The organism is Staphylococcus roterodami, assembly GCA_022493055.1.
Taxonomy (GTDB): Bacteria; Bacillota; Bacilli; order Staphylococcales; family Staphylococcaceae; genus Staphylococcus; species Staphylococcus singaporensis.
The window spans coordinates 921644-979314 of the sequence record CP092781.1 but is presented as its reverse complement, the minus strand read 5'-3'; the positions used below and the strand labels follow the sequence as shown (position 1 = coordinate 979314).

General features: G+C 31.3%; 58 protein-coding genes, 2 tRNA genes, 1 pseudogene and 1 riboswitch (1 of these 62 cut by a window edge). Of the genes and pseudogenes, 18 read left to right on the top strand and 43 right to left on the bottom strand.

From position 1 onward, the window contains the following. The 4 genes from ML436_04870 to ML436_04855 form a co-directional block, all read right to left on the bottom strand. On the bottom strand, positions 1-1682 hold the 5' portion of the coding sequence (locus ML436_04870) for a bacteriocin-associated integral membrane family protein (GenBank protein ID UMT79068.1). Its footprint begins 283 nt before the window's first position; 1682 of the gene's 1965 nt are visible here — the first part of the coding sequence; its start codon is at positions 1680-1682; its stop codon lies off the left edge, out of view. A 43-nt stretch (positions 1683-1725) separates the two neighbouring features. Continuing rightward, a complete protein-coding gene (locus ML436_04865) occupies positions 1726-2022 on the bottom strand; it encodes a lactococcin 972 family bacteriocin (GenBank protein ID UMT79067.1) in 297 nt (98 codons plus the stop codon). Between the two features lie 1005 nt (positions 2023-3027). Continuing rightward, complete coding sequence (locus ML436_04860; protein ID UMT79066.1) at positions 3028-3630, bottom strand: CPBP family glutamic-type intramembrane protease; 603 nt, start codon at positions 3628-3630, stop codon at positions 3028-3030. Between the two features lie 14 nt (positions 3631-3644). Further along, positions 3645-3821 carry a YkvS family protein gene (locus ML436_04855; protein UMT79065.1) on the bottom strand — a complete coding sequence of 59 codons (177 nt, stop codon included), beginning with the start codon at positions 3819-3821 and terminating at the stop codon, positions 3645-3647. Positions 3822-4017: 196 nt separating this feature from the next. On the opposite strand from ML436_04855, the gene ML436_04850 reads away from it, so the two are divergent. Continuing rightward, positions 4018-5004 (top strand): lipoate--protein ligase, encoded by a 987-nt coding sequence (locus tag ML436_04850; protein UMT79064.1) that lies wholly within the window; start codon positions 4018-4020, stop codon positions 5002-5004. An 80-nt stretch (positions 5005-5084) separates the two neighbouring features. Here the strand turns inward: ML436_04850 and ML436_04845 are convergent, their stop codons facing one another. Further along, on the bottom strand, positions 5085-5303 hold the full coding sequence (locus tag ML436_04845) for an IDEAL domain-containing protein (protein ID UMT79063.1): 219 nt from the start codon (positions 5301-5303) through the stop codon (positions 5085-5087). A 208-nt stretch (positions 5304-5511) separates the two neighbouring features. Here ML436_04845 and ML436_04840 point away from each other — a divergent pair, with 208 nt between their 5' ends. From ML436_04840 to ML436_04830, 3 genes are all read left to right on the top strand, one after another. After that, entirely contained in the window at positions 5512-6081 is a 570-nt protein-coding gene (locus tag ML436_04840; GenBank protein UMT79062.1) for a competence protein ComK, read from the top strand. 141 nt (positions 6082-6222) lie between these two features. Beyond that, a tRNA-Asn gene (locus ML436_04835) sits at positions 6223-6297 on the top strand. A gap of 2 nt (positions 6298-6299) precedes the next feature. After that, positions 6300-6388: transfer RNA gene (locus ML436_04830), tRNA-Ser, on the top strand. A 184-nt stretch (positions 6389-6572) separates the two neighbouring features. Here ML436_04830 and ML436_04825 read toward each other — a convergent pair. The 7 genes from ML436_04825 to ML436_04795 form a co-directional block, all read right to left on the bottom strand. Next, positions 6573-8081, bottom strand: a complete 1509-nt coding sequence (locus tag ML436_04825) for a bifunctional metallophosphatase/5'-nucleotidase (GenBank protein UMT79061.1) — start codon at positions 8079-8081, stop codon at positions 6573-6575. Positions 8082-8219: 138 nt separating this feature from the next. Beyond that, positions 8220-9578, bottom strand: coding sequence for a TrkH family potassium uptake protein (locus ML436_04820; GenBank protein ID UMT79060.1), 1359 nt, complete (start codon positions 9576-9578; stop codon positions 8220-8222). 15 nt (positions 9579-9593) lie between these two features. Beyond that, complete coding sequence (locus ML436_04815) at positions 9594-11870, bottom strand: trypsin-like peptidase domain-containing protein (GenBank protein ID UMT79059.1); 2277 nt, start codon at positions 11868-11870, stop codon at positions 9594-9596. Positions 11871-12091: 221 nt separating this feature from the next. Then, positions 12092-12895 (bottom strand): TerC family protein, encoded by an 804-nt coding sequence (locus tag ML436_04810; protein ID UMT79058.1) that lies wholly within the window; start codon positions 12893-12895, stop codon positions 12092-12094. 75 nt (positions 12896-12970) lie between these two features. After that, a riboswitch (yybP-ykoY riboswitch) is annotated at positions 12971-13077 on the bottom strand. Positions 13078-13203: 126 nt separating this feature from the next. Further along, positions 13204-14766 (bottom strand): peptide chain release factor 3, encoded by a 1563-nt coding sequence (locus tag ML436_04805; protein UMT79057.1) that lies wholly within the window; start codon positions 14764-14766, stop codon positions 13204-13206. Next, positions 14766-15023, bottom strand: coding sequence for a YueH family protein (locus tag ML436_04800; protein UMT79056.1), 258 nt, complete (start codon positions 15021-15023; stop codon positions 14766-14768). The genes ML436_04805 and ML436_04800 overlap by 1 nt, the downstream gene beginning before the upstream one ends. Further along, complete coding sequence (locus tag ML436_04795) at positions 15013-16497, bottom strand: UDP-N-acetylmuramoyl-L-alanyl-D-glutamate--L-lysine ligase (protein UMT79055.1); 1485 nt, start codon at positions 16495-16497, stop codon at positions 15013-15015. The genes ML436_04800 and ML436_04795 overlap by 11 nt, the downstream gene beginning before the upstream one ends. Before the next feature lie 434 nt (positions 16498-16931). Here ML436_04795 and ML436_04790 point away from each other — a divergent pair, with 434 nt between their 5' ends. Both ML436_04790 and ML436_04785 read left to right on the top strand, forming a co-directional pair. Continuing rightward, positions 16932-18107 (top strand): diglucosyl diacylglycerol synthase, encoded by a 1176-nt coding sequence (locus tag ML436_04790; protein UMT79054.1) that lies wholly within the window; start codon positions 16932-16934, stop codon positions 18105-18107. After that, positions 18085-19275, top strand: a complete 1191-nt coding sequence (locus ML436_04785; GenBank protein UMT79053.1) for an MFS transporter — start codon at positions 18085-18087, stop codon at positions 19273-19275. Before ML436_04790 ends, ML436_04785 begins: the two co-directional genes overlap by 23 nt. Positions 19276-19398: 123 nt before the next feature. Here ML436_04785 and ML436_04780 read toward each other — a convergent pair whose 3' ends face one another. The 22 genes from ML436_04780 to ML436_04675 all read right to left on the bottom strand — a co-directional run bounded on the left by ML436_04780 (position 19399) and on the right by ML436_04675 (position 36455). Then, a complete protein-coding gene (locus tag ML436_04780; GenBank protein UMT79052.1) occupies positions 19399-19908 on the bottom strand; it encodes a YjcG family protein in 510 nt (169 codons plus the stop codon). A gap of 489 nt (positions 19909-20397) precedes the next feature. After that, on the bottom strand, positions 20398-20889 hold the full coding sequence (locus ML436_04775) for an IS30 family transposase (protein ID UMT79051.1): 492 nt from the start codon (positions 20887-20889) through the stop codon (positions 20398-20400). Beyond that, the gene (locus ML436_04770; protein ID UMT79050.1) at positions 20855-21361 is read right to left on the bottom strand and encodes a helix-turn-helix domain-containing protein; all 507 of its coding nucleotides are present in this window, start codon (positions 21359-21361) and stop codon (positions 20855-20857) included. The genes ML436_04775 and ML436_04770 overlap by 35 nt, the downstream gene beginning before the upstream one ends. Positions 21362-21473: 112 nt before the next feature. After that, positions 21474-21836, bottom strand: coding sequence for a DUF4467 domain-containing protein (locus ML436_04765; GenBank protein ID UMT79049.1), 363 nt, complete (start codon positions 21834-21836; stop codon positions 21474-21476). Between the two features lie 46 nt (positions 21837-21882). After that, positions 21883-22476 (bottom strand): hypothetical protein, encoded by a 594-nt coding sequence (locus ML436_04760; protein ID UMT79048.1) that lies wholly within the window; start codon positions 22474-22476, stop codon positions 21883-21885. 6 nt (positions 22477-22482) lie between these two features. Beyond that, on the bottom strand, positions 22483-23520 hold the full coding sequence (locus ML436_04755; GenBank protein UMT79047.1) for a CHAP domain-containing protein: 1038 nt from the start codon (positions 23518-23520) through the stop codon (positions 22483-22485). After that, positions 23510-25423: a hypothetical protein gene (locus ML436_04750; protein ID UMT79046.1), complete on the bottom strand. Its 1914-nt coding sequence runs from the start codon at positions 25421-25423 to the stop codon at positions 23510-23512. The genes ML436_04755 and ML436_04750 overlap by 11 nt, the downstream gene beginning before the upstream one ends. A 15-nt stretch (positions 25424-25438) precedes the next feature. Further along, complete coding sequence (locus ML436_04745; protein UMT79045.1) at positions 25439-25723, bottom strand: hypothetical protein; 285 nt, start codon at positions 25721-25723, stop codon at positions 25439-25441. Between the two features lie 47 nt (positions 25724-25770). Further along, on the bottom strand, positions 25771-26004 hold the full coding sequence (locus tag ML436_04740) for a hypothetical protein (GenBank protein ID UMT79044.1): 234 nt from the start codon (positions 26002-26004) through the stop codon (positions 25771-25773). A 7-nt stretch (positions 26005-26011) separates the two neighbouring features. Further along, the gene (locus tag ML436_04735; protein ID UMT79043.1) at positions 26012-27370 is read right to left on the bottom strand and encodes a cell division protein FtsK; all 1359 of its coding nucleotides are present in this window, start codon (positions 27368-27370) and stop codon (positions 26012-26014) included. A 4-nt stretch (positions 27371-27374) separates the two neighbouring features. Next, the gene (locus ML436_04730) at positions 27375-27599 is read right to left on the bottom strand and encodes a hypothetical protein (GenBank protein UMT79042.1); all 225 of its coding nucleotides are present in this window, start codon (positions 27597-27599) and stop codon (positions 27375-27377) included. Positions 27600-27852: 253 nt separating this feature from the next. Continuing rightward, positions 27853-30348: an ATP-binding protein gene (locus ML436_04725; protein ID UMT79041.1), complete on the bottom strand. Its 2496-nt coding sequence runs from the start codon at positions 30346-30348 to the stop codon at positions 27853-27855. Positions 30349-30382: 34 nt separating this feature from the next. Then, positions 30383-30772: a conjugal transfer protein gene (locus ML436_04720; GenBank protein ID UMT79040.1), complete on the bottom strand. Its 390-nt coding sequence runs from the start codon at positions 30770-30772 to the stop codon at positions 30383-30385. A 5-nt stretch (positions 30773-30777) separates the two neighbouring features. After that, positions 30778-31038, bottom strand: coding sequence for a TcpD family membrane protein (locus tag ML436_04715; protein ID UMT79039.1), 261 nt, complete (start codon positions 31036-31038; stop codon positions 30778-30780). A gap of 4 nt (positions 31039-31042) precedes the next feature. Further along, positions 31043-32089 (bottom strand): conjugal transfer protein, encoded by a 1047-nt coding sequence (locus tag ML436_04710; GenBank protein ID UMT79038.1) that lies wholly within the window; start codon positions 32087-32089, stop codon positions 31043-31045. A gap of 72 nt (positions 32090-32161) precedes the next feature. After that, entirely contained in the window at positions 32162-33250 is a 1089-nt protein-coding gene (locus ML436_04705) for a replication initiation factor domain-containing protein (protein ID UMT79037.1), read from the bottom strand. Positions 33251-33429: 179 nt separating this feature from the next. Continuing rightward, positions 33430-33732 (bottom strand): hypothetical protein, encoded by a 303-nt coding sequence (locus ML436_04700; protein UMT79036.1) that lies wholly within the window; start codon positions 33730-33732, stop codon positions 33430-33432. A gap of 3 nt (positions 33733-33735) precedes the next feature. Then, entirely contained in the window at positions 33736-34071 is a 336-nt protein-coding gene (locus ML436_04695; protein ID UMT79035.1) for a YdcP family protein, read from the bottom strand. Between the two features lie 42 nt (positions 34072-34113). After that, on the bottom strand, positions 34114-34416 hold the full coding sequence (locus tag ML436_04690) for a transposase (protein UMT79034.1): 303 nt from the start codon (positions 34414-34416) through the stop codon (positions 34114-34116). Between the two features lie 156 nt (positions 34417-34572). Beyond that, on the bottom strand, positions 34573-34857 hold the full coding sequence (locus tag ML436_04685) for a hypothetical protein (GenBank protein UMT79033.1): 285 nt from the start codon (positions 34855-34857) through the stop codon (positions 34573-34575). A gap of 242 nt (positions 34858-35099) precedes the next feature. Continuing rightward, a complete protein-coding gene (gene ygs, locus ML436_04680) occupies positions 35100-35477 on the bottom strand; it encodes a S1 domain-containing post-transcriptional regulator Ygs (GenBank protein UMT79032.1) in 378 nt (125 codons plus the stop codon). Positions 35478-35861: 384 nt separating this feature from the next. After that, positions 35862-36455: a peptidylprolyl isomerase gene (locus tag ML436_04675; protein UMT79031.1), complete on the bottom strand. Its 594-nt coding sequence runs from the start codon at positions 36453-36455 to the stop codon at positions 35862-35864. A gap of 63 nt (positions 36456-36518) precedes the next feature. Between ML436_04675 and ML436_04670 the strand changes: the two genes are divergently transcribed. The 9 genes from ML436_04670 to ML436_04630 all read left to right on the top strand — a co-directional run bounded on the left by ML436_04670 (position 36519) and on the right by ML436_04630 (position 44234). Continuing rightward, positions 36519-36902, top strand: coding sequence for a kinase-associated lipoprotein B (locus tag ML436_04670; protein ID UMT79030.1), 384 nt, complete (start codon positions 36519-36521; stop codon positions 36900-36902). Between the two features lie 130 nt (positions 36903-37032). Next, the gene (mnhA1, locus tag ML436_04665) at positions 37033-39438 is read left to right on the top strand and encodes a Na+/H+ antiporter Mnh1 subunit A (GenBank protein ID UMT79029.1); all 2406 of its coding nucleotides are present in this window, start codon (positions 37033-37035) and stop codon (positions 39436-39438) included. Continuing rightward, a complete protein-coding gene (mnhB1, locus tag ML436_04660; GenBank protein UMT79028.1) occupies positions 39431-39859 on the top strand; it encodes a Na+/H+ antiporter Mnh1 subunit B in 429 nt (142 codons plus the stop codon). Before mnhA1 ends, mnhB1 begins: the two co-directional genes overlap by 8 nt. Then, the gene (mnhC1, locus tag ML436_04655) at positions 39859-40200 is read left to right on the top strand and encodes a Na+/H+ antiporter Mnh1 subunit C (GenBank protein UMT79027.1); all 342 of its coding nucleotides are present in this window, start codon (positions 39859-39861) and stop codon (positions 40198-40200) included. The genes mnhB1 and mnhC1 overlap by 1 nt, the downstream gene beginning before the upstream one ends. Then, entirely contained in the window at positions 40193-41689 is a 1497-nt protein-coding gene (gene mnhD1 / locus ML436_04650) for a Na+/H+ antiporter Mnh1 subunit D (GenBank protein UMT79026.1), read from the top strand. Before mnhC1 ends, mnhD1 begins: the two co-directional genes overlap by 8 nt. A gap of 1 nt (position 41690) precedes the next feature. Beyond that, positions 41691-42170, top strand: coding sequence for a Na+/H+ antiporter Mnh1 subunit E (mnhE1, locus tag ML436_04645; protein UMT79025.1), 480 nt, complete (start codon positions 41691-41693; stop codon positions 42168-42170). After that, complete coding sequence (mnhF1, locus tag ML436_04640) at positions 42170-42463, top strand: Na+/H+ antiporter Mnh1 subunit F (protein UMT79024.1); 294 nt, start codon at positions 42170-42172, stop codon at positions 42461-42463. The genes mnhE1 and mnhF1 overlap by 1 nt, the downstream gene beginning before the upstream one ends. Beyond that, positions 42441-42797, top strand: coding sequence for a Na+/H+ antiporter Mnh1 subunit G (gene mnhG1, locus ML436_04635; GenBank protein UMT79023.1), 357 nt, complete (start codon positions 42441-42443; stop codon positions 42795-42797). The genes mnhF1 and mnhG1 overlap by 23 nt, the downstream gene beginning before the upstream one ends. Positions 42798-43079: 282 nt before the next feature. Continuing rightward, positions 43080-44234, top strand: coding sequence for an FAD/NAD(P)-binding protein (locus tag ML436_04630; protein ID UMT79022.1), 1155 nt, complete (start codon positions 43080-43082; stop codon positions 44232-44234). A gap of 63 nt (positions 44235-44297) precedes the next feature. Here the strand turns inward: ML436_04630 and ML436_04625 are convergent, their stop codons facing one another. From ML436_04625 to ML436_04610, 4 genes are all read right to left on the bottom strand, one after another. Beyond that, positions 44298-44672, bottom strand: coding sequence for a PaaI family thioesterase (locus tag ML436_04625; protein UMT79021.1), 375 nt, complete (start codon positions 44670-44672; stop codon positions 44298-44300). A gap of 18 nt (positions 44673-44690) precedes the next feature. Then, entirely contained in the window at positions 44691-46007 is a 1317-nt protein-coding gene (locus ML436_04620; GenBank protein UMT79020.1) for a Na+/H+ antiporter family protein, read from the bottom strand. 402 nt (positions 46008-46409) lie between these two features. Continuing rightward, complete coding sequence (locus tag ML436_04615) at positions 46410-47885, bottom strand: leucyl aminopeptidase family protein (protein ID UMT79019.1); 1476 nt, start codon at positions 47883-47885, stop codon at positions 46410-46412. 130 nt (positions 47886-48015) lie between these two features. Continuing rightward, positions 48016-49224: an NAD(P)/FAD-dependent oxidoreductase gene (locus ML436_04610; GenBank protein UMT79018.1), complete on the bottom strand. Its 1209-nt coding sequence runs from the start codon at positions 49222-49224 to the stop codon at positions 48016-48018. A gap of 685 nt (positions 49225-49909) precedes the next feature. Here ML436_04610 and ML436_04605 point away from each other — a divergent pair. Further along, positions 49910-50165, top strand: a pseudogene (locus ML436_04605) (IS5/IS1182 family transposase). A 194-nt stretch (positions 50166-50359) separates the two neighbouring features. Here ML436_04605 and ML436_04600 read toward each other — a convergent pair. The 4 genes from ML436_04600 to ML436_04585 all read right to left on the bottom strand — a co-directional run bounded on the left by ML436_04600 (position 50360) and on the right by ML436_04585 (position 55461). Continuing rightward, complete coding sequence (locus tag ML436_04600; protein UMT79017.1) at positions 50360-52102, bottom strand: ABC transporter ATP-binding protein/permease; 1743 nt, start codon at positions 52100-52102, stop codon at positions 50360-50362. Then, entirely contained in the window at positions 52099-53844 is a 1746-nt protein-coding gene (locus tag ML436_04595) for an ABC transporter ATP-binding protein/permease (GenBank protein ID UMT79486.1), read from the bottom strand. Before ML436_04595 ends, ML436_04600 begins: the two co-directional genes overlap by 4 nt. Before the next feature lie 1008 nt (positions 53845-54852). Further along, a complete protein-coding gene (locus ML436_04590; protein ID UMT79016.1) occupies positions 54853-55212 on the bottom strand; it encodes an iron-sulfur cluster assembly accessory protein in 360 nt (119 codons plus the stop codon). Between the two features lie 12 nt (positions 55213-55224). Next, positions 55225-55461 (bottom strand): YuzB family protein, encoded by a 237-nt coding sequence (locus ML436_04585; protein ID UMT79015.1) that lies wholly within the window; start codon positions 55459-55461, stop codon positions 55225-55227. A gap of 316 nt (positions 55462-55777) precedes the next feature. Between ML436_04585 and ML436_04580 the strand changes: the two genes are divergently transcribed. After that, positions 55778-56842 carry an NAD(P)/FAD-dependent oxidoreductase gene (locus ML436_04580; protein UMT79014.1) on the top strand — a complete coding sequence of 355 codons (1065 nt, stop codon included), beginning with the start codon at positions 55778-55780 and terminating at the stop codon, positions 56840-56842. Positions 56843-56914: 72 nt separating this feature from the next. On the opposite strand, the gene ML436_04575 is transcribed toward ML436_04580, so the two are convergent. Continuing rightward, positions 56915-57235 carry a YuzD family protein gene (locus ML436_04575; GenBank protein ID UMT79013.1) on the bottom strand — a complete coding sequence of 107 codons (321 nt, stop codon included), beginning with the start codon at positions 57233-57235 and terminating at the stop codon, positions 56915-56917. A gap of 100 nt (positions 57236-57335) precedes the next feature. Here ML436_04575 and ML436_04570 point away from each other — a divergent pair, with 100 nt between their 5' ends. Next, positions 57336-57578 carry a NifU family protein gene (locus ML436_04570; GenBank protein ID UMT79012.1) on the top strand — a complete coding sequence of 81 codons (243 nt, stop codon included), beginning with the start codon at positions 57336-57338 and terminating at the stop codon, positions 57576-57578. Positions 57579-57671 lie beyond the last annotated feature (93 nt).

Below are 57671 nucleotides of genomic sequence, written 5' to 3'. Positions count from 1 at the left end.
AAAATGATTGCGATAATGATTTGTGAAAAGTTGAGTACTGTTAACTTCAAATTGTTTTCATGATACATTTCCATCACGCTATCTTTATAATTAGTTATTCCACTGATTTCCCCATCAAGATGATACTTTTCAATATTTTTTACTAGCGCGTCATAATTCTTGAATAAATACCCGCCCTGACTGATCATGGCATAATAAAAATCATTCGATAAATCTGATGCCTGAACGTTAACAATGATTGGCGCTTCTATAAATGACAAATGACGGCTATCTCGTGCATCAAATGTAAAAATTCTATAATCATTTTTGTTGATAAACTGTATAGATAACTTATTTTCTTTATTATTTTTATTTTGCACAAATTCAAACCATGAATGATACGCTTGATTGATTTCATTACGCACTTCATGAAACTTTTGTGGAATAATTACTTCGACATTATTTTTTTGATTTTTTATCGGAATATCAGGTTGAAACTGCTTGTGATAAATCGACCAAAACTGATTATTTACCAATATTACATTCCCTTCATCAGGTGAAAAGTTGTCACTGTCAGCGGAGTCACCCTTTGGTTTGAATAGAATCGCATTATTTTCTGCTTCACTAGCCTTTACTAATTGTTCTGATCGCACCATATTATCAATTAAACTTTGTTTCGTTTCGTGATAAGGTGCAAATTCAATCGTGTAATAATCATCTAATACATTCCAATATTTCTCAGTTTCCTTTATTTTATTCAAATCTTTAATAACACTAGTATTTTCTATAATTACGCTAGCTATCAGTACTAAAAGAATACTTTTACAAACTGTATTAATAAATCGAATCGTTTTAAAGTCTTGCTTACCTTTAATCATATTGGCAATATTTAAATTTAGTAACATTAAGAAAGTCCATAAATTAATACCACTAATCGTTAAAATAAAAAGACTTGAAAGCAGAACTAATCTTAATATGAATAAATCTAAATTACCTGTGTAATTTAATATCCAAAGTACACTTGTAGTTAAAAGAATTTGAGTTATCATTAACGTTAACCAATACGTGCATTTCTTTGAAAAATTTTCGAAAATTATTTTTCTTAATGTAAAACCATTTAAATACTTAATCGCATACGCTTTGAAATTAATGTTCTTTTCAAAAATATAATATATAAAATAAACGATTAAAAGTGCGGATAACGGCACTACTATATTCATTTGTTTAATGACACCAACAGCAATCATCATATGATCTATTTTGTATGATTCAGCAGTAACACCATATTCTTTTAAAAAATTTATGAATTTAGACACGTCAAAATTTTTGTCTTTTACAAAATAACTCCCTTTGATATCCTTTTTTAATAATTCGTCGTCACTTAAATAATGAATGTTATATTTAGCATTAAAAGGAGTGATAGATGTTGCTTTTGATTTATTAAATACATATATATCTTTATCTACGTTTTTGTTTGTATAATTTGAAGTTGATTTATAGATTGCTACGTTCTCATTTTTTGCGAATTGATTTATACGTTTATAAATCTCATTTTTACTATATTTTTTATTCCAGTCAGTTACCGCTATAGGGTATTTAGTATCAGGCAATATTTCTTCGTTTTCTTTATATGTATAAACAAATAACAATATAGCAATTAGAATGAAGATTGTAACATCAAGTATTAATTTGAACCATTTCATGTTGTACCTCTTGCGTTGTTTATTTTGTATGATTATTTAATATTTAATAAATGTTATAATACGCTCTATTAATCCACCAATTATTTTTAGAAGGTGATGCTTTTACTTTTATACCAGCTCTTGTATAACCACTAAATGATCTGTATTTTCCAATAGCTGTTGCACCATGTCCTTTATGACCATGATAATAATACGACCAAACATACTTACTGCCGGTACCGTGACTCCAAGTGCCTCCTTCTGCGTATTCTGTAGATGCATAAGCTGCTGTTGATAATCCAAGTGCTAAAGATAAATATAATAAAGAGTCAAAAAAATTTGTTCTTCTTTTTAAAAACACCTCTTTATATTTATTTTTTCTCTCTTTTCGTTATTTATACAGAATATTCTGAAAATAGTCAAGATGAATTTACCTTTCCACATTTCCACTACTTTATGTTAAGTGGACATCAAAGTATAATTGTATTATTATTAAATTGCGCAGTATGTAAATAGACGACATGTAGCAACAAGTCGCCTATTGAATCCGTTAAAAAGACGAATGATTAAATGAGATTTTCTTTAACCATCATTCGTTGTCAAAGTTTGGAAATGATGGTTATGTTTATTGCTTAAATTAATTATTGCGACAACTATACCAATGAAAGTTTTATTAATACTATGAACTTCATTACATATTCAATAGAAATCACTTATGTATAAGTACTGCCATAGAATCATAAGTGATTTCTACTATAGTATGATCTTCCGTACAAATCTGGCATGTTTAGCAGGCAATATACGAAAAATACTTCAAAATTTTGTTACACATCTAATAAAAATAGACAATTAAATAAAAGATATGTTACTATAAAAATGTAAAAAGACGACATGCAGGAACATGTCGCCTATTGAGCCCGTTAAAAAGACGGTGACTAAATGAGATTTTCTTTAACCATCATTCGTTGTCAAAGTTTTGAAATGATGGTTATTTTTTATTGTTTAAATTAATTATTGCGACTACTACACCAATGAAAGTGACGATAAACATACCGAAACTTAACATTAAATGTAATGCGTTTGCAATAGATATCACAATAGGCTTTTCCTTTCAAAAGTGTTAAGTAATGCCATAGGCACCACCCCCTTTACTCAGATAGCCACCATCAATTCAACTTGCCCAAAAAATATTATACCATTTTTATAAAATATTTAGTAATAAAAAAATGACTAAAATATAATCTCGATAATAACCGCTTGCTGTTAAAAATATTTCCACTATAATGAAGCATGCCTCGAATCTTCGTATTGCTATTCTAAAGCAAAAAAGCTTTTCTTAGAACACATACGTCTAAGAAAAGCTTATTTAAGCATTAAAAATTAATAACAATATAATAGCTACAATTTGTGCAACGGATGTTGTTGCTATACGTCGAGTATACTCATAACTTAAAGATAATATCACTTGTGCAACAAATATAAATGTTACTATCCACCAATTATCTAAATAGATAAATAATGAACTAGAACAAATTGCAGTTATTAATATAGCTACCCATTTTGGTATTGAAAAATGTGTTAATTCTTTTTGTAAAACAGTTCTCATATATAACTCGTGACATGGAATGACAAAAAGTAAAGTTACTAACATTTGCCATTTCCAATTGACACCTGTTCTTGCTAATTCTTTAATTAATGAACTATAACTCAAATTAGAAGTTATAAGTGAGAATAAAAGTTGAAGCATAATTAAAATAATTGCCGTAATAATACCAACACCAATTGAAGTAAGCAACCGCTTCGATTCAATATCTCTTTGGTAAAATACATAACTGATACCAGCAATTAACATTATACCTGTATATAAATACCAGTATTCTTGGTGTTCGCCCCACATGATAAACAATATGAGGTGAAATATAATGAAACTTATAATAAACCAAGTTAAAGCCTTCGAGATTTTATTCATTATAACTTACCTTCTTATTCAACAATCTTATATCGTTTATGATTGATAACAGTTTTTTCCGGTAAATCAAGGTCATTAAAATTTTCCATAATTGTTAAGTCAACAATAACAGAGTTATCGTTGATTTTTTCAACACGACCTCTTAATCCATCCATAAACTCAACAATGTTACCCACTTCTGCAACAGTCATTTTAAGTCCTCCTTAAATCATAACTAAATTATATTGTACTAAAATTCACTTAACAAATAAACTATTAACAATCAAAAATAATAAAATGTAACTTTAAGCCAATATTTAGAATGATTTATGAGTAAATAATTGGCATTTTATTCAAAGTTGAGGCATAAATAAGTAGAGAATATATAGAAATAAGGGAGAGATTGTAATGAAATTTATTAGTAATAACAATATTACAGATCCAACTTTAAACTTAGCAATGGAAGAATATGTTTTAAAAAATTTACCAGCTGAAGAAAGTTACTTTTTATTTTACATAAATAGACCATCTATCATTGTTGGAAAGAATCAAAATACGATAGAGGAAGTAAATCAGACATATATTGATGCTCATAATATCGATGTGGTTAGAAGAATTTCAGGTGGTGGCGCTGTTTATCATGATACTGGCAATTTAAACTTTAGTTTTATAACAGATGATGATGGCAACAGTTTCCACAATTTCCAAAAATTCACTGAACCAATTGTTCAAGCGCTACAATCTTTAGGCGTAAATGCTGAATTAACTGGCCGTAACGATATTCAAGTTGGACAAGCGAAAATCTCTGGGAATGCCATGGTTAAAGTAAAAAATAGAATGTTTAGTCATGGTACGTTGATGTTAAATAGTGACTTAGACGAAGTTCAGAATGCACTAAAAGTTAATCCAGCTAAGATTAAATCAAAAGGTATTAAATCTGTTCGTAAACGAGTAGCAAACATTCACGAATTTTTAGATGAACCTTTAGAAATTGAAGAATTTAAGAAAATCATCTTGAAAACAATCTTTGGAGAAACTGAAGTAGAAGAATATAAATTAACAGATGAAGATTGGAAAAATATTGAAAAGTTAAGTAATGACAAATATAGAACTTGGGAATGGAATTACGGTAGAAATCCTAAATATAACTTTGAACGCGAGGAAAAATTTGAAAAAGGTTTTGTACAAATCAAGTTTGATGTTAAACGCGGTAAAATCGAACACGCTAAAATTTTCGGTGATTTCTTTGGTGTCGGAGATGTCACTGATCTTGAAAATGCATTAGTTGGTTGTCTGCACGACTTTGAACATATAGAAGAAGCATTATCAGAATATGATTTATATCACTATTTTGGTGATATTGATAAATACGAATTAATTAGATTAATGTCATAAACGATTAAAGGACTATTCTTACATGTATGAAATGTTAAGAATAGTCCTTTTATGATACCGTTATGGAATTCGAATCAATGTTATTCACCGAGAAATGCCTCCAAATTTTTATATTCTGTCGTATATTGATTAAATGCTGCTTCATCTTTATTGACGAGTGCATCATCTATAAATTCTATGAGCTGTCGTTTTCTTACCTCTCGGAGTGCTTCATTGATAATTAATTCAATACCCAAATCATTGACGGTTGTGACAAATGCTTCTAAAGTTGTATGTTTAACATTAGTATTGTATTTCATAGAAATCACTACCTTTCTTTAATTTATAATAAGTATACATTTTTCTAATTTTGAAATCAATGAATATTCTGACTATTAGTCAAAAATTATTGTACATTTTCACCAAAATAATAACTTGACAACTCGTAATTTTATTATAAAATATCTTTATATCATTAATTGTATTTTATATTAATGGTTTAAAACTTAATAAAGCGAGGTTTTGCTTATGTATTCTCAAAATATTTATGTAATACGTAAAGGAGACATGGTTATTCGACCAGCATTTGATGATGATGATCAAAGAAATGGTAGCGAAATTATCCGGTTCGATAAAACGCGTATACAAAATCCATTTAAAGTCCAGAAAATCATTGAACGCTCTTGCAAATTTTATGGTAATACTTACCTAGGCAAGAAAGCAGAAACAAACCGCATCACTGGCATTTCAAGTAAACCACCTATTTTACTAACACCATTATTTCCAACTTATTTTTTCCCAACACATTCTGACAGACAAAATGAAAATATTTGGTTAAATATGCATTATATAGAAAATATTAAGGAATTAAAAAATCGTAAATGTAAAGTAACTTTTATTAATAACGAATCAATTATTCTTCATGTTTCATACCACAGTTTATGGCACCAATATAACAATTCCATTTTTTACTACTATATGGTAGATAAACAATCTCGCATGGTTTCTAAAAATCCCGATCAACCTATAGATTATAATAAAGCCACATTAAACGTATTTGAAGCATTGACACGCTATTCCCTATTCGAAGATAAATAAATTGTTTATTTTTAAAATATGCGGAATGTTTTATAAATATAGTGTAAATGTTCTGCATATTTTTTTGAGGTATCTATTGCAAATTAACTTAATCTTGTTATAATAATATTTGTGCTTGATATTCAAACACATACAAATTAATCCACAGTAGCTCAGTGGTAGAGCTATCGGCTGTTAACCGATCGGTCGTAGGTTCGAGTCCTACCTGTGGAGCCATTGGAAACGTACTCAAGTTGGCTGAAGAGGCGCCCCTGCTAAGGGTGTAGGTCGCGAAAGCGGCGCGAGGGTTCGAATCCCTCCGTTTCCGTTACATGCTTAAATGGTATATACCATTTAAGCTTTTTCTTTTTTTAAGACTGATCTTAAATGTTTACCAATCAACTTTAATGCATATTCTTAAAACCCAAAAACCTTTCTTAGTTGAAATTCTCTAAGAAAGGTTTTTTATTTTTATTAATAATTTCTTGATTTTATTATGGTGCAACTCTTCACTATTTTCGAACTATAAAGTTGTCTTTACATTTAATGCTATAATTTGGATCTTTTAACTTTTCTGCAATCAACGTACTCATCGTCTCCTCATACGACTCATGAACAATTGCATCTTTCAAATAATTTTTGTAATTTCTATAACAATAATCTGTCATTGTAATTCTATAAGTCTTTTCTATATTAATATTTTCTAATACAACACGGTTCCCTGGATCACGGCTCATATCAATCTCATAGTTAAACCCTTGCCACATTGTACATAACGTTTCATCAATAATTGTTAAACTTAATTGTTCATCAACGAAATCAAGATGAGAATAACTATATTCCAACATATCTTTAATATTTTGACCAATTACCGTCATATCCATCGGTTTGTCAGGATAAGGATACGCATGGTATAAGTCTTCATTTCGAATCTGTCCAAATAACCCCTTTTCTCCGTTCATAGGTACATGAACACATGTTATGTCATTATCAAATGCAAGGCGAATCGCATCGTGTAGCAACTGGGAAAATGGATGCGTATGACAAACTAAATCTTGCAAGCCATTAACTGTTAAGTTTAATTCATCATTATTTATCACTTCTTGAGACCAAAATGCCACAGCTTTTCTATCATAAAATGTTAAATCTAATAATTCTTGATTTTCTTCATATTCATTCAAGTCTATTACTTTTGAATCAATACTCTCAACCTCGTAAGTAGTTGTACGCTTTTTAAAATTAATTGAAAGGTGTACAAGTTCTTTTGCATCCTGTCCTGCTTGAACGTAATACGTTTCATGGTCTTGACCAACAATTGTTTGATGCTGATGTGCCGTAATCATCAAATCTATAACACCAATTTCTTCCATTAACTTTTCCGCTTCATTTGAATTTGCCTTTTTATTTTTTGTTTTATTACTAATTTTATTTAGCCCACCATGATAAATTACTATTAAAAAGTCAGGTTCCTCGATCTCATGTATATATCTAATCCAACGTTTAGATGCTAATAATGTTTTTTCAATAGTAACATCTTGCTCCATTTCAGAATACTCATTTTCCATTAGACCATCAGCAGTGACCCCTACGATTGCTATTTTTAAATCTCCGAAATGCTTAATACAGTAAGGTGTTGAAAAATAAGGTTCCTTAGTCACATTATATTCTATATTAGCTGATAACCATGGAAAACGCGCAAGTGCAATTGATCGTGTTAAAAATGATAACCCAAATTTAAACTCGCTTGGACTTACACCACTTGCATCATAATGCATTCGATTCATTAACTTAATCATAGGATGACGTTTGTAAGGTGCAACAATTGCATAGTAATATGCTGCTAGAGAACCAGCTAAACTACCTCCACTATCTAACAGAATGACACGATGGTTTTGTGATCTAACTTGGTTAACATAAGTACCTGCTCTATAAATATTTGAACCATAATCTCCATTTAAAAAATGGCTATGCATATCTGACGTAGTTAAGATTTCTATATTAATATTCTCATTCATTTCCATCTCGTTACACCTCTCATTGTTACTAGTTTACCATGTTCAATACTAATCGTCTTATATAATAAGTTAAAAATACAAACTAAAAAAGCAATCTAAGTTCAAGTTAAAATTTACATTAACTATACTTAAATTGCTTGTATTTTAACCTATTTGTATACGCTCTTTTGGATAATGGAATTTATCTGGTTCTCTGCGTCCTGCAATCATTATAATGAATGATATCAATCCGACACGTCCGATAAACATTAATACCATAAGAACAACCTTTGAAACGTCACTGATATCACTCGTGACACCAAGTGAAAGCCCACAAGTTCCAAATGCAGACATGACTTCAAAAAACACTTGTAAAAATGTTAACTTACCATTTTCAGTAGCTGAAATAATTAGCATACCTAAAAATGTTAAAATTGTTGCCATAGTAAACACTGCAAATGAACGTTGAATATCCATAATGTGTACTTCTCTATTGAAAACTTTAATTGATGTTTTATCAGCATTATTACTAAAGTTAATTAAAAATAAAATTAAAATCGCAAACGTCGTGGTACGTATACCACCACCAACTGAACTTGGTGAAGAACCTATAAACATTAAAATGCCCATAATGATGTTTGTAGGATCACTTAGAGTAGTTACATCAATCGTTTGTAAACCAGCACTTCTCGTTGTCGCCGATTGAAACAGCGAATAGAATAGTGATTGATGCCAACTCAAACCTTTAAATGCATGATTATGTTCAAATAATAATATGGCTAAAACACCTATTATAAATAAGAAAAAATATGTGGATGTCGTAATTTTAGTAAATAATGAAAACCTAAAATTCGTAACTCTATTTTGTATATAAGCTTTTACTTCTAATAATACCGGAAAACCGATAGATCCTAATATGATTAAAAAGATTACAATACCTTGCACAAAGTAGTCATGCGCATATGGTATTAATGATTTACCTGTAATATCTAATCCACCATTTGTCGTTGCAGAAATGGAGACAAAAACACCTTGCATTATTGCATACTTTAAATCTGGATTATCTCTATAAAAGTAAAAAGCTAATAACATCGCACCTACAAGTTCAATTACAAATATTGATTTTACAATATCGATAATTAATTTTACTGTCCCACTCATCGTGTTTTTATTATTATCTAACATAATTAGCTGACGTTCTCTAATTCCAATATGTTTACCTAATACAACCCATAACATTGTACCAATTGCCATTACACCAATCCCACCAATATTTAAAATAACGAGAATGATTAATTGACCAAATGTAGAGTATGTATCAACAATACTTATTGGAGATAACCCTGTAACACTAATACCAGAAACAGCAACAAATAATGTGTCAATAGGATTTACTTCTACACCAGGCTTATGCACATACGGTAAGTTTAATAATAAAAATGCAACGATAATGGCAACAATGTAATACAACACAATACCTTGTTGAGGACTAGATCTTTTTATAAACTGGCTAAAAATTGACACGCTATCACCTCAACATTATTTTAGTTTGATATTTATTTCTTTTTCTTTACCATCTCTATAAATTTTAGCTGTAACTGATTTCAAATCATCTTTGTGGCTAAATATAATTTGTCTAAATCGTAAATCATCTTCTAAAAGTTTACCATCTAATTCAACGATAACATCTCCACGCTTTAGACCTGATTGTTCTGCTAAACCTTTATTGTCAACTTGATCTACAAGAACACCATTTTTAATACTACCTGGTAATTTTGTTGCTTGTCTTTCATAACTATTCAAATTGGCAATATTCTTCATTTTAACACCTACATCAGGATAGTCAATTTTACCTTTTTTCTCTAAATCTTTTGTAATTTTTTGAACTTCATTAACCGGAATTGCAAATGCCATATTTTCAACATTTTGCATACTAATTTTAGCTGCTACAACACCAATTAACTTACCTTCTCTATTCACAACAGCACCACCCGAATTACCTGGATTTACTGATGCATCGACTTGGAATGCTTTCATTAACATGTCGTATTTATTATCTTTATCAAAATCTATTGGCACATTTCTGTTAAGTCCTGAAATAATTCCTTCAGTTACTGTTCCTTTAAAATCAATGCCTAATGGATTTCCTACAACTAATATTGGTTCTCCTAACACTAAATTATTTGAATCTCCAATAGCTATTTCTTTTACTGAACTATCTGATGATGTTGCTTTCAAAACAGCTAAATCTGACCACTTGTCTTTTCCTAATACTTTTCCGACAACACTCTTATTATTAGCAAATGTTATTTTTTGATTTTCTTTATCTCCGACAACATGTGCATTCGTAACTATATATAATGTATCTCCAGATTTTTTATAAACAACACCTGAACCAACTTCATCTTGTGAAGCTTTATCTTTAGGTAATGAAGAATCCTTTGATGTTTCATTTTCTACAGTAACAACTGACTTAACAGTATTATTAGCGTTTTTCATTGTATTAGTATATTTTTGAGCATCTGTATCGCTACTATCATTCATTCGATCATTTTTATTCACGTTATTAAATATCGCATTTAAAATGATAATCAAAATAATAATGCCAATTAAAATAATTACTTTAGGCCAATACATCAGCCAAAACTTTTTCACTACATTACCAAAGTCATTATGTGATTTATTTTTATTATCTGACTTAGGTGCATGATACTTTGGTGCTTTGTTGTTTTTAGATGATGCTTTGTTCACTTGCTGATTTTTATTATTTTTAAAATCATTTTTAGTATCGGTCTTATGGGTATCATGTTGTGTTTTAGACTTTATTTCTTTATTCTGTTCATTTGTATTTAATAATACTTGGGATTGTTTAATATTGTCAGCATCATTATCAGCTTGTTTAATTTCATTTTGATGTTTATCCAAGTTATCACTTGTGTCATTTACTCGCTTTTGATTTAAAGATTCATCTGCTTGAACTTTAGTTACATTGTCTTGATCTTTAGAACTAGCTTCATTAACATTTTCTGTTTTAATATCATTTAGTTGATTCTCATCTGTTAGATTGTCACGACTTTGTTGCCTTTTCAACTTTTGCTCTTCTGGTAATGTTAACGGCTTTTGATTATCTTTATCTTTTTGCTGTTCTAAGTTATTCGATTCTTCAGATTTAGTATCAAAAAGCGAATTACGCTGTTTGTCATCTTTTGATGATAATATATCTTCAGTATGTTCAGCATTATCTTTAGTAAAGTTAATTGAACCTACATGAGTAAAGTCTTTTCCGTCATCTTTTGATGTACTTAAATCCAATTGTTGCTGATTTTGTTCTGCATCATTTTTGTTTAAATCAGTGTGTAATAATCCATTTATAATTTGTGAGTCGTCCTTAGATTTATTGACGACTTTGTCATCTTTTTCATGCAATTTCTCATCTTCAAAAGTTTGATCTTTAGAATTATCCGAATCCATTTTCTGATGCAAATCATCATTCACATCATTTAATCCTTTATCATTAGAATGATTACTAGACGTAGCGTTATCCTCTGTAACTTCTTGTAATTTATCATCGTCATGTTCTTGCTTTTCTAAATGTGATGACAAACTATTTTTAAATCTTTCATGTTTATCAATTGAATCTTTATGTATTTGCCTTTCTGCTTGATGAGAAGTTCCATCATCAATTTTATGTGTATTGTCTTGTTGTTTATTTTTTAGTTCTCTGTCTTCGTTGTGGAAGAATTCACGACGCTTACGTCGGTACTGACTTTTGGGAATTACATGTTTTTTACCAATATCCACTAATGTCCACTCCATTCAATAAAATCACTTTTCATTATGACACATTAGCACTTAATTTGCTTTAAAATCTATACAATTTATAAGGAAAAAATGCTAAATATAAAAGGTGCATTTTTCTTAATACAGTTTCTTAAAAATTACAATCGATTTACTACCTGTCACCTTTATTTTCCACAAATCACTTAAATAAAAAAGGACAACCTTAAACTGAATTAAGATTGCCCGCTTCACATCAATTATTTATGTGATTTTTTATTTTTAACAACTGAACCTAACCAACCGATAATTACTAATCCAATTAGTACAGTCCAGAAAATAGATTGCCATAATACGCCATGTGGGAAATGTTCTGGTAATACTGCGATGTCTGGGTGCGCTAATACCATAACAACTAATTTAATACCTACCCAACCAACAATTGCAAATGCAGCACCTTCTAATCCAGGATATTTATTTAGAAGTTCAACAAACCAAGTTGCTGCATAACGCATTAAAATAACACCTATCATTCCACCTAGGAACATGACTACGAACTGACCTAAGTCCATACCACCAAAGTGGATACCGACTTTAGGAAGTGTTACAGCAATAGCTAAAGCAGCCAACATAGAATCGATTGCAAATGCGATGTCTGCAAATTCTATTTTAAATACAGTACCCCAGAAAGATTTACTGCTCGCTTTAATCTCTTTACCAGATTCATCATAGTGATGATCATCTCCAGCTTCAGGACTTTCAATTTCTGGATGTTTAAAGAACTGCCACAGATTTTTGATTGACATATAAATTAAGTAAACAGCACCTGCAGCTTGAATAAACCAGAAATTAGCGATGATACTAATTAAGAATAAAGCTAAAAATCTAAATACAAACGCACCTAACAATCCGTAAAACAAAGCTTTTTTACGTTGCTCTGGTGGTAAGTGTTTTACCATAACAGCCATTACAATTGCATTATCAGCTGCTAATAATCCTTCTAAAAATACTAAAACGACAAGAACCCATAAATACGGTAAGATCAAACTTGGATCCATAAACATGTACAACTCCTTTAAATAAATAAGTTAAGTACAAACAAAAAGACCTATGCTAAATAAATAGCAAAGGTCTCACTAAGCAATAATAATTGCCCACTTTACCGGAAGATATCTTCGTAATGACGATAAAGTGTCGAATCATTTATACGTTCATGATTCTTAAGTTACTCCCCTCTGACAAAATGTCATAGGTTATTCATTTGATACATCATAGTATACCTTTTTCTATTAAAATATACAATTTATTTTTCTTAATCATTCCAATATATTTTAAATTTATTCATGCAATTTTTTGTATTAAAAACACCGTGTTAAAGTAAACTATACAACTTAATTTCAGGGAATTTCTCTTCGAACCAACGTGTTGCAAATTCATTTTCAAATAAGAATACTAACTCGTCATATCTATCTTTCACTAAAATTGATCTTGAAGTATTCATCTTATCTGTAATTTTATCTTCATTTTCAATCCATCGTGCAATTTTACGACCAACTGGCTCCATAACAACATCAACATTATATTCATTTTTCATTCGATGTTCGAAAACTTCAAATTGTAATTGACCAACAGCACCTAGAATAATTTGGTTTGTGTGTAATGTTTTATAGTATTGAATCGCACCTTCTTGTACTAATTGTTCAATTCCTTTATGGAAATGCTTCTGTTTCATAACGTTTTTAGCAGAAACTTTCATAAAAATTTCTGGTGTAAATTGTGGTAAATCTTGGAAACTATATGTTTGTTTACCACCAACTAATGTGTCACCAATCTGATAATTACCTGTATCATAAAGACCTATAATATCACCAGCAACAGCATGGTTAACTGTTTCTTTATCATCGGCCATAAATGATGTTGAACGTGTTATCTTTTGCTTTTTATTAGTACGTTGCAATGTGACATCCATGCCTCTCTCAAATGCACCACTAACTACTCGCATAAATGCAATTCTATCACGGTGTTTAGGATCCATATTAGCTTGAATTTTGAAAATAAATCCTGAAAATGCATCATCGAAAGGACTTACTTCAATCTCTTCTTTAGTTTGTCGTGCATTTGGCATAGGTGCAAAATCAACATATGCGTTTAAGAAGTTTTGTACACCAAAATTCGCTAGTGCAGAACCAAAGAATACAGGTGTTAAATCACCATTTAATAATGCATCATTATCAAATGCTTCTCCAGCTTCTTCGACTAACATTAATTCTTCGATTGCTTGCTCAAAAGCACTATCATTTGTAATGGTATGATCTTCTTCCAATTCATAGTCGTCATTTAAATGCAAAATATTTTCTTCATCTCTAAATGGTTCGATTGTTTTTGATTTTCTATCAATAATGCCGAAAAAGTTTTGTCCCATACCAATAGGCCAATTCATCGGGTAAGTTTCGATATTTAATGTTTCTTCAATTTCATCTAATAATTCAAACGGTTCTTTACCGACACGATCTAATTTATTAATGAATGTGAAAATTGGAATACCACGCATTTTACAAACTTTAAATAGTTTTAATGTTTGGGGTTCAATACCTTTTGCACAGTCAATAACCATGACGGCACTGTCAACTGCCATTAACGTACGATACGTATCTTCTGAAAAGTCTTCGTGTCCCGGTGTATCTAAAATATTTATTTTATAGTCATCATAGTCAAATTGCATGACTGAACTTGTTACTGAGATACCACGTTCTTGTTCAACTTTCATCCAGTCACTCGTTGCAAATTTCCCAGTCTTTTTACCCTTAACAGTCCCTGCTTCACGAATTGCACCACTAAAATATAATAATTTTTCAGTTAATGTTGTTTTACCAGCATCGGGATGTGAAATAATCGCAAAAGTCTTTCTAGACTCAACTTCTTGCTTTAAATTCATTATTTTTTCTCCTTTTTATATGTTTCTATCCAATCTGTCATTTGTAATGCAATCATTTCAGCTTCTTCTTCCTCTTTAAAAACAAATAATTGCATGAGCAATGTTTCAATACATGTATCTCGATCAATTATCTCTGCCGTTTCTAATTGATAAGACCAAAACCAATCAGGTACAACAATGATTATCTGGTCATTGTTTGGCTCAAATATATAAACATTAATGGATTTACCTTCATCAATGAGCGACTTATTGATCAACAGGGCCACCACCGAACTTTTTGTAAGCTGCTTCAAGGCCAATTAAATCATCTCGATGTGGCACCTTAATATGCCCTGGCATGATTTGATATGGTTCTCTTCCTTTTGATGCTAAAACGACAGTGTCCCCCGGCTCAGCTATGTCAATTGCATGCTTTATACCTTCTGCGCGATCATCAAATTCAATATAATTTTGATGTGTTGCACCTTTGGCTAATTCTGCCGTTAACATTTTCGGGTCATCATTAGCAGGATTATCTGGTGTAAAAATAACATAATCTGCTCGACAAGCAACACGTCCCATTTCAGGCGTTTTGGTTAAATCACGTTCTCCCGCCATACCAACTAAAAATATTAATTTTTGTTTTACAAATGGCTGCACTGCATCAATTAATTTATTCATACCATCCGCGGTATGAGCATAGTCAATAATTAAATCAATAGGTAAAGAAGGATCTAATACTTCTAATCGCCCTTCAACAGGTTCTAAATTTTCAACAGCTTTAATAATCGTCTCTAATGGCGTACCTTTACTCCATACAGCTATTATCGCAGCCATTATATTTGAAATGTTAAATTTACCAACATATGGGGACTTTACTGGGTACGTTCCAAAAGGCGTTACAAAATCAAAGCTGACACCTTGTAATGATTCATGGATATTTTTAGCCATGAACTGTGCCTCATTATCAATTCCATAACTAAACACTTCATAAGGTGTTACTGTTCTTAAATACTCAGAAAATGAATCGTCATTATTTAACACAACATACTTTTCTTTCGAAAGGTCTTCACCTAATTGACTAAATAAAAGTGATTTAGCATGTCCATAGGCTTCCATTGTGCCATGAAAATCTAAATGGTCTTGTGTTAAATTCGAAAATATTGCAACATCAAATTCTACGCCTCTTAAACGTCCTAATACTAAACCATGACTCGATACTTCTAATGTCATGGATTCAGCACCTGCATCAACTGCTTCTTTTATTTTCTTAGTTAAAGAAACTGTCTCAGGCGTTGTATTTGCACCTTTTGTCTTTGTTTCATTAATTTGGAAACCATTTGTTCCTAAATATGCACTATTTTTTTGTAACTTTCTTTGAATTAAATGAATCATTGTAGCAATAGATGTTTTACCATTTGTTCCTGTTACACCATAAGTTACCAATTGATGACTAGGATATTCAAATAATGTATGAGCTAGAATGCTAGCTGCTCTTAATGTATCAGGTACAACCACTTGTGTAACATTTGCTGGAAGGGATTGTTCTTTATTAACTACTACTAATGTGCATCCTTGTTCAACAACATTTTTACAAAACTTATGACTGTCAACAGTATATCCAACAGATGCTACAAATATACTTCCTTTTCTCGCTGTACGTGAATCAGTTGTAATATCATCTATCTGTTGTTCTAAAGTACCCAAAACACGTTTTACTTTAATTTTTTCAAACAACGTACTTGCATTCAAACTGAACCGCTCCTTTTTTTACAATATGTTTATTATACACGTTTTACTGAGGTTAATAAATTTATAATTTTTTCACATATAAAATTCATCAATCAATATTTTTACTTTCTTCTATTATATAATGAATTTCAAAAGTCCTTTTTGTTTATTCAATGTATTAAAATGATGAAACACCATACATATAGGGCATATTATCAATCATTTCCATAATTGTTTCAAAAAATATGCTATAATTGTTTACTGGATAATTTTAAATATACAAATAAAACATCTAACAATATATTTCTTTATGATATAAGGTTTTATTCTGTATGATATCATCCAATGATAAAAACACTATAATTGTAACGAGTTTGTGTCTTTATTCCTTTTATAATGCTATAAAATAAGTTACACTTAAATAAAATTTTCAAACTAACGGAGGGTGGCTATTGATGGTTACTCAAAATAAAAAGATATTGATTATTACTGGCTCGTTCGGTAACGGTCATATGCAAGTTACTCAAAGTATCGTTAATCAACTTAATGATATGAATTTAGACCATTTAAGCGTTATCGAGCACGATTTATTTATGGAAGCTCATCCAATTTTGACTTCTATTTGCAAAAAATGGTATATCAATAGCTTTAAATATTTTAGAAATATGTATAAAGGGTTTTATTACAGCCGCCCAGATAAATTAGATAAATGTTTTTACAAATATTATGGCCTTAACAAACTAATAAATTTATTGATAAAAGAAAAGCCAGATTTAATTTTGTTGACGTTCCCTACTCCAGTCATGTCAGTTTTGACTGAACAATTTAATATCAATATTCCAGTCGCAACAGTAATGACAGATTATCGCTTACATAAAAACTGGATTACGCCACATTCAACGAGATATTACGTTGCAACCAAAGAAACGAAACAAGACTTTGTAAATGTAGGTATAGATCCTACTTCAATCAAAGTAACCGGTATTCCAATTGATAACAAATTTGAAATGCCAATAAATCAAAAGCAATGGTTATCTAAAAGCAATTTAGATCCTGAAAAGCAAACAATTTTAATGTCTGCTGGAGCCTTTGGTGTATCTAAAGGCTTTGACACGATGATAACTGATATTTTAACTAAAAGTGCGAATGCACAAGTAGTTATGATCTGTGGTAAAAGCAAAGAGTTGAAACGTTCTCTTTCAGCTAAATTTAAGACAAATGATAATGTATTAATCTTAGGTTATACCAAACATATGAACGAATGGATGGCATCGAGTCAACTCATGATTACAAAACCAGGAGGCATTACAATAACAGAGGGCTTCGCTCGCTGTATTCCAATGATTTTCCTAAATCCAGCACCTGGTCAAGAACTTGAAAATGCCCTCTACTTTGAAGAAAAAGGATTTGGCAAAATAGCAAATACACCAGAAGAAGCAATAAAGATTGTAGCACATTTAACGAATGGTAATGACCAGCTTTCCCAAATGATTAATACAATGGAGCAAGATAAAATTGAGTATGCTACACAAAAAATTTGTAATGATTTACTCGATTTAATTGGTCATTCATCACAACCACAAGAAATTTATGGAAAGGTACCTTTATATGCAAGATTCTTCGTTAAATAACTATGCTAACCATAAAAATTTTGTTTTAATGCTTATAATCTTATTTTTAATGGAATTTGCTAGAGGTATGTATATATTAAGTTATATTAACTTCTTACCTACTGTTACATCAATCGCTGTAGCAATTACATCTCTAGCTTTTTCAATACATTTTATTGCTGATGCATCAACCAATTTTGTCATAGGATTTTTACTCAAAAAATTTGGGACAAAAATAGTCTTAACATCTGGGTTTGTCTTAGCATTTACAAGTCTATTTTTAGTTATTTGGTTCCCAGCTTCTCCATTTGTAATCATATTTAGTGCAATGATGCTGGGTGTTGCCGTTAGCCCTATTTGGGTAATCATGTTATCAAGCGTTGAAGAAAATAAGCGCGGCAAGCAAATGGGTTATGTATACTTTTCATGGTTGTTGGGTCTTTTAGTAGGTATGGTGTTTATGAATCTACTTATCAAAGTGCACCCAACTCGCTTCGCCTTTATGATGGCGTTAGTTGTTTTAATGGCTTGGGTTTTATATTATTTTGTCGATGTGAAGTTAACAAACTATAATACCCGTCCAGTTAAAGCACAATTGAGACAAATTGTTGATGTGACCAAGCGTCATTTATTGTTGTTCCCTGGTATTCTATTGCAAGGCGCAGCAATTGCAGCCCTAGTTCCAATTTTGCCAACATATGCAACAAAAGTGATAAAAGTAAGTACTATAGAATACACTGTCGCAATCATTATTGGTGGTGTCGGCTGTGCGGTATCAATGCTATTTTTATCTAAACTTATAGATAACCGTAGCAGAAACTTTATGTATGGTGTTATACTGAGCGGTTTCATTTTATATATGATCTTAATTTTCACTCTATCGGTGATTGTTAATATTCATATTGTCTGGATTATCGCTTTAGCTATCGGTCTAATGTATGGTATCTTATTACCAGCATGGAATACCTTTATGGCACGCTTTATAAAATCAGATGAACAAGAAGAAACTTGGGGTGTTTTTAACAGCATTCAAGGATTCGGTTCAATGATTGGGCCATTATTTGGCGGATTAATTACACAATTTACCAACAATTTAAATAATACATTTTATTTCTCGGCTTTAATCTTTTTAGTCCTAGCTATATTTTATGGTAGCTACTTTATAGCAAATCGAGAAAAAGCTAAATAAGGTTAAAACTTATTTTAAAATAAAGAAAATGGTCATTTTTATTACATTCAATAAAAATGACCATTTTCTTATTAACACGATATAACACTATCTCGTGTAATGTTAGCAATACTATTACGTTACTTAAGCTAATTTAAACGTTTCAATAACTTTCCATTTATCTTCGTCATCGTCAAAACGTAACAAAGTTAATTCATCGATAATTTCTTTATGGTCTACCCCAGCTAACGCTACTTGACCAAAAATATCTTCGAATTCTTGGCTAGATAGTCCTTGTGCTATTGTAAAGTGTGGCACAAAAACATGTTCAGCTTCACCATAGAAATCTTCTCCATTAAAGCGATTAAACAATTCTTCTAAGTCGTCCGTTTTCGCAACTTTAAAGTAAATCACATTGTTCGTTGGTTTGAAGCTAGAAGCTTTTGTAGCATGTACTTCTACTGCTGGAATACCATTAATACGAGCTCTAACCTGTTCAATGACAGAATCTAAATCACCATCTTCAATTTCAAATGGCGCTTTAATTGTCACATGTGGTTTAATTCGTGAATACTGTTTATCATATCTTTTACGGTAAGAATCCACCGCTTCTTGAAATGACTTTGATGGAATTAATGCTAATCCTAAAATCATCTGAATTCCTCCTTTGTTTAACCTATTGCTATTATATCAAATTTCTTTGAAAACCGTTACATTAAAAATAAATCATTATACATCTTTTGCAAATTAGACAAATTTAAATTTAATTAATCAGTTAAATCTTTTATAAATATATTTAACTATAGCATTTACATCAATAATGAGTATCCAACATATTACTCATATAGTTGATCATTAGTTCTTTTACTTTGCAGTGTGTCAATAGTAAAACAAAAATTTCTTTAAAAAAATTTAAAATCGCGTAATTAAATCACAGTACTTAATAAATTATAAAAGTTACAATTATATTTATCTGAAAACACAAAAAAACTTAAATAACTTCATATCTAATTATACAGACAATATACAATTTTTATACATTGAACGCTTCCGCACTCACGATAAATCGTTCGCTTAGACCAATGCATATTTACTGATGAGTTCTTTCAGAACATAATCAATAAATATGCATTCACAAAAAGATTAGCGATACGCTTGAATGACTTCCTCACTCGTTAAATAATTCAATACTGCACGCGGTCTTGTATTTATTCTTTCCACAGCTTTATATAATGCATCATCAGAAATATCTTTAAAATCTGTACCTTTCGGAAAATATTGACGTAACAAGCCATTCACATTTTCAATCGAACCTCTTTGACCAGGGCAACCAGGGTCACTAAAATACACACGACAATTAAGTTCGCTTTCTAACAATAAGTAATTAGAAAATTCTTTACCTCTATCTACAGTAATTGTTTTTGGGCTTAAATCACGCATTAATTCAACAATCGCATCACATACACTTTTTGAACATCTTGAATCTAACCGACAAGCATACAAATACCTTGTTTTACGTTCTATAATTGTAACCAAACAAGCAAGAGAAGGACGCTTACTTAAAATCGTATCAATTTCATAATGCCCATATTCTTTACGCTCATTTACGAAATGTGGGCCGATACATGATTGCACGATCGCCTACTTTAATTTTACCGCGCTTCTCTGTAGATTTATTATATTTTTTACCACCTTGCCTTAAATCTTTTTTAACATATTTGACCAAACCTTCACGTATATAACGATATATAGTAGGATAGCTTATATATACACCAATATCCTTCTCAATTCTTTCAGCTATCTGTCTTGGTGACCATTGACATGCTAATTTCTCTTCAATATATACTTTAGATTTTTCATCTAATTTTCGAGATTTCTCTTTATGTTCTTCAGAATGATTATAAGTTACCGAAGCATATTCTTGTGCTAAAACAGGGTCATAAACATCATCAAATGTATATCGCTTTAATTCATTTAAAATCACTGAATAATCTCTATCCAATAATCTAGCTATATCTGCAATAGGAACACCATCATAAAGATATTTCGCAATAGCTAAACGTGTAGTTAAATCTACAGGACGTCGTTTTCTTCGCTTTTTAGCCATTTTTCATCTTCTCCTTTACATTTTTAAACATCGTTTATAAAATATAATAGAAGAAGATGTTAAAAGAAAGCAACTCCCAAACTGACAAATCGATTTAGGGAGTTGCTTTTGTCTATTCTTTTAAATTCTCTTCTTTATAATCTGGTTTATTTTCTTTCATAAATTTCTTGGGCTTCGCGTTATAATCTTCTTCATACTTTCCTGTTGTTTCATTTTTACGATATAGACTAGTCCATAAAGTATCGCTATCCTTCAAAGACTTATAAGTCAACGCAATAACTTTACCTTCGTTATAAACATAAATATTACTTTTATCACGCTTAAACTCTAATGTATCTTTTAATTGAGATTCTTTACTACTTTTATTCTCTAATTTAGAAACTTCCTCAATTTCTTTATCATATTTTTTACCACATGCAATTAAAGCTGTAGATATTACTAAAATCAATGTTATCAATAAAAATCGCTTTGTCATGATATAATCATCTCCTTTTTATTGAATTATATCATTATTTTATAAATTATCCACGCCCATTTTTTTGTAAATTAAAACGCTGTACATCATTAATTAACCATTTATCATTTGTACGCACCATATCAAGTTGTACAGATGTTTTACGGTTCTCAACTTCCTTTTGCCCCTCAGTATCAATACGCTCATTAAACTGCACAAATACTTTATAATTATCATGCTTAGGGTCATACTGATCAAAATAGACATGAATATCACTTACTGTTACATCGTCGAAAATACTAAACTTCTCTCTGTTATCACTAAACAACATATCATAATATTTTTCTGTTACTAATGGCTTAATTGATTTAGCTTTTTGTTTAAATGACGACCCTTTTTTTAACGTAAATAGCTCTGTTGTAAATGCTTGTGCTGTCTCACGTATTTGTTTTTCTTCCTCCGCAATCACTGTCTTAGATTGACGTTTTACACGTTGATGTAATGCCTTATTCGTATCTTTTTCTTGTTGTAATGATTGTTTTAATTCACTCACATGATTCTTTTCTTTTTGAACTTGTTGCTTCGTTGTTTGTGTACCTAAAAAATAAGCACTCACTGTTAAAACTGTCACAATCACAAAGCCAATAATCTTTAATTTCATCGTTATCTACTCCTTATCATGAATAAAGCTAATACCAGATTCTACTTTCATTTCTCTTTGCGATACGATATAAGGTCCTTTAATATTCATTTCTGTCACAGTAAATGTTTTATCATCTTTCACATCAATCACAACAGCTACATGTCCTGTTACTGGCGGTGCACCACCAGCACCAGGCTCGGCGATCATTAACGCACCTACAGCGGGTTTACTATTCACTTTATAACCTTCCTCTTTAGCTCTATCATTCCAAAATTGCGCATGAAACCAATACGTCGATATCGGTTTTCCCATTTTTTGACGAATACCATAGGCATACCATGTACATTGACCCGCTGTATATAAATTACCTTTACCTGCATCTGAATTACTCCATTTTAGCAATTTACCACTAAAATTAATATCTTTACCACCAGTAGACTTACATACAGCGCCATCACCATCACTTAATTTTTTCATCATTGATTTTACCGTTGGTATCCATTGCTTATTCATATTATTCGGGTCATTCGATGCACCTACAGGCGCATATTTAGGCCCAATTTTCTCTGGTGTCGTTAATCCTTCTTTAATATAAACATCATATAAATTCTTTGCGCCAGCTTCAAGTCCAGCTTCAATTGTTGGATACGTAGAATCATGAATCGACTTTGTACCCATCACAGATAAGGGATTCTTTTGACGCGTCGCATTTTCTCCTTTACCCCAACCAGATTCACTCGCAATAATCGCCATAAATAAATTTTCAGGTATTTTATGCTTTTTCGCAATTTTTACAATCACTTTCCCTTTACCTTCTAATGCGCCACCTTTCGCATTTTGTTCAAATACCGCAATACCTTTATCTTTAACATCACCACCCACACATGACATATCACCATCTGTTTGTTTGTTTTCCTCTGGACTAAATACAAACATCAATATCACAGGGAACAAGAAAAACAACACACAAAACAATATCAGACCAATTTTTAATAATCTAAATTTAATGCCAATCGGCGTTTGTTTCATCACTTCTTTTACAACAGTCTTTTTATTTACCATGTTTATTAATATCCTTTTGTTTTTTCAATCGATCAAGAATATGTTTTGTTTGTGAATTGCGTTTAAATGTCGGCTCATTTGTATGTGAACGTGGTTGATAGGGATTATTTTCTCCAGTCTGTATATGACGTTTTTCAATATCTTTATCATAAGAAGATTGAACATCTTGATTAAACGATTGACTGCGTCTTGACAATTCTTTTGGCGGTTGAGATAAATAAGTAGGGCTAAATGATTCTGTTTGCAGGTTACGTTTAATTTCTTTTTTATGTTTTACATCACGATACATACCATCATCTTGTGCGATTCGTTTAGATTTAGTATAACCTGATGGTTTTGAATAAGATGGTTTCGAATAACTAACTACACCTACATTAGGAGCGCCATGCATCTCTTCTTGTTGATTACGTCGCTTAATTTCTTTCGGATTATTCATTGAAATAGGCGTATCTGGTTGTTGATTTCGCTTTGGATTATTATCATTGTTATTTAACATCGGTGGTTCTGGATTATCAAGTTGATTTTTACGTTTATTCTTTTTATCTTCCGCTTGTGCTTGACGACGTTTATTAAATTCATCTTGTCCTTTACGTATTACCTCTGCACCTAATTTTTGAGGTGATAAACTTAAATTACCACGTGTCACAAAATCAATGATTTCACTACGCTTTTTATACAAAACAAATAAAATAATCATTAGGAATATCACATTTAAAAAATAAGCTTGTTGGCTTTCTGGTTTCACAAATGCATTCGCGATATCAATTGAGAAACCAATCACCACAAATAAAAATGTCATACAGGCACTTAAAATAATATACCCTAATGTACGTGCTAATGCTTTGAATACTGATATTTCAAAACCAGGGATAAAACTAATAAGCCAACTAAACACTAAAAATAAGAATAAAATGAGCGCAAAAGCTGAAAAGATAACTTTCGCAAAACTAATCGATAAAAATATAATAGATAAAGCTATCGTAATAATCAATGTAAACATCGCAATACCTAGTTGCCCAAATACATGGGTTTGTTTCATTGAGGTATTATCATATTTTTTAACCTCATCACCAACTTTTCTTTCAACTTCTTTTTCTGTCTTTTCATCTTTCACTTTGATATTTAAAATATCATCAATACGATTTTTACCTTTTTGCTTAATTTTCTCCTCGTTAACTGTGCCATAATTCATAATGAGATAAGGCTTATACAACGCCATATCAAAATATTGATTACGTATCTTGTTAATGCCTGAATTTTCATTTACATAATCAATATCACCATTAATAGAACTTGTACTATTCATAATGACATTATTTAAACCTTTACCAACATTATTTGTACCTTTAATCACAAAGCTGGCATTCGCAAGTACACCCACACCAAAACCAATTAAACAAAAGATTAAAAAACCACGTTTTAATGCTTCATGCATATTACCTTTAACTGAAAAAACAATAAACGCATTTAAACAAATCACAATAAACAAAGTCATCACAATATTACTTAACAATTTTTGATAAATATCACCGACAAATTGACCGACTTTATCCGCAAAATCGTTTAATACATCAAGCTGATATAAATTCTCTATCGCATAATCAGTAATACTTACAATCAACTTGTCAATTTCAAAAAAGAAATTCGTTACATTATTAACTGTTTCTGCGACCTCATCTTTACCAAATGGATTCCAATCTTCATCTTTTTGAAACCATACACGATAACGTTCTAAATCTATATCACCATCAGCTTTATCATCCACTTTATACTTTTCAATCTTCGCATCTACCGCATTCGTTGGTTTTCCTACTGGATTAGCGACGGCATCAGCCGTTGCCCCTGTTATTAAAAACAAAGGCAAAATTAAAAAGCATAAAAGATATAAACTTTTACGCTTCATTTAATCACTCCTTATTTAATTTTTAACTACAATTTCATCACCATATAATTGAAACTTAGTACCTAATTTTATTCCATAAGTACAAAACCAAACTTTTTCTGATATACAAACACTTTTCATAGTTTTAAAAGAAATATCTTTTTTAGTTCTATATTCAAACGTAAACATAAAATCACAAGAAAGCAATGTGTAAACACGTTCCTTATTGGATATTATGTCTTTTTTTAACATTTTTAAATGGTTACCAACTAACGCATTACTTTGAAAAACACCTGTCTTTGCTTTTTTTATGTATAACATTATTTAACTCCTTTTTATTTTGGTTATACATAAAAAACAATTAATAATCAATTATTAGCTCTTATTTCCCCTTTAAATACGTAACTAGCATCATTTATTGCTAAGTCATTCAATACAACTTTTTCGAGAGGTTTTAAATCTAAATTTTGTTTTGATAACACAGTAATTTCTGAACCTAAATCAGCCGAAGCTAATCGATAGGCATAACAATCAAAATCTCGTCTGACATCGTCTTTACGTAAAAAATAAAAATCTCCATTTTCATTAAAATCAATTTTCATTACATGCTCACTCCTTATTTAATATTTGTTTGACATCCGCCACAAAGTCATATTGTTCCATGAGTGGCGCATCAAATAAAATCGGCTCATTATATTGTCCAAGTATTGAAATATAACCACGTCCAATATCTGATTCATGAATCGGTTGAAAGTCTTTATCTGTTTGACCAAAGGTCATACGATAACCGTCAGCTGACAAATTACCCATTGATACACGCAAACCTAATTGGTCACGTACATTACCTTTAATCACATCTGCATCAGGTCGCTGTGCTGTTAAAAACATAAATACACCAGCTTGACGACCTTTCATAATGATGTTGATTAAATAATCATTCATTTCTTGAAGTTCTTTTTTATCTAAAGTAGACGTGAACGCTGTCACTTCATCAAAAATCACAAAATAGGGTGGTAAATCAAAGTTTCTAAAATTACTGCCTAATTGATAATGTTCGCTTTCACTCATCATTCTAAAGCGATGTTCCATTTCTTCATTGGCTTCTCTCAATTGTTTAAAAATTTGACCTTTCGTATCTGCCACTTTTTCAGCACCGATCACATTTTTCATAAATGATAAATCAGATACTTTCGGGTCTAATAATCGTACTTCTGCATCACGCTTAAATAATTCTCTAATCATATAGAATAAAAAGTACGTTTTACCGCCACCGGTCACACCAGTAATTAAAGCATGTGGTGCTTTCACAAAATCCCAAAGGATTTGATGTGTAATATAAATCTTCGTATCATAATAAGTTGTCTCTGGTGCTTCTGTACCTTCCATAACGATACGTTTTTTATATTTAAGAGGCATAAACTCATATCTCAAATAACGTCCAATATGACGCTTCTCAACAAGCTCACAATTAAACATCGGTTCAATGATTGATTCTAATTCTAAATAGTCGTCTTGAAAACGTGAACCATCTTTTTTTACATGTATCACAAATGTTTTACGTCTACGTTTATAAAACAATGTTGGATAATAATCATATTCTGTTTTCTTATAATCAATATCTAAATACTCTGTTGTTTTCTTAATCACTGTGCGATTATGAAAGCCTTGTGTTTCAATCATTTCAGCCAAATCTTTTTCACGAAATCTTAAAACAAGTTGCGCAAATAATTTTGCGATAATAAAAATAACCAAGGTACCAATCACAAGATATAAAAAATGTGGCTTAAAGTACTGATAGACTTCAACCACATCTAAAGCTTTTTGTTGACCAATATAACCTTGCCATAACATTAATATTCGATAGGCTAAAAAGATAAATGCGAACACACCCGCAAAAATAAAATCAATATATTTAAAATAAGGTTGAATACGTACACCTTTAAATAAGGCAATTTCATTCATTGCCATTAAATCACTCCTTGCCATGTTCATAACGCTTCATTGCTTCAATAACGATATTAACTTGTTCTTCTCTACGTGCTAATTTATAACCTTCATACCAACCAAATAACTCCTTAGTCTTTCTTTGATGTCCTTCATAAGCAGCTTTTTTATATTTTTCATAACGTGGTTTTAAAACAATTAAAGAAATTATTGCAGTAACAACAATCATCAAAGGAATCAAGTAACTTATCAATTTCTTTTCACATCCTTAAAACAATCATCTAAAGCTGAATCATAAGACCGTAATTCAATTGAATTACTTAAATACTTAACAATTGAGACATCTACATTTAATTCTTTACAAAGCATCTTAAATGTAGAACTTTCAAAATCAACATACCGATTTATGATTCTAATTAAAGAAAAATAATATATCGCAAAAACAAACAAAATAGTAAAAATAATTATAATTAACAATTTTAAAAATATTAGCATAAAATCATTCCTTATATCGCAAATTTTTCTTCTGCTTTTGAACTTGCTGAATCTTCTTGTGTTCTAAATGCTTCCGTCATTTCTTCAAAAGGACAATGTACGACCATTTTGCCCACACGTCCGTAGAAATCACTGAAAATGCATTGACCTTTCTTCAAGTCTTTCAACATTTCCATATTCTCAGGACTTTCTTTTGAATATTCTAAACCAAGCGATTTTAAAATATCCTCTCGTTCATCTTTTTCATCAAATGCGAAATGACAACCAAAGTTACCGCCGTCTTCATCGGCTTTATCTTTAACAGATTGGGTAATAAAAACTAGCGAATTATTTTCAGATCGACCCATACGTTTAATACCTTTAGCTACTTTTTTACCTTGTCGTGAGGCACTAAATGCCCAACCTTCATCAATAAAGAGTGTTGTTTGTATCTGTCTACGTGAACCAAATTTCTGTAAAAATTTACCGATTAAAAGCATTAAAGTAATCCCATTTTTCTCACCAGTTGAATAACCCGATGGGTCATCACCAGCCTTCGGCATATCTAAACCTTGAACTTGTAATATCGTTGCTTTTTCTTGAATATTCAAAGCCGGATTACTACCATCACTAAACACAAGTTTTAATATATTATTTTGTGTTTTTTCAAAAAGTAAATCACCAGCTTGACTTACATGTTCATCTTCATCATTTTGAAGCTTTTTAATTACATCTAATGACCCAACTTGTTGACCTTTTTCACGTTCCTCAACTGTTTCAGTAATAGCCCTATAAATTGCTGTTTCAACACGATGTTCATTTTCAAAGGATTTAATTTCATCAAATACTGATTTCAACATTTCATTAGCTTCAATACCATCAAGAAAAACAATCGGGTCTAAACAACCATAATTACTAGGCTTTTTATAATCCAATGTCACATACTTAAATGTTTTTAAATGATTAACAAATAGGGGATATTTACGTTGCATGTCTTCACTTTCTGTAATTTTATTAAACCAATCTGCAAATTCACTTTTCGGGTCCCAATAAATCATTTGACCTTTAAAGAATGATGTATATATCCAAAGTAACTTAGCTAAAAATGATTTACCTTTACCTGTTTGACCTGTGATTAATACGTGTGGGCTATCACTGACTGCTCCTGATATACCTTTGGCTGCTAATAATAAACTAAATAAAATAATATCTCTTGAACTTGCAACGGCTTCCTCACGTGAAACAGAACGTATAAACTTATCAATACGTCCGATATAAAAACCAGTTTTTGTACCTAAACTTTGCGACACGCCAAATAAATTTTCTGCAATCCCAGTTGCTGTCGTACGTTGCACCCAATATTTATTAATAAACAATGGATTGCCATGTAAAATTTGATAATAAAGTTGTAATTGGTCAGCTAATGGATTAACCGCATAAATATTTGTTTCTTTTAAACGTTTAATTAAACGTTTCGCTTTACGCTTACAATCCTTTAAATTATCGCTCTTAATCACAAATGAACAAGACCACTCCATAAATACACCTGAACCTGTCACTTCTTTTTCCATTTGTTCTAATACGAATAAATTATCTTGAATATCTTCAGATGCATTATCACCAGCTGATTGTTTTTCTCTTGCTTGTGCTTTATGATTAATTTTTGCACGATCAAATTTCTTTTTTACTTTATCATTCTCAACAATTTTTGCTTTTACATGACATTCCACAGGGAACGGCATATTTTGTGCTTTTTCATAAATATGTGTAAATTCCATATCAAGTGGAAAGTCGTCAACAACAATTGTTGTTGTATAGAATGTTTCATTTTCATTTGTCACTTTCAATACACGCATATTTGTAGGGTCAATCACCACATTACATACATCTGTTACGGCACGTCTTGATGATTCCTCTTGTACATCATGCGTCGCATTTGAAATAAATGGCTTACGCACGATATAAGCAAGCTCATTTTCAGTTAAGCGTTCACCCTCAATACTTAAAAAACTATCCGCAAGTTCTCGTTCAAACACTTCATAACGACTTAATACTTTTTCATCTAATGAAACATTAAAACCAAAATTCGAAATCATTCGTTCCGCTGTATCTGATAATGTACTCTTAAGCATTTCTTTAATCGAAATCGCATCATCACTTAATTCTCGAAGTTTCACACCCATGACAAACGAGTTACGTGTAATCATTTGTAATTCTTGTTCTAACACATCAATCGTTTCTTGGGCATAATAATTAGCCACATCAAACGCTGAATCATCAAAGTCTTGACTAATTTCTTTAAATTTATTACGTAAATCTAAATCATGCTCATACATTTCAAAATGAAAATCCTGATAACCTTTAATCGATTCAAGAAAATATTTCATACGTTTTTTTGAAGCTTCTTTTTTATCGTAATTGGCTGTTGAAATAGATTCAGAACGAATACGATAATACGCCCAAACTTCACCGCTTTTCGTTAATAACAAATTATTTTTCATCCCTGCATAGGGGGCTTTTAACTCCATGTCATCCCTCCATTAAAAATAGCCCCGTTAGGGACTATTTCAATTTAATTATTTTCTTGTCATGATATTTCACTTCTTCATCATATGCATAATGTACATTGCGCATTTGAATGTTAAACACATACATCATAAAATCCCAAAGAAAGAATATCAGTTTCTTACCATCTTGTTTTAATTTTACTAATTGCTTCGTCATATAATAGGGGAGTACTGTAAAATAAATAATCGTTAAACCTGGTACTAAAGACGTTAATGTATTAAATCCAGCCTTAAGATATAATAATATTAAAATCAATTCAATCACAAACAACGTACCGACCCAGTCTAAACGAATACCTTTTGACCACCGGTAACTTCCTGTAAATTCATACATCACAATCGGCTGTTCAAATGTTCGTTTCAAATTGTAAGCTTTTTTATCCATATCGATCAGCTCCCAAAAATCAACTTCCAAAGCCCTGATACTGAATTAAACACTGTTTCAGGACCTTTGGAAATCAAGAACATCAAACCACCAATCACAAACAATGCAAGCATATGCCCATACTTACCTGTTGCCCACTTAACACAACCAATCACCAATACAATAATACCAATTGCAGTACCAACTTCTTTATTAACCCATTGACCAAGTGGATTAATAGTAGGTGCATCACCTAGTACCAGCATTAAATTAAATAAATGTTCCATCACTTTAACCTCCAATTGTTGTTGTTAATTTTTTAACGTAATACTTACCGTCTTTTTTCGTAATATCTAAGGTGTAATGTTCTAAGTTTTCAAGTGGTGACCCTTTATCTTTCATTAAAACCTCTGCTTTAACAACATAATCGTCACCATTAGGATAAATACGTAAATCACTGATTTTAGACACTTCACGTGTATCTTCTAACCCTTCGGGGTTATCCATTAAATAAGCCATATCATCCGATTTACTTTTACAATATTTATCAAAAAACTCTTCAACAAATGCTTTTAGTTTCGGATTATCTTCACGCTTTTCATTCTCCAAACTATCTTTAACAAGTGTTGCTTTTTTCAATTGATTACTTGGAATCGTAGAAAAATGAGGGTATTCAATCACCACGTACTTATTATTTTCACTTTTAACTGGAATGTTTAATAATGCCTTCTTAGTTTCTGTTCGTTCTTTTTCTTCTGTCTTTGTTTCATATTCATCCTTTTTATCCTTTTCCTTTTTAACTTTAACCTCCTTTTTCTCTGTAATTTTTAAATCGTAACTTACAATATACTGAATGATTGTTTGTTTATCTTTACGTTTAATATTAAAAAATTCTTTTTCATTCAGCTTACGCTCAACATTTTCAGTATTTTCTGTAGGTGTCTTATAATCAGAGGGATAAAAATCCGCTAACGCTTTTTGTCGCTCTTCTTTTGCCTTACCATCTTTAGGAATAGTCATATATGCATCAATATACTTATCAGCATATAACTTTAAATTAGGATTATACTGAACTGTTTCAGCGTTATCTTCATATTTTTTTTGAATTTCTTGCGTTTTATTAACTGCTTCTTTACTTTCGTTGTTCGCTTTAGAAGCTCTAATGAAAGATGCAATCAATAAAATAATTAAAAGTACTAAAATAATATAAAAAATAATCACAATCTTTTTTCTGTGATTGCGATACTTCGGTAATGCTTTACGTTCTTCTTCTGGGACATCAAAACGCTTGCCTTTTTTGGAAAATCTTGATAATATCAATTTGTTGATAATATTCAAGAAAACTTTTCGTATATTATTTAAAAAAGATTTGATAAAAATCAACTCCTTTCTTTTTTTATTTTTAAGAACTTACGATAAGTCTTGACGTAAGTTCTTTTTTCGTTTTAATTCTTCTAAATAATAATTAATCCTATCGGTGTGTTCATCATTAAATGATGAATGCGCCAATATTTTATTTAGAAAGTCTGTATCTTCAAGTAAACCTTCAGATTGTGCCATTGCTTCAGCTGTTAAAACAGTATCTAACGTTGTAGCTACTTGTTTACATAACCAATCAATATTATCCTCAATGGACTTTAAACTCGGTTTCATACTTAAGCTAATTTTATCAGCTCCTTTAATAAAGCGTGACCATTCTTGATATACTGGCCACCTTGATTTTCGACTATCTGTTACATCTTTAGGCTCAGTTACAAAACGCATACTATTATTTAATACACCTTTAACAATATCTGATATGCTTGATGTTTCTGTTAAAATCATTGCGCAATTTTCCGCATTACTTCGTCGCATTTGTATTTCATAACGATTCCATAATCCAAAATCTTCAACAGGTATTTTTAATTTATACGCCATTTCATAATTCTTTTCATAAAAGCGACAGTACATATCACTTTTTTTAGAGCCGATATAAAAGGTTGAACCTTTAGACTGTCCGTTGGACAATTTAAAACCAGCAATTGAACTCGCTGTTCTAAATTTTGAAATACATTCACCATGTTCAGCCTTTTTAATTAATCGTGGTATTTTTAAATATGTTTTTGTATCATCGATCGCAATATCAATTCTTGTAAAACGCGCCTTTTTAACCGCACAGCGCTTAAAAAAGTCTTGCCACGTTTCATTGCGGTTGATTAAATAATGTTCAAATTCTCGACAACCAGAACCAGTTAACTGTAAATGAAAGCCCATACCTTCATCTTTATCCGAATAAAAAATTTGAATATTGCCAAACGTATAACCACGATTGTAAAAGTACAAGCCACTATTACGATGTTTAAACACTGCCCGAGGCAATTTCAAAACATCCTCCATAATGGTGAAAATAGAGGGCACCTGAAAAGTCACTTGAACCCAGTCAACAACTGCCTCCAAGCCACATTTTTCTGGCTTCGCTACCCCCCTATTAGTAAGGGGGGTAGAAGTTTGATTTTCCATGAAAAAACCTCCTATCAAATCGCAAGCGATTTGATAACTTAAGGCTGTCGCTTCCCTTTCTTAACGCGCCTTTGTCGCAGGCTCCGCCCAAATGCTTAACGCCGTCCCGGCTTGCATTTCTGCGCCTGCAGGCGCTAAAAGTCCAGCTCGCCTTAAGTTAAACAATACAAATGATATATTTAACTATCTACATCACCAATATAGATACAATCCTTCAAATCAATTTGTAGTAATCGCCCGTGTCCTGCTTCTTTCAAACTAAAACACAATAAGCAGACGTCAGTGTATATCCTCGGTCTGCCTGATGGTAAACGACTTTTAACATAGTCGCCATTAAATTTTTCTTGTATTTCCTTTGCGATAAGCATTAATGATAATGCTTCACCTGTATTAATTCTAGATGCAATATATGACAACATGCCTTCAGATAATTTTAAAGTACGTGCATAAGGCGCTAGATTATCAGCTGTATAAAATTCCATACACTAACTTTGTTGCGCACCTTTTTTATGTTGAATTGTCGCAATTTGTCTAATATCTTCCGCCTTAATACTCGGTTGAATTGAATGGAAATCACCTGAAGATTGTACATATTGTTTTGTTTCTACACCTACAAGTTCACAAACTGACATAATATCAAGCTTTACTTCTTTAGGTACTTTAACCGTTACTTGTTCACCTTGACCAGTTGACGCTAATTTGTATGCATATAATTTTTGATCGGTTTTTTCTCCATCTTCATATTTGTATTTCTCATCAACACCCATGAAATATAAATCTCCAAACGTTTCTTTTAAATCAAATTTCGGACTCCATGCCATAATAAATTCCTCATTTCTTTTTATAATTTTTATTTATACGCTTTATGCTTTTGTTTCTAAACTATAAATATCATCAGCTGAAAAGCTTGTATATAAATTACAATAACCTGTATTCATATCTTGATATACTTTAGGTTTGATTGTTAAATTATCAAAATCAACACGTTCTAAAGAATCAAAGTGTTTTTCATTTGACAGTCTAACTTTAACTTGTTCGCCAATATCAACGCATATAATCGTATAGAGATAATAAGCTTCATCAAACCGAGATATTTTTTCAACATGGGACAAATAACGAAACTCTTTCCCCATAGTTGCTTCAATATCAATGACTGGTTCTATCATAAAAGTCACCTCAATCTTAATTAAAATAGGCAGACTCATACAAATCAGAGTTTTTTAGGGTCGCACGAATAGGAATAACTCCCGCAAATCCGTACCACTGCATTTTTGATAATGGAGTGTCTATGCTTCTCCTGACCTATTCAATTTTTTTGAAACCTATCGGTTCATCACCTCAAAGAATTCTAGGTCTATTTTATCAATATGATACATCTTGCATATAAATGCGTTAGACACACCATACTTTTTAAAAAATACATAATCCTTATAAGTGAATTGATAGTCATTATTTTTCGCTTTATTACACACATCTAATATACAAAAATATGCAATTTTATACATCTTGCAAATCTTTCTTTTTGAAAAACCATGATATCTCAAAATAACAAAACTTCGATAATCCAGTTTATTCAAGTTACAAAAAGACAGTGCAAAATTCGTCATAACCATCAAACTCCTTTTTAAGAATTATTCGTTATAACCATTTTACACTGCCAGATAAAAATAATATAGTGGTTCTCACTTGCAAGTAAATAATGGTCGCTTTTTAACACTATAATTATTTTTAGAATATACAAAAAAGATTAGTACCCATTTAATAACAATAGATACTAATCTTTTTCATTAGTCTTAGAAACTTTCATTTCAGACCCTTTGTATGATTTCGGTACGATTTATCTGTTCATTTAGTCGTTTCGAATTGATCGCTTTGACTGTTTAATCCAGATTGGTAAGCGTTCTTTAAGTGTTTGAAACCCATATTTTTCTGTTTCTCTGATTTCATCTAATACTGATTGTTTTTCCTTCTTACGCTCATAATTTTTGAAGTAATCATTATCTTTTAATGATAGATTGAGCTTTCCTTCATCATCTATAGACAAAATTTTAGCTTTAACAATTTGGCCCTCTGATAGAAATTTCTTCAAATTATGAACGTAGTCATCCATAATTTCTGATATGTGAATCAGTCCTTCAGTATGATTAGGGGTCTCAACAAACGCACCATAAGGTTGAATACCAGTTACACGCACCTTGATATGTTGGCCAATTTTGTAGTTATTCAACTTAATAACCCCTTATTTCGTTTACTTAACACTATTATCATAGCATAAATAGAAATGGTGGACTAATTAAAACATCAAAACATTCGAATATTATTTTATAAATGAATTAGATACCAGCTTTCTTGTAATTAAAAATCAAATGAAAACGAATTTAAAAGGCTTATTTAACGGTTTTCCTTTAGTAAATAACACTATAACTTAAAATAAAAAGTAACCTCTATTATCTCATCATTCAAACATATTTAGACGTCTATGCTTGATTAGATAAATTTTTGAGGTTACTTCATTTTGTTAGATTATAAATTTTGATTGATTATTACTAATTCGGTTGTAAGAATTTAATTTAAACAGAAAATACAAATACTTTATTGTTAGATAATCGTATTATTCTTCAACATCGATAGATTCAATTACAACATCATGAAGTGGTTTGTCTTGTGGTCCCACTTTTGTATTTGCAATATCTTCAAGTGTCGTTTCTCCTTCTATTAATTGACCAAATACTGTATGTTTTTGATCCAACCAAGGTGTACCACCATTTTCACCATATGCATCAACAATTGGTTGTGGCCATCCACCATCAGCAAGCTGACTTAACATGTTTTGTGGTACTTCTTTCATTTGTACTATGAAAAACTGTGAACCATTAGTATTTGGACCTGAGTTTGCCATTGATAATGCACCGTATAAATTAAAAGCGTTTAATGAAAATTCATCTTCAAATGAACCACCATAAATACTTTCGCCACCCATACCAGTTGCAGTTGGGTCGCCACCTTGAATCATAAAGTCATTAATGACACGATGGAAAGTTATACCATCATAATAACCATTTTTCGCATGCGTCACAAAATTTTCAACTGTTTTTGGTGCAATATTTGGAAAGAGTTTAAATGTCATGTCACCTTTATTTGTGTGCATCACAACTTTGATTTCACCTTGTTGTACTTCTTTGTTTAACTGTGGATAGTTAGTCATTTATATTCTCCATTCATGTTATGATACATATATATTAACATACTTTTAAGGGAGGAAAATAGCATGAAGCTGTATCGATTTTCACATAAAACAGGAAGTTATGGTGTCACAATTGTCGAAGAAAACGGAGACGATGTTCTTGTTAAAGTTGAACAAGTAATTAAACATCCAAAACAAGGCGATTTACATAATCCTACTGAAACTGAAGGTGTATTCTTCCATGAACGTAAAGCATTAAGTCATTTTGAAAAACGCTATGCCAAACGATCACAATTAAGAGATTTTAATGTTGAAAAATTACGTTACGAAGATTCACTACAACAAGCGATAACAAATTTAGAATCTAAATTAGAAGCACAACAAACCAAACATGCTGAAATGTCATTAGCAAGTTTAGCACGTCTAAAAGAAGATTATTCCCTTCAATATAAAGAAAATTTTAAATAAAAATTGACGCGTTTCTTCTTATTTAAATACTTCTAAAAATAAAGCGTAACAAGGAGTGTGGACGTTTTTCAGATGTATAGCAATCATGTATAATGAATAACATAAATATTTTTTAAAGGAGGACAACATAGTGAGTTTGTTACATATTGCGGTGATATTACCGTTAATATTCGCACTCATTATTCCTATCCTGTATAAATTTTTTAAACGTATACACTTAGGATGGTTCGTGTTACCTGTACCTATCGTTATCTTTATTTATATGCTAACGCTAATTAAAACAACGATGTCAGGTAATACTGTAATGAAAACCTTAAATTGGATGCCTCATTTCGGTATGAACTTTGATTTATACCTTGATGGCTTAGGTTTACTCTTTAGTTTGCTTATTTCTGGAATCGGCAGTTTAGTCGTATTATATTCAATCGGCTACTTAAGTAAGTCAGAACAACTAGGGAATTTTTATTGTTATTTATTACTATTTATGGGTGCGATGTTAGGTGTCGTACTTTCAGATAATGTCATTATTTTGTATTTATTCTGGGAGTTAACATCATTTTCTAGTTTTTTACTTATTTCATTTTGGCGCGAACGACAAGCATCTATATATGGTGCTCAAAAATCGCTCATTATCACAGTGTTTGGTGGCTTATCATTATTAGGTGGTATCATCTTACTCGCTATACCAACACAATCATTTAGCATTCAATATATGATTAAACATGCTGCTGAAATTCAAGATAGTCCATTCTTTATTTTCGCGATGATTTTAATTATGATTGGTGCTTTTACAAAGTCAGCTCAGTTTCCATTTTATATTTGGTTACCAGATGCAATGGAAGCACCTACGCCTGTTAGTGCTTATCTTCACTCAGCGACAATGGTTAAAGCTGGGCTATATTTAATTGCTCGAATGACACCAATCTTCGCAGCATCACAAGGTTGGATTTGGACTGTTACTCTTGTCGGTCTAATCACTCTATTCTGGGCTTCGCTTAATGCAACGAAGCAACAAGACTTAAAAGGTATTCTTGCATTTTCAACAGTATCACAGTTGGGTATGATTATGGCAATGCTTGGAATCGGTGCCATTAGTTATCACTATCAAGGCGATGACAGTAAAATATATGCTGCTGCATTTACAGCTGCAATATTCCATTTAATCAACCATGCAACTTTTAAAGGTGCCCTATTTATGATTACAGGTGCAGTTGATCATTCTACAGGTACACGTGATGTTAAAAAATTAGGTGGTTTGTTAACAATCATGCCTATATCATTTACAATCACTGTTATTACAGCATTAAGTATGGCTGGTGTGCCACCGTTCAATGGCTTCTTATCTAAAGAATCATTTTTAGAGACAACATTTACAGCGAGTCAAGCAAATTTATTTAGTGTTGATGCTTTAGGCTACTTATTCCCAATCATTGGTATCGTAGGCAGTATCTTCACATTTGTATATTCAATTAAATTTATAATGCATATATTTTTCGGACAATATAAACCTGAGCAATTACCTAAAAAAGCACATGAAGTTTCTATTTTAATGCTTTTATCACCAGCTATTCTGGCAATATTAGTAATTGTATTCGGATTATTCCCAGGTTTATTAACGAATTCAATCATTGAACCAGCAACATCAGCAATTAACCATACAGTAATTGATGACGTTGAATTCCATATGTTCCATGGATTAACGCCAGCATTTCTATCAACTCTATTAATTTATATAGTTGGTATATTACTTATCGTGACATTTAGTTACTGGGTAAAACTATTACAACGTCAGCCTGGTAAATTAACATTCAATTATTGGTACAACAGAAGTTCACAAGCTATTCCAGGTTACTCTGAAAAAATGACGAATAGCTACGTTACTGATTATTCACGTAATAATTTAGTTATCATTTTTGGTACTTTAATTTTATTAACATTTATCACTGTATTTTCTGTGCCGTTCAATATCAATTTTAAAGATGTAAGCCCTATTAGAATCTTTGAAGTTTGCATCGTGGTTCTATTACTCAGTGCGGCATTTTTAATTCTGTTTGCTAAATCAAGACTATTTAGCATTATTATGTTAAGTGCAGTTGGTTATGCTGTTTCAGTATTGTTTATATTCTTTAAAGCACCTGACTTAGCATTAACACAATTTGTAGTTGAATCGATATCAACAGCATTATTCTTATTATGTTTCTATCACTTGCCAAATTTAAATCGCTATAATGAAAAACGATCATTCCAATTAACTAATGCCTTAATTGCTACAGGCGTTGGATTATCTGTCATTATTATCGGTTTAATTGCATATGGAAATAGACACTTTGAATCAATTTCTAAATTCTATCAAGAGCATGTATATGATTTAGCTCAAGGTAAAAATATGGTTAACGTTATTCTAGTTGATTTCCGTGGCATGGATACGTTGTTCGAATCATCTGTACTTGGTATAGCCGGCTTAGCTGTGTATACCATGATTAAATTACGTAAAAAGCGTCCAACTCAAGATAAAGAGGTGAAAAATCATGAATAGACAACAAAATGATTTAATTTTGCAATTTGCAGCAGTTATCATCTTTTTCATGGTAATGGTCTTTGGTTTTTCACTTTTCTTAGCAGGACATTATACACCTGGTGGCGGTTTCGTTGGCGGATTATTATTTGCAAGTTCACTTGTTATCATTACGATTGCATTTGATATTGAAACGATGCGTAAAATTTTCCCATTAGATTTCAAAATATTAATTGGTATTGGATTAGTATTTTGTATAGGAACCCCTATTGCAAGTTGGTTTTTAGGTAAAAATTTCTTTACACATGTTACTTTTGATATACCACTATTTATCTTAGAACCCGTCCATATGACAACAGCAGTTTTCTTTGATTTCGGAGTTCTATGTGCAGTAGTAGGTACAGTCATGACAATTATTATTTCGATTGGAGAGAACGAATAGTGGAAATTATTATGATTTTTGTTAGTGGTATTCTCACAGCAATTAGTGTCTATCTCGTTTTGTCTAAAAGTCTGATACGAATTGTTATGGGAACAACACTACTCACACATGCAGCAAATTTATTTTTAATAACAATGGGTGGATTAAAACATGGTACAGTTCCAATTTATGAAGCGAACGTAAAAAGCTATGTTGATCCAATCCCTCAAGCACTTATATTAACAGCAATCGTAATTGCCTTTGCGACAACAGCCTTTTTCTTAGTACTAGCTTTTAGAACATATAAAGAATTAGGAACTGACAACGTTGAAAGTATGAAAGGAGTTCCAGAAGATGATTGAAAGTAATATGCTTGTGTTAACGCTTGTTATTCCAGTAATTACAGCCATATTACTTGTCTTTATTGGAAAACGTCCTATTATAAAGCGTTATGTCGCACTTAGTGGAACATTATTAACTCTAATTGTGGCAATTATAAATTTAATTAACGTAGTAAAACATGGACCTCTACGCGTAGAGCTAGGTTCTTGGAAAGCACCATATAGTATAGTCTTTGTATTAGACATATTTAGTGCGCTACTTATTATTACTAGTATTTTGATTACAGCAATGGTTATTTTATATTCATTTAAAACAATAGGTATAGAACGCGAAAGATTTTATTATTATTTTTCTGTTCTATTTATGCTAATAGGAATCATTGGTGCATTTACGACTGGTGATATTTTCAACTTATTCGTATTCTTTGAAGTATTCTTAATGTCATCTTATTTCTTATTAGTTATCGGATCTACAAAAATTCAATTACAAGAAACGATTAAATATGTTCTTGTTAACGTCGTTTCATCATCATTTTTTGTTATGGGTGTGGCGATTTTATATTCAGTAGTAGGAACATTGAACCTAGCAGACATAAGCAATAAATTAGCTAATCTTTCGGCTCATGATAGTGGTTTAGTAAATATTGTATTCATATTATTTATCTTTGTTTTTGCTACTAAAGCTGGTGCATTTCCAATGTTTGTTTGGTTACCAAGTGCATATTATGCGCCCCCTATTCCAATTATTGCATTCTTTGGTGCATTACTGACTAAAGTTGGTGTATATGCCATTGCAAGAACATTGAGTTTATTCTTTAGTGATAATGTTAGTTTCTCACATTACGTCATTTTATTCTTAGCATTATTAACAATTATTTTTGGTTGTGTAGGTGCGATTTCATATACAGACATTAAAAAAATCATACTATATAATGTCATGATTGCAGTTGGCGTTATTTTAGTAGGTGTAGCAATGATGACAGAATCAGGCATGATTGGTGCCATTTACTATACATTACATGACATGTTAGTGAAGCTTGCATTATTCTTACTAATCGGAATTATGATTAAAATTACTGGCACACCTGACTTAAAACAATTTGGTGGCTTAATAAAAAAATATCCAATACTTGGCTGGTCATTCTTTATTGCCGCTTTAAGTTTAGCTGGTATTCCACCTTTAAGTGGATTTTATGGTAAATTTTATATCGTTCAATCGACTTTTGAAAGAGGCTTTTATTTAAGTGGTGTCATTGTCTTATTATCTAGTTTAGTTGTTTTATATTCAGTTATCCGCATTTTCTTACAAGGATTTTTCGGTCAACCTAGAGGCTATGACCTTAATAAAAAAGTCAATGTCAAATATATAACAACAATTGCGATAATAGCGGTTGCTATAACAGTATTATATGGTTTATCCGCAGATTATTTATATCCATTGATAAAATCTGGCGCAGAAACATTCTATAATCCATCAACATACGTCAAAGCTGTATTAGGAGGTAAATAACATGGCTGTACAATTAGTTTTAAACTTTATCATTGCAGTGTTTTGGTTATTTGTAACAAATAGTTATACAACAAATAACTTTGTATTAGGTTTTATCTTTGGCCTAATTCTTGTTTACCTCTTGCACAGAGTATTACCTGGTAGATTTTACGTTATTACTTTGTATCGTATTGTTAAATTAATCATTATTTTCTTAATCGAATTAATTAAAGCGAATTTTGATGTTTTAAAAATTATTATTAAACCTTCGATTAAAAATGAACCTGGATTCTTTGTATATCACACAGATTTAAAAAAAGATTGGCAAATTGTCTTATTGTCTAATTTAATTACATTGACTCCAGGTACTGTCGTTCTTGGCGTGAGTGATGATCGTACTAAGATATACATTCATGCCATCGATTTTTCAACTAAAGAAGAAGAAGTTGAAAGTATTAAATCATCATTAGAAAAAATTGTTAGAGAGGTGGGCGAAATATAATGAACCATAATATTATTATAGTCATTGCACTTATCATTGTTGTAATGTCAATGCTAGCTATGCTTATTCGAGTTGTATTAGGCCCATCTCTCGCAGATCGTGTTGTTGCACTTGATGCAATTGGCCTACAATTAATGGCCGTTATTGCACTATTTAGTATTTTATTAAATATTAAATACATGATTGTCGTAATAATGATGATTGGTATTTTAGCATTTTTAGGTACTGCAGTATTTTCAAAATTTATGGACAAAGGTAAGGTGATTGAACATGATCAAAATCATACTGATTAGTCTTGCACTTATCTTTGTTATCATTGGTGCTTTAATAAGTGCCCTAGCAGCAATAGGTTTATTGAGACTAGAAGATGTTTATTCACGTGCACATGCTGCTGGAAAAGCGTCTACTCTTGGTGCTATGTCATTATTATTCGGTACGTTTTTATATTTTATAGCAACACAAGGCTTTGTAAACATGCAATTAATTATTGCAATTATTTTTGTATTAATTACAGGCCCGCTTTCAAGCCATATGATTATGAAAGCTGCATACAATATTAAAACGCCTTACACTAAAAAGACAAAAGTTGATGAAATTTCAGAAGACTTAAAAGACACTAAACTTTAATTAATAATATAAAAGCTTAAAAGCTTAAATATGTTGTAATACACAGCAGTAAGATGATTCCACGCTAGGAATCACCTTACTGCTGTTTTTTATTTATATTGATAACACTATCACTATATTTAACTAGTTCATTTATAGTTTTCTAGCTGTTTTTATTTTATTTAAAGGTAACCTCCCTATTCACATTTATCTTTTTATTTAATTGCCAATCATCTTGTAATGTATTATGATTATATTAATAAATCGTAATGGTTACGTTTTAAAATAGAAAGAGGTTTTATTATGCATTGGACAATTATCGGCGGTGGCATACAAGGTACTGCAATCGCGCAAAAACTAATATCAAGTGGACTTACAACAGACCGATTAACAATCATTGACCCGCATGAAACATTCTGTCAAAGATTTAATTCATATACAAATCGCATTGAAATGCCTTATTTAAGATCACCTATTGTACATCATGTACACCCACAACCATTTCACCTAAAGCAATTCGCTAAACAGAACCAATACACAAATGCATTTTATGGTCCTTATCAAAGACCAGAATTATCAATGTTTATGGATCATATCGCACATGCATCTCAACAATATCGATTACATGACTGTTTAATCCAGGGTTATGTTCAATCTTTAACGAAACAAGACGACAAATGGCATGTTACCTTAAAAGATGGTCAAGTAATCAAAACTGATTGTGTTGTCATTGCTATAGGTAGTACGAATATACCGTTCATACCTGACGCATTAAAAAACAAACAAAATGTAAATCATATATTCGAAAAAGAACATGAACAAGAGATATATGATAAGACTGATCATATCGTCGGCAGTGGTATTACTGCTGCCCACCTTGCGCTTAAACTATTAAATCACGATAATCAAAAACATCTTCATTTATGGCTTAATAAAGATATTGAAATTCATGACTTTGACGCTGATCCAGGCTGGTTAGGTCCCAAAAATATGTCATCATTTTTAAGTACAGAATGTATGGTAACTCGTAACAATATTGTTCAACGCGAACGTCATAAAGGATCTATGCCTCATGAATTATATTTACGACTGAAAAAGCATATTAAAAATGGTCGTATTACAGTGCATAAATCACCTATTAATAATGTCAAAGATGGTTTTGTTACTACTGAAAATGAATCTATTCCATATCAACAAATTCTTGTTGCTACTGGTTTTGAACAAGATTTTATGTCGCAACCACTTATCCAACAACTAATTCAAAACTATAATGCACCACTCAATGAATGTAACTATCCTGTTATCTCTGAAAAATTAGAATGGTTACCTAACTTATTTGTAGCAGGATGTTTTGCAGATTTAGAATTAGGGCCATTTGGTAGAAATGTCATGGGCGGTCGCAAAGCTTCTGAACGCATCGAACAAGCATTTATTAAACTTCAACAATATAGTGCATAAAAAAACTGCTAGCGAGGGTGAGACATAAAGATTTTGTCCCGACCTCTTGCTAGCAGTTCTTTTTTATTTTAACGGTTTAATAGCAATCGTACCTCGCATAACCGTTGTTAATTGTCCTTTATCATTTTTAATTTTAATATCCCATACATGCGTCGTTTTGCCTTGATGAATGATCTCAGCTGTCGCAGTAACGCGACCATCTTTGGCCGAATGAATATGGTTAGCATTCATTTCCAAGCCTAATGGAACAAATTGGGTTGTATCTATCAAATTTGCCGATCCTAATGAACATGCTGTTTCACCTAAAGCAATCGAAGCTCCACCATGTAAATATCCAAATGGTTGTTTTACTTTATCAGTCACAGGCATTGAAATAACAACATAACCATCTTCTTGATGTTCAATTACCATTTCAAATGTCTCTAATAAATGTGTCATGCTTTCACCTCTTTATGATTATAGTATCATAGCAGCAATTGTACCGAAAATCATCAACGGTATATTATAAAACAAGAAGTTTGGAATACATGTATCTCGAATATGATCATGTTGTCCATCTACATTTAATCCAGCTGTTGGTCCTAATGTTGAATCACTTGCAGGAGAACCAGAATCACCTAAAGCACTCGCAGTACCTATTAATGCAATTAATGCCATTGTATCTAATCCAATTGAAGCACCAAATGGAATAAATAATGATGCAATAATCGGAATAGTTGCGAATGATGAACCTATACCTAATGTCACAATAAGACCTATGACATACATTACAATAATACTTAATAATTTGTTATCGCCGGTAATACTTGTTAATGCTTTAACTAATTCATCTATATCACCAGTTGCATTCATCACGCCAGCAAAGCCATTAGCTGTTAAAATAACTACGCCAATATAAGCCATTATTTTGATACCTTCTACAAACTTAGCATCCAATTCGTACCACTTATATGCACGAGAGATGAAGAATACAAGCACACCTGCTAAAGCTCCAAATATCATCGAGTCTGTGAATGTTTGTACTAAAAATGTAGCTAATATCGCTACAATTGTAACAATTAAAATATATGGTTTTAATTCAGTTACTGGTTCATTATCGGAAATATTACGTGTTTCATATTCACGTGGTTTTCGATATACAAATAAACCAAATAGTAAACCGACAATATAACCCATTGAAGGAATAAGCATAGCTTTCCAAATCATATTAAATTCTATTGGATGATTCGCCTTAGCAAAACCACTTTGGATAATTTGTTGGAAAATTTGACCAAATCCATATGGTAATAAAACATATGGAAAACATAAACCAAATCCTATAATCAAACCAATTAAACGTCTGTCGATTTTTAATTCATTAAAAAGACTTAATAATGGAGGAATAACGATTGGAATGAATGCAATATGTACCGGAATTAAGTTCTGACTCATAATACTCATTGCCAGTAAAGCTACGATAATAGTCACCTTTACTTTAACTCTTGACCATCGACTATTTTCAGCATGAATAGCGTTTATAATCTTTCCTACTAAATAGTCTGTAATACCACTGTAGGAAATCAATGCTGCAAATCCACCTAATAAAGCATAACTTAATGCAACCTCTGCACCATCGACAATATTTTTTCCAAATACATTTATTACTTTTTCAATGCTCATGCCAGAAATAACGCCACCTACAAGTGCACTGATAAACAAGCTTATAACTACATTTAAACGACATAAACATAGTACTATCATTAAAATTACTGCTATCACTACTGCATTTATCATACGACGACCATCCTTTACCACACTATCGAACTAAAGTGTTTATAGACTTCATAGTATCAATAGCTTCACTTTCTGTCAATAGCAACTGATTAAATTATCTATATTTATACTTATTTGCATTTTACAAAATAATTTCCGATTCAATAAAACGTTTAAGTAATGCTTAATCTTAGCTCCTATTCATCGTTCAAAATTCAAATATTAGCTTTTCATTTATTGTTAAGTACTCAGATACTGGCTATTTCAAATTCAATATATCATTTAAATGTGTTCAGATACTTTATTGTGTGTAAAGTATTCTCCTATTCTTCAATAAAATACCTGATACAAATAATCGTTATAAATTATAATGGTTATTTCAAATCATATAATTTTACGACTTGTATCAGGCTTCTATTAATTTTATTGTTTTCTTAACCAATCGACTATTGTTGGAATCATAAATCCAGTTGGACCTTTAGGACCATTGAATGACGCCTTGTTAGTAGTTGCTGGTCCTGCAATATCAAAATGAATATGAGGCGTTTGACCACTAAAGTGTGTTACAAAACTTGCTGCAAACAATGCTTTACCCTGTCCATTCGTATGATTGACTAAATCAGCAACATCACTTTGTCTAATTTTAGTACGCTCAGTTTCAGTAATTGGTAATTCAAATACCATTTCATCTAATGTAGAACTAATTTGTAATATATCTTCTAAAATTGTCTTGCTATTCGATTGAAACGCAGCAGCTTTATCTTCTCCTAATGCAACAATCGAAGCACCTGTTAAAGTTGCAAAATCCAAAATCACACTTGGTTGATATTGATTTGCATAATATACTGCGTCTCCTAGTACAAGTCTACCTTCTGCATCTGTATTCAACACTTCAACCGTTTCACCACTCAATGCTGTAAATACATCATCAGGTTTCATTGATGCTTCATTTATCATATTTTCAGCACAAGCAAGTACACCGATAATATTGACTGGTAATCGAAGGTGACTAGCCGCTTCTATAATACCAACGACATTCGCTGCACCACACATATCGAATTTCATTGTAGCCATGCCATTTTTCGATTTAATACTATAACCACCTGAGTCATACGTAATGCCCTTACCTACTAATGCAATTGGAGCGTCATCCTCATTTTTGCCATTGTATGTGATAGTTACTAATCGTGGTTTATGTTTACTACCTTTGCCAACTGCATGGATAAGACCAAATCCTTCAGAAACTAGTGTATGATCGTCTTTAACATCAACTTTAACCGTCGTATTTTTAAAATGCTTAACGATATCTTCTGCAAATGTTTGAGGTGTTAAAATATTGGGTGGCGTATTGCTAAAGTCTCTGGCTAAATTAATAGCTTGACCGATAATAGCCCCATCATTGATAGTATCAATGTCGTTTAATTTATTACTAATTAGATATAGATTCGGATTAAATGGTGTCTTTTTATTCGATTTATAATGATCGAATTGATATGTTGCACGTTCACTTTGAACACCACATGATGCTAAAACATCTGTTAACTGACCATATTTCGTAATAAATGTATCCATCAGTAAATACGTATCTTTAACATGTTCCTGTTCTATGTATTGAAAAAGCTGTCCCCAAATCTTTAACAAATCACGATAGCTTTGATTTTTTAGGTTTCCTAATCCAACTGCAATTAATCGATAAGTTTCGTTTTGGACGGCGAATGCAGTTGTGTAAATCTTTCCAACTGTACTTCCTATAATATGTTGACGCTTAAGTGATTCTAATGTTTCTGTTATATCAGTATCGTTAAAAATAATTTTATCTAATTGATTTAAATGCTCTGGAATTCCAACGATTAATGTATTGATTTCCTTATCTGCTTCTTTATTTAGTTTAAAATTCATAATGTACCTCCTTAAATTTGATATATTACTCACTTCAAATTGTACAACAATAAAGCCCTTCAGTAACACTGAAGGACTCTGTATAATGATAATTTAATTTTAAATGCTTAGCTTTAACTTATATTAAAGCCTAGAATTTACCTTTTTTAAATGCTAAACCGATACCACCGATTTTGAATACGGCACGTGTATCAATTACTTTTTTCATGAATGCTGCTTTTTTACCAGCGATTGGTTTACCAAATACCATACCAACGCCATCATGTGAACCTAAAGAACATACAGTTCCACGATCAACGTATACAAATTCTTCAGTTGACTCACCATTTAAGATGCGTTTAATATTTTTAGCAACGTTTTCACCTTGTTGCATAGCAATTTGTGCTGTAGTTGGTAATGGACGTTCTTCACCAGCAGGGATAAACGCTGAACAGTCACCAATAACAAAGATATCATCGTAACCTTTGATTGTTAAATCTTGGTTCGTAACGATACGTCCACGTTTAACACCTTCAAATGATTCTTCCATTAATTTACTACCACGTACACCAGCTGCCCATACTGAAGTACCTGCGTGTAATTGTTGTTTTTCACCGTCAACTTCTACTACAAAACCTTTTTCGTTACAAGCAACGATTGGTGTAGCGATTTTGAATTCAACACCACGGTCTTCTAAATAGCTAACAGCGTGATTTACTAATTCTTCTGAGAACATAGGTAACATTTTAGGCGCTGCTTCAACACAAGTAATTTTAACTTTGTTTTGATCTACACCATATTTGCTACATAATTCAGGAATTCTGTCTGTTAATTCACCTAAGAATTCAACACCAGTGAATCCTGCTCCACCTACTAAGATAGATAAGTCATTATCATCTTTTTCTTTTGAAGCTGCATAGTTTGCAAATTTGTCTTCGATATGACGTGATAATTCACGTGCAGTGATAACATTTTCGATTTGGAAAGCATGTTCTTTCATACCTTCAATACCAAATGTTTCGCTAATGAAACCTAATGCTACTACTAAAATATCAAAGTCATAAATACCTTGATTTGTTTCTACTTTCTTAGCATCACGGTCAATTTTTGTTACTTCTGCTTGAACAAAGTTTACTTTATCTTTCTTCAAGACGCTTTCCACAGGATATAATACATCTTCATAGTTTAGTGTACCTGCTGATGCTTCATGTAACCATGTCGCTTCATAGTGATATTCATTTTTATTGATAAGCGTAATTTCTGCTTCTTCTGAAGATATCGCTTTTTGCAATTTAGTTACAGTTTGTAAACCTGCGTAACCAGCACCAAGTACAAGTACCTTTTTACGATCTTGAGCCATTTAATTCACCTAAGCTTTCATATTTTTTTAACCAAATGCTGATAAATGTTAGTAACAACTGGTCATTACTTTCTTTACCACAATGTATACTAGTTTATCATCATTTTGTTATTTAAGTCTTTTAAATTATGTAAAAACCTGTGATGTTCACAAAAAAGACATTTTTAATCCAATACTAATTCTATAGCTTTTAAGTCATATTTTCAAGCGAGATTCAATCAGATTGTGAAAAAATTAATTTATTTTGCTGTACAAAGATTTTGAATACGGATGTAACCGTTAACACTGAAAATATTACATTGGACTATGCTCTAATGACATTGTTTTAAAAGTATTCATATAGACTAAATAAAGCAGTAACATAAATCGCTAAAAAACAGCAATAAGATATTTTCTAATTGAAAATTATCTAACTGCTGTTCTCTATTGATATAATACTTCGTATTGAATGGCTTCGCTATGCCCGTCTGGCACATAATTGTAAAATTCTATAAATAGAATTTTTGATGACGGGTCCCTTCCTAGGGTGCCGTCTCAGCCACCCCAACCGACACATTGTTGTAAGCTGACTATATGTCAGCTTCTGTGTTGGGGCCCCTGTCTTCGACTGGCACTGCTCCCTCAGGAGTCTCGCCATTAATACTACGTATTAACATGTAATTTTACTTTTAAATACTTTAAAAAAATAAGACACTTTGCCAAACTTACACTACCAATAGAAACTCCTGTCAGAATACCTCAAAATGATATTACGTGATATGTTACTGAAGTTGTTGAAACCCTTCTTGTATGCATACAATCAATCTTTATTTTATAATCGTAAAATAAAGAAATTACTTCATGACACTATTAGAATGATGTATCTAGTTCAAGATCAAACATCTTTATATGAAACTATTAATCTTTTTAGAGTGAACCCTAATATTAATTCGTTAATAAAAAAATAGTTTTAAAAGAAATTTAGTTTTGAAATAAACAACCTTCGATTTGTCCTGGAGACTAGAGCTACTTTAAATAATATTAAATGTATTAGAAAATTCTGAAGTAAATCAATTAAGATGACTACAAACCTGCCTTTAAGATTTGTAATTTTATTAACTCAGGTTTATTATCTTAAAATTAATTAATCTAATGTTTATACTTCATTTACTTGCCAATCACCACTTTTACGTTGAAGTGATACAAGATGATGATATAAATGCTTATTTGCCATCAGTTGCTCATGTTTACCTTTTTCTTCTATTTTCCCTTCTTTAAGTACTACGATTTGATCACAATGTTCAATCGTTTTAAGACGGTGTGCAATTACTATGACCGTTTTATTTTTAATTAACTCGCTAATGGCATTTTGAATCAAAATTTCATTTTCAGGATCAAGTGATGCAGTCGCTTCATCTAGCAACACGATTGGTGCTTGCTTTAAGAAAGCTCTAGCAATAGATAAACGTTGACGTTCACCTCCAGAAAGAGTTTGTCCATTCTCACCAATAACTGTGTCAAAGCCTTCTGGTAACTGTTTAATAAAGGTCGTACAGTTTGCCATTGCAGCAGCTTGATAAACTTCTTCATCCGTTGCATTACTATTACCAATCTTTATGTTATTAAATACTGTATCATTAAAAAGAATGACATCTTGAAATACAATGGAGTAATAAGACAATAATTTTTCTGGATGAATTTCATTAATATTATGACCATCAATCAAAATTTCTCCGCTATGGATATCCCAAAAGCGCGCTGACAATTTGGCCAATGTACTCTTACCACAACCAGATGGACCTACTAAAGCTGTGATTTCACCTTGCTTTGCAGTAAAAGAAACATCATGTATAACTTCTTCATCGTTATAACCAAAAGCAACATTTCGGAACTCGATATCAAATTGTGTTAATTCAATATTTGAAGAACCACCTTGTTCTTCAATCTTAAAGATATTTTTAATACGATTTGCACTTACAAGTGAATAAATAAATTCACCTATTTTGTATAATGAATTCGTTAATGGATCATAAATACGTACTGCTACAAAGATAAATAGTATAAACCCAAGTACTGTTAACTGCTGTTGTTCTAAAAGATAAGTTCCAAGTAGTACAACGATACCTAAACCAATTCTTAAAATGTTATAAGAGATAGAGATAAAGATTCCTACTAAGACTTCATATAAAATTGCCCATGGAATTACAGATTTAATTGTATGTATTAATTTTTGAATATATTGTTCTTTTTGACTAGAAGATTTAATCACTTTAATATTCTCAAAGAATTCTTGCAAATCTTCAGATATATTTAGTTTAAGTTGCCTATTTTTCCTATTAGTCGGTGTTGTAACAAATTTCGAAAGTATAATAAAAAGTAATGAAATAGGCATACATAGAAAGAGTGCTAAAGCCATCTGCCAATTATAAAATGCCAATATCACTGTAATAAAGACACTAGAAAGAATACTGGATACTAAGTTTGCAAAATCACTCGTTAACTGTTTCTCTATAACAGAAACATCATCCATCAGAGTACTTGTAAAATCACTTAAATCTTTTTCTCCTAGATATGAAAGTGGCAATTTCCGAAACTTCTCGGCCATTCTCAAACGCATTTTCGCTGATTCTGTCCCAGAATTAATATACATTTGCTTGTACGTTACTAAATAAATGCCAAAGATTATGACTAATAGGATAATACAAGCAATCAAGTACCCCCAAAGTAAAATAGGTTCTTCCTGTGACTCTTGAATGTGTTTAATCATATCCTCAGCCAACATGACTAACAAAATAATAGGAAACACAACTGAGACTTGATGTAATGTTGTTAAAAACGTCGTTTTATATAAATCTTTCTTACCTTGTTGAGTTAATGAAAATAATTGCTGAATAATCATTCTGTCACTCCTATCTTCCAGCTCACACTTTCTTGATAATTTTGATACATCTTAGCATAGATGCCATCTAGCGCAATCAGCTCATCATGTTTCCCTCTTTCTACAAGAGACCCAGCATCCATTACTAATATTTGATCCGCATGAGTAATTGTAGATAATCGATGCGCAATCATTAATACCGTCTTATCTTTCATTACTGAATTTAATGCTTTTTGGATTTTATATTCATTTTCTGCATCACTAAAAGCTGTAGCTTCATCTAATAATACAATTGGAGCATTTTTTAGTATTGCGCGAGCAATTGCAATTCGTTGTATTTCTCCACCTGAAAGATATACACCTTTCGTTCCAAATACTGTCTCTAAACCTTGAGGCATTTTGTTTACAATTTCACGACACTGTGCTTGGTCTACTGCACGTTCTACCTCTTCAATACTTGCATCAGGTCTATAAAATCTAATATTTTCAAGTAAACTCATCTTAAATAATTTTGTTTCTTGAAATACATAACTAATATTTGACATTAAATCATCATATTCTAAATCACGTACATCTATACCACCAATGGTTAAATTCCCTTTGTCTATATCATAAAATCGTGTAATCAAATTAAAAATTGTTGATTTTCCACTTCCAGAGGGACCAACTATAGCCGTAACAGAGTTCGAAGGACTTTTAAATGTTAATTCACGAATGGCAGGATTAGTCATACTTTCATAGGTAAATGTTACATTCTCAAATTTTACATCGTAGTTTTCATATATTTTCAGGCTATTACATGTATCTAAAGGTTGAGCTTTATAGATAGTTGATTCTAAATTATCCATTGCATTAAAAATTATCATCGCTTTATATGAACTTTCCATAATTCTCATTAACATAAATGCGACTAAAGGTGTGAATATTGCAAAGAATATATAACTTAATAACATATCAACTTGATTGTCTTTATAATTAAAGAAGATAATTGCAGCTGGAATTAAGAATGCAAATATCCCATAAACACAAACAATATAACCACTCATCGCATTTTTCATTGAAAGTGCGTATTTTATAGTAAAATCTCGATAATTCTCGATAGCCTTGTTAAAGACTTTAAATGAAAATACCGTTTGTCCAAATACTTTAATAACCGAAATACCTCGAACATATTCCACAACATCATTACCCATACTAGTAGATGCCGCTTGATATTGTTCTAAGAATTTTTCACTCTCTCCCCCCATCATAAAACGTAACAACATAAATCCGATGATTACCGGTATGAGGCAAATAAGTGACAATCTCCAATCAAATATAAATATTAGAACTAAAAATGCAATAGGCGTCGTAAGCGCCTGTGCCATATCAGGCACTTGATGAGCGATGTAATGTTCAACTTCTTCTGTATTTTTTTCTACAAGTTTTCTCAATTTACCAGTTTGATGCTTTTGAAAATAACCTAAAGGTAATGCTTTCATGTGATAAATAAGTTGAATTCTATACTTCGCTACCGTGTTAAAAGCAACTATATGTGACAATAAAAGTGCTAAACCATATAACGCAAAAGCTACAGAAACATATAATACTGCATTCCAACCATACCTCGTCATTTTGTCAAAAACTAACTTTGTTAATCCATTTTTTGTAGTCAACATTTCCTTCACCACATAATACACTTTCATGTAAGCGCCAAGACTTAGCACACTTGAAGCGATTGATATTACGATAGAAGCATAAAATAGATAAACATAATTTCCCATAATTTTTGTAAGTTTAATTAGATTTTTATTCTTCATAGTCTCTAGTATGTAACTTAGTTGATAAATTACACTTTCTCCTTTCATGTTATTTGATAAGTATATGAAACTGTTACTCCTTTAAGAATATGTATTGTTTCACATTTCCATTTCATATCATTTACTAAATGAATATAAATTCTACGATGTTATTATATTTCTGTTCAAAAAGTAAATTCTAACCACAAAAATACATGACCATTTCTTTTTAAAAATTAAATTCTTTATTCAATGGTTTTACCAAGAATATAGTTTTTTTCTAAAATTTTAGTACTAACTATATTTCATATGAACCATATTTATCTTCTTCCTTATGAACGAAATAAAATAGTAGATTTATCAAATTAAGTATAGTTATCTATCAAACATTTTTTCACTAAAATATTCACCAAGTGTCATTTGTTATTATTTTTAAAATCTTACAATCCAATGATACCTTAATTGATAATCATTATCAACGTTCTTCTATGTAAAAAAATATGAATTAAAAATAATTTAAAATTAAACTCTAAATAATCATATATTATGAACATAAAAATAGATTATGACTCTACAACATTAAGTTCTTAGTCAATAAAAAAACTAATTTCTATTAATTACTTGATAGAAATTAGCTTTTTTAGATCTATTTTATTATGTATAGCTCTTTGAGCTACTATTTTATTATATTAAATCTTATTATTATAACTCCAAGTTTTCGTTTAACTTTATTTATCTCTCGAACTGACATTCAATAGATACCTAAAACTGACTTCGTAAATTCAAAAACAGATTCTACATTATTATTAATGCTTAATTTACATTTTCCCATAAAAAAACGCACCACATAAAGTCAGATATTATATCTAACTTTTGTGGTGCACATTACAATTAATAGAAATGGGCTTTTTAATATATATGTCCCAAACTATCGTTTATATTCATGTATGATATCCTTTGTAAGTACATGATGTATATCGCTTGTCTTAATAATTAGCAATTTTCTGGGTTACCCGCTACTTTTGCTGTTCTAAATGAACTTCCACATCCACAAGAAGCAATTGCGTTTGGATTGTCGATTTGGAAGCCACCGCCCATTAATGATTGTTTAAAATCAATTGTTGTACCATTTAGTACAGGAGCGTCCTTCTTATCTACAAGTACTTTTAAACCAAAGTACTCTAAAACTTCATCATTTTCACCTGGTGCTTCTTCAGCACCCATACCGTATGTTAATCCAGTACAACCGCCACCATTAACTTTAATCTTCAAATATCCGTTTGGCATATCATTTGCTTTTAACATATCTTTTACTTCATAAGCAGCAGCTTCTGTTAATATAACTGTTGGCATGTTAATTCCTCCTTAAAAAATCCATGTTTCTTTTATATGCGCATAAATGTTTTGTAGTAATTCTTCAGGCGAATCACCTTCAACAATATCACCATTCACTAAAGCGTACAACCCGGCTGAACATATACCACAATGTGTTAGACATCCATATTCTAACACGTCAACATCTGGGTCGTTTTCAAGCTGATTAAAAACATAATCTCCACCTTTAGCCATGTTAGAGATACAAAATTCTACAATCGGATTCATACTTCACCTTCTTATTTCATTTGTTTCAATATTATAGCATTTTACTACACCTAATTTAACATGATGTGCTCAATTAATTTGATTGTTTCATCTTAACTTTAATTTTTAAACTTAGCTTACAGGATTATGTACAAATATATATTTGTAGTCATTTTCAAAAAAATATATAATAAGTATATAAATACATATTTACTTTTTTTAGGGGTTGATGATAAATCAAAGGCTTTCATAACTATGTTATTGCACTATGTATGAATTTCTTCCTTGATTTAATCACATTAAAGTAAATATTAACATATAAAAGGGGTACTTCATTATGAAAAATTTAGTTTTGCTAGGCGGCGGATATGGTAATATGCGTATTATGTCACGTATTTTAACATCATCTTTACCACAAAATTATACAGTTACATTAGTTGATAGAATGCCATTTCACGGATTAAAACCTGAATTTTATGCATTAGCTGCTGGTACGAAATCCGATAAAGATGTTCGTATGAAATTCCCTAATCACCCACAAGTGAACACGGTTTATGGTGAAATTAACGACATTGATTTGGATGCTCAAATTGTCTCAGTTGGTAATTCTAAAATCGATTATGATGAATTAATCATTGGTTTAGGATGTGAAGATAAATATCATAATGTTCCTGGAGCTGAAGAATATACACATAGTATTCAAACATTATCAAAGGCTCGTGATACATTTCATAGTATTAGTGAGTTACCTGAAGGTGCTAAAGTTGGTATCGTTGGTGCGGGGTTAAGTGGTATCGAACTTGCAAGTGAGTTGCGAGAAAGTCGTTCTGATTTGGAAATTTACCTTTATGATCGTGGACCAAGAATTTTAAGAAATTTTCCAGAAAAATTAAGTAAGTACGTTGCAAAATGGTTTGCTAAAAATAATGTAACCGTTGTGCCGAATTCAAATATTAATAAAGTTGAACCGGGTAAAATTTACAATTGTGATGAACCAAAAGATATTGATTTGGTTGTGTGGACTGCAGGTATTCAACCTGTCGAAGTTGTTCGTAACTTACCAATTGATATTAATAGTAATGGTCGTGTTATCGTCAATCAATACCACCAAGTTCCTACATATCGAAATGTTTATGTTGTGGGTGACTGTGCAGACTTACCACATGCACCTAGCGCACAATTAGCTGAAGTACAAGGCGATCAAATTGCCGATGTTCTTAAGAAACAATGGCAAAATGAACCATTGCCTGATAAAATGCCAGAATTAAAAGTACAAGGTATCGTTGGTTCATTAGGAGATAAACAAGGCTTCGCATACATTATGGATCGTACTGTTACAGGTCGACTTGCTTCAATCTTAAAGTCTGGCGTGCTTTGGTTATATAAATATCATAATGGTTAAAATATACAATTCATTAAAAATGCAATGTCAGCTTTTCTATTCCGACATTGCATTTTTATTTTGCGTATATTATTAATTTGTAAAATGACTTTCTATAAATCTTGTAATTTGCTTTGTTTGAATATAACCATCCGCAACATATTCATCGTTCATTGTAATTAATGGATAAAATAGCTCATCCTGCTCTATTCTTTCAATAAATTGTAAATCGTGATCAGTTAAATTATCGGTATTTTTATTAATATCGATATACGTGTATTTAAATGTTATATTAGGATACTTTCTTTTTAGTAATGGTTGTAACCAATCGTATATATCTTTCGACGTTGGTGCATTCACACAACTTGCACATATAACATCAGCCCCATAAACTACCACACTAACGTGCTCCATTTATTTATCCCCCATTGGTTTGATAGATTTTTAATTCACTATCTATTATAATATACTAATAAAGATTATCAAATTCATCTCTCGAAAGGAGACTTGCCTGATGCCTACTGAAGATACAACAATGTTTGATCAAGTAGCAGAAGTTATCGAACGTCTTCGTCCATTTTTATTACGTGATGGTGGCGACTGCTCATTGATTGACGTAGAAGATGGTATTGTTAAATTACAATTACATGGAGCATGTGGTACATGCCCAAGTTCTACTATTACACTTAAAGCTGGAATTGAACGCGCATTACACGAAGAAGTGCCTGGAGTAATTGAAGTAGAACAAGTATTCTAATATAGAGATAACACTTTAAAGAAACATATTATGAATATCAATAAAGACAGGAATAACGATTTGTTCAGAATCAGTTATTTCCTGTCTTTCTTT

Excerpts from the sequence above, each read along its gene's own strand:
- ML436_04860 (UMT79066.1), bottom strand. The coding sequence starts at position 3,630 with ATGAATAAAATCTCGAAGGCTTTAACTTGGTTTATTATAAGTTTCATT.
- ML436_04855 (UMT79065.1), bottom strand. The coding sequence starts at position 3,821 with ATGACTGTTGCAGAAGTGGGTAACATTGTTGAGTTTATGGATGGATTA.
- ML436_04850 (UMT79064.1), top strand. The coding sequence starts at position 4,018 with ATGAAATTTATTAGTAATAACAATATTACAGATCCAACTTTAAACTTA.
- ML436_04845 (UMT79063.1), bottom strand. The coding sequence starts at position 5,303 with ATGAAATACAATACTAATGTTAAACATACAACTTTAGAAGCATTTGTC.
- ML436_04840 (UMT79062.1), top strand. The coding sequence starts at position 5,512 with ATGTATTCTCAAAATATTTATGTAATACGTAAAGGAGACATGGTTATT.
- ML436_04825 (UMT79061.1), bottom strand. The coding sequence starts at position 8,081 with ATGGAAATGAATGAGAATATTAATATAGAAATCTTAACTACGTCAGAT.
- ML436_04815 (UMT79059.1), bottom strand. The coding sequence starts at position 11,870 with ATGGAGTGGACATTAGTGGATATTGGTAAAAAACATGTAATTCCCAAA.
- ML436_04810 (UMT79058.1), bottom strand. The coding sequence starts at position 12,895 with ATGTTTATGGATCCAAGTTTGATCTTACCGTATTTATGGGTTCTTGTC.
- ML436_04805 (UMT79057.1), bottom strand. The coding sequence starts at position 14,766 with ATGAATTTAAAGCAAGAAGTTGAGTCTAGAAAGACTTTTGCGATTATT.
- ML436_04790 (UMT79054.1), top strand. The coding sequence starts at position 16,932 with ATGGTTACTCAAAATAAAAAGATATTGATTATTACTGGCTCGTTCGGT.
- ML436_04785 (UMT79053.1), top strand. The coding sequence starts at position 18,085 with ATGCAAGATTCTTCGTTAAATAACTATGCTAACCATAAAAATTTTGTT.
- ML436_04780 (UMT79052.1), bottom strand. The coding sequence starts at position 19,908 with ATGATTTTAGGATTAGCATTAATTCCATCAAAGTCATTTCAAGAAGCG.
- ML436_04770 (UMT79050.1), bottom strand. The coding sequence starts at position 21,361 with ATGGCTAAAAAGCGAAGAAAACGACGTCCTGTAGATTTAACTACACGT.
- ML436_04765 (UMT79049.1), bottom strand. The coding sequence starts at position 21,836 with ATGACAAAGCGATTTTTATTGATAACATTGATTTTAGTAATATCTACA.
- ML436_04760 (UMT79048.1), bottom strand. The coding sequence starts at position 22,476 with ATGAAATTAAAGATTATTGGCTTTGTGATTGTGACAGTTTTAACAGTG.
- ML436_04755 (UMT79047.1), bottom strand. The coding sequence starts at position 23,520 with ATGGTAAATAAAAAGACTGTTGTAAAAGAAGTGATGAAACAAACGCCG.
- ML436_04750 (UMT79046.1), bottom strand. The coding sequence starts at position 25,423 with ATGAAGCGTAAAAGTTTATATCTTTTATGCTTTTTAATTTTGCCTTTG.
- ML436_04745 (UMT79045.1), bottom strand. The coding sequence starts at position 25,723 with ATGTTATACATAAAAAAAGCAAAGACAGGTGTTTTTCAAAGTAATGCG.
- ML436_04740 (UMT79044.1), bottom strand. The coding sequence starts at position 26,004 with ATGAAAATTGATTTTAATGAAAATGGAGATTTTTATTTTTTACGTAAA.
- ML436_04735 (UMT79043.1), bottom strand. The coding sequence starts at position 27,370 with ATGGCAATGAATGAAATTGCCTTATTTAAAGGTGTACGTATTCAACCT.
- ML436_04725 (UMT79041.1), bottom strand. The coding sequence starts at position 30,348 with ATGGAGTTAAAAGCCCCCTATGCAGGGATGAAAAATAATTTGTTATTA.
- ML436_04720 (UMT79040.1), bottom strand. The coding sequence starts at position 30,772 with ATGGATAAAAAAGCTTACAATTTGAAACGAACATTTGAACAGCCGATT.
- ML436_04715 (UMT79039.1), bottom strand. The coding sequence starts at position 31,038 with ATGGAACATTTATTTAATTTAATGCTGGTACTAGGTGATGCACCTACT.
- ML436_04705 (UMT79037.1), bottom strand. The coding sequence starts at position 33,250 with ATGGAAAATCAAACTTCTACCCCCCTTACTAATAGGGGGGTAGCGAAG.
- ML436_04700 (UMT79036.1), bottom strand. The coding sequence starts at position 33,732 with ATGGAATTTTATACAGCTGATAATCTAGCGCCTTATGCACGTACTTTA.
- ML436_04695 (UMT79035.1), bottom strand. The coding sequence starts at position 34,071 with ATGGCATGGAGTCCGAAATTTGATTTAAAAGAAACGTTTGGAGATTTA.
- ML436_04690 (UMT79034.1), bottom strand. The coding sequence starts at position 34,416 with ATGATAGAACCAGTCATTGATATTGAAGCAACTATGGGGAAAGAGTTT.
- ML436_04685 (UMT79033.1), bottom strand. The coding sequence starts at position 34,857 with ATGACGAATTTTGCACTGTCTTTTTGTAACTTGAATAAACTGGATTAT.
- ML436_04675 (UMT79031.1), bottom strand. The coding sequence starts at position 36,455 with ATGACTAACTATCCACAGTTAAACAAAGAAGTACAACAAGGTGAAATC.
- ML436_04670 (UMT79030.1), top strand. The coding sequence starts at position 36,519 with ATGAAGCTGTATCGATTTTCACATAAAACAGGAAGTTATGGTGTCACA.
- mnhB1 (UMT79028.1), top strand. The coding sequence starts at position 39,431 with ATGAATAGACAACAAAATGATTTAATTTTGCAATTTGCAGCAGTTATC.
- mnhD1 (UMT79026.1), top strand. The coding sequence starts at position 40,193 with ATGATTGAAAGTAATATGCTTGTGTTAACGCTTGTTATTCCAGTAATT.
- mnhE1 (UMT79025.1), top strand. The coding sequence starts at position 41,691 with ATGGCTGTACAATTAGTTTTAAACTTTATCATTGCAGTGTTTTGGTTA.
- mnhF1 (UMT79024.1), top strand. The coding sequence starts at position 42,170 with ATGAACCATAATATTATTATAGTCATTGCACTTATCATTGTTGTAATG.
- mnhG1 (UMT79023.1), top strand. The coding sequence starts at position 42,441 with ATGATCAAAATCATACTGATTAGTCTTGCACTTATCTTTGTTATCATT.
- ML436_04630 (UMT79022.1), top strand. The coding sequence starts at position 43,080 with ATGCATTGGACAATTATCGGCGGTGGCATACAAGGTACTGCAATCGCG.
- ML436_04625 (UMT79021.1), bottom strand. The coding sequence starts at position 44,672 with ATGACACATTTATTAGAGACATTTGAAATGGTAATTGAACATCAAGAA.
- ML436_04620 (UMT79020.1), bottom strand. The coding sequence starts at position 46,007 with ATGATAAATGCAGTAGTGATAGCAGTAATTTTAATGATAGTACTATGT.
- ML436_04615 (UMT79019.1), bottom strand. The coding sequence starts at position 47,885 with ATGAATTTTAAACTAAATAAAGAAGCAGATAAGGAAATCAATACATTA.
- ML436_04610 (UMT79018.1), bottom strand. The coding sequence starts at position 49,224 with ATGGCTCAAGATCGTAAAAAGGTACTTGTACTTGGTGCTGGTTACGCA.
- ML436_04600 (UMT79017.1), bottom strand. The coding sequence starts at position 52,102 with ATGATTATTCAGCAATTATTTTCATTAACTCAACAAGGTAAGAAAGAT.
- ML436_04595 (UMT79486.1), bottom strand. The coding sequence starts at position 53,844 with ATGGGAAATTATGTTTATCTATTTTATGCTTCTATCGTAATATCAATC.
- ML436_04590 (UMT79016.1), bottom strand. The coding sequence starts at position 55,212 with ATGCCAACAGTTATATTAACAGAAGCTGCTGCTTATGAAGTAAAAGAT.
- ML436_04585 (UMT79015.1), bottom strand. The coding sequence starts at position 55,461 with ATGAATCCGATTGTAGAATTTTGTATCTCTAACATGGCTAAAGGTGGA.
- ML436_04580 (UMT79014.1), top strand. The coding sequence starts at position 55,778 with ATGAAAAATTTAGTTTTGCTAGGCGGCGGATATGGTAATATGCGTATT.
- ML436_04575 (UMT79013.1), bottom strand. The coding sequence starts at position 57,235 with ATGGAGCACGTTAGTGTGGTAGTTTATGGGGCTGATGTTATATGTGCA.
- ML436_04570 (UMT79012.1), top strand. The coding sequence starts at position 57,336 with ATGCCTACTGAAGATACAACAATGTTTGATCAAGTAGCAGAAGTTATC.